Here is a 57066-nt window from a genome sequence, read left to right on the forward strand (position 1 = left end):
CCGCCCCTAGATGAAATCGAGTCAGTTTTCCCACGAGGACGCAATGGACACCACACTCGCCACTTTCGAAAAAGATGTGATCGCTGCCTCGACGCTCGCGCCGGTGCTGGTGGACTTCTGGGCGCCGTGGTGCGGTCCGTGCCGCACCCTCGGCCCGATGCTCGAGCGCCTCGAAACCGAGTACGGCGGCAAATGGAAGCTCGTGAAGGTCAACGTCGACGAGAACCAGGAACTGGCGGCCCACTTCCAGGTGCGCAGCATTCCGCACGTGATCGCGTTTGCGGACGGTCGTCCGGTGGATCAGTTCGTCGGCGTGCTGGCCGAGGGTCAGCTGCGTGCGTTCCTCGACCGGCTCGTACCCGACGGCGCCGAGGCGGCACGCCGCGTGGCGCTCGCGGCCCTTGCGGAAGGCCGTCGCGACGAGGCCTACGACGCGCTGAAGGCCACCCTCGCCTACGACCCCGGCTACGACGACGCTCGCATGGACCTGATCGAAATGCTGCTCGAAGACCAGCGCATCGACGACGCCCGTGCCGAAGTCGAACTGCTCTCGCCCAAGACGACGCAAGGTATCGACGCCCGCTTCAACGCGCTGAAAACGCGGCTCGACGCAGTGGACGCTGCCGCCGATCTGCCGCCCACCGACGCGCTCGAAGCGCGCGTGGCAGCAGATCCGGCCGACCTCGACGCCCGCTTCGACCTGGCGAGCGCGCTGATCGCCCGCCGTCAGTACGCGGGCGCGCTCGAGCATCTGCTGGAAATCGTGAAGCGCGACCGGTCGTTCCGTGAGGACATCGGCCGCAAGACGATGTTGTCGGTGTTCGATCTCGCGGCCGGGCAGCCGCAGCTCGTGAGCGAATGGCGCCGCAAGCTGAGCGCGGCGCTTTATTGACCGCGCGTTTCCGAACGCGCCTTATCTTCGCCGCTTCGCTTCATCCGGCATCCCCTCCCACACTCCCACGACCATGACGCGGCCCTCGGGCCGCGTTCGTTTTTATGCGCGCGTGGTGGCGGCTGCGGCGAGACCTTTGCCGCGCGCCGCGTCCGTCGCGCGGCGGGCGAGTGCACGCAGCACGTGCGAGGCCGCCGCGAAGCCGAAGCTCGCGGTCACGCATACGCTCGATCCGAAGCCCGCGCAGTTGAGACCCACCGGTCCGCTGTGCCCCGGCGACGTGCTCACGTGCTCCGCTTCGGCGTCGATGTCGCAGACCGCTGTTTCGGGGTAGATGAGCGGCTCGTCCGAATACACGGCGCTCACCTTGAACTTCGCCTTCGGTCCGCGCGGAAAGCCGTGCTGCTTGCGTAATTGCGCACGCACTTTCGAGAGCAGCGGGTCTTGAATGGTGAGCGCGAGGTCGTCGATGCGAATGCGCGTGGGGTCCAGTTGACCGCCCGCGCCGCCCACGGTCACGAGCGGCTGCCCGCGCGCCACGCACCACGCGATGAGCGCGGTTTTCGTGCGCACGCTGTCGATGGCGTCGATCACGTAGTCGAAGCCGGCGCCCAGCACTGCGTCGAAATTGTCGGGCTCGACGAAGTCCTCCACGAGCCGCACCTTGCACGCGGGGTCGATCAGCGCGATCCGCTCCGCCATGGCTTCTACCTTGGGCTTGCCATAGTTGCCGTCGAGCGCGTGGATCTGCCGGTTCGTGTTGCTTTCGGCCACGTTGTCGAGGTCGATCAGCGTGATCGTGCCCACCGCGCTGCGCGCGAGCGCCTCGGCCGCCCACGAACCCACGCCGCCTATGCCGATCACCGCCACGTGGGCGCGCTCGAAGCCGGCCAGCGCCGCGTCGCCGTAAAGCCGCGCAATGCCGCCGAAACGGCGGGCGCGATCGGCGGCTTCAGGCTCGGCGAGGCTGGAGGTAACATCGGAACTAGCGTGGTGCGCGGTAAGGCCGGAGGCGGACATGGCTCGATACGGAAACAGAAGGAGGCGCTTCGGATCCGGCCGTCTGGCACGGCCGCCAGGGCCTGCAACGGCGCGGCAGCGGACGACGGAGCGCGAGCAAACCGTATTTTGCCTGATCGCGCGCAAGGAAACGGCGCGCCCTTTCACGCGCGTGCGACCGCACGCAGAAAATTCACACCCCGGCTATACTGGCCTAATTGAAGCGTGCGCATAAGAACATGACTTCCCTCGCTAATCTCCGCAAGAATTATTCGCTCGGCTCACTCGATGTGACCGACGTGGATCCCAACCCGATCCAACAATTCCACAAATGGTTCGCCGAGGCGCTCGACGCCAAACTGCCCGAACCAAACGCGATGACGCTCGCCACGGTGGACGAGAACGCTCGCCCTACCGCGCGGATCCTGCTCATCAAGGGCGTGGACGAACAGGGCTTCGTCTTCTTCACGAATTACGAAAGCCGCAAGGGCCACGAACTGGCCGCCAATCCGCACGCGAGCCTGCTTTTCTACTGGATCGAGCTGGAACGGCAGGTGCGCATCGACGGTAGCGTCGTCAAGACAAGCGCCGAGGAAAGCGACGCCTACTTCGCCTCGCGTCCGCTCGGCTCGCGCATTGGCGCGTGGGCATCGGAACAAAGCAAGGAAATTGAAAGCCGCGCCGTGCTGGAAGCACGCGAGCGCGACATGGCAGCGAAGTACGGTGAACATCCGCCGCGCCCGTCGCACTGGGGCGGCTACCGGCTCGTGCCGCAGGCCATCGAGTTCTGGCAGGGCCGGCCGTCCCGCCTGCACGACCGCATTCTCTACACGCGCGAAACAGGCGGCGACTGGCGCATCGCGCGGCTGTCGCCTTGACGTCGAGGCGTTGACGAACACCGCCGCGCGGGGCGCACCCGGCGCGCAGTGAAAATACGGATCGCGTACTCCATCGGGGTAACACGCAGCACAAAAAGGAGCGCATCGGCGCGATCCATGAGCTTTGCTTTGTATTTCATCGGACACGGAGAAATCACATGTTCTGGGAGAAGAAGCTGGCGCAGTGGGTGCAGGAAGTACGGGACAAGGCGAATCTGCCTGCGCGTCTCGTGCTCTGGGACGGACAACAACTCGATTTCGGCAACTTCGCGGCGCCGCAGGTCACGCTGAAGGTCAATAGCGCGTCGGCGCTGCCGCTTCTGCTCGAACCGAGCCTCGACAACCTCGGCGAAGCGTATGTGAAGGGCAAGATCGACATCGAGGGCAAGCTCTCGGACATCATCAACATCGGCTATTCGCTGGCGCGAAGCACGGTCACCAATGCGAGCAAGCTCGCCCGCGTGCGCCGCTACTTCAACCACACGAAGGCGTCGGACAAGAAAGCGATCCAGTATCACTACGACGTCTCGAACGAGTTCTACAAGCTGTGGCTCGACGAGAACATGGTCTATTCGTGCGCCTACTTCGAGAACGGCAACGAAGATCTGGGCACGGCTCAGCTCAAGAAGATCGACCACATTCTCACCAAGATCCAGTTGCAGCCCGGCCAGCGCCTGCTCGACATCGGCTGCGGCTGGGGGGCGCTCGTCCTGCGCGCCGCGCAGAAGTTCGGCGCGAACTGCGTAGGCGTCACGCTCTCGCAGAACCAGTTCAACCTCGCCACCGAACGCGTGAAGGCCGCAGGACTCTCGGATCGCATCGAGATCCGCCTGCAGGACTATCGCGACGTGGAAGGCCAATTCGATCGCATCACGAGCGTCGGCATGTTCGAGCACGTGGGGCGCAAGAACCTGCCTGGCTATTTCCGCAAGATGCACGACCTGCTCACCGACGAAGGCATCGCGATGAATCACGGCATCACGTCGTCGGACGCGGACAGCGGCGAGACCTCGCTGGGCGGCGGCGAATTCATCGACCGCTACGTGTTCCCGGACGGCGAACTCCCGCACATCGGCCTCGTGCTCGAATCCATGCAGCGCGGCGGCCTGGAAGCGATTGACGCCGAGAGCCTGCGCCGTCACTATGCGCACACCCTGGACATCTGGGCGGAACGGTTCGAGACGCACGCCGAAGAGGCGAGAAAGCTCGTGGACGACGAGAAGTTCCGCATCTGGCGCGTGTATCTGGCGGGCTGCGCCTATGCGTTCGAACACGACGACGTGTCGCTCTTCCAGGTGGTCTGCCGCAAGGCCGGACGCAGCGCGGCGACGCTGCCGTGGTCGCGCCGCTACATGTACGAAAAGCCGCTGTAAGTCATTCGCCAGCGCTTCATTGAGGCTCGCGAGGGCGACCGCCGTGCCATGCGCGCGGCGGCGCCCCAGGAAACACCGACAGGACTAGATGAACGAAGGCGCCGCACCGGCCGCTCACGAGCCCAACGCAATCGACGCTATCGCGCAGTCTGAAAGCACTGCGGAAAGCGCCACGGACAACGGTGGTCCTGAGCAGCAGTTCGACCTCTTCGGCGAGCCGTTGCCGCCGCACGGCGCGCCTCGGCCAGCCGCCTCTTCTCCTGCGCAAACCGGGCCTTTGGGGTCCGCCGGTTTATCTTCTTCCGCCGCACCGAAAAAGTCGCGGGGCCGCGCCGTCGTCCTGGCTGCGCCACCCAATGACGACGTGCTCGACATCGCCCGCGCCTTGCCCGGCGAAGTGCATCTCGGCACGTCGTCGTGGTCGTTTCCCGGCTGGAAGGGCATTGTCTACGGCGACGAGTACAGCAACTCGAAGCTCTCGCGCGACGGCCTTTCCGCCTACGGCGCGCACCCGCTGTTGCGCACCGTGAGCATCGACCGCTCGTTCTACGCGCCGCTCACCGTCGCGGACTATCTGCGATACGCGCAGCAGGTGCCGGATACGTTTCGCTTCATCGTGAAGTGCCCGGCGCTGATCACGGACGCCGTCGTGCGCGGAGAGCGTGGCGAGCCGGTCGAAGCGAATCCGTGCTTCCTGAATGCGCAACTCGCCATCGACGAATTCGTGCGACCGTGTCTCGATGGACTGGGCATACGCGCCGGTGCGCTCGTGTTCCAGTTTCCGCCGCTGCCCGACGCACTGCTTGCTGATCCGGCCGGGTTCATCGAGCGGCTTTCGGCATTCCTCGCCGCGTTGCCGCCGTTATCCGCCGTGGGCTCCACGGCGGGGTCGACGCCGTGTTACGCCGTAGAGATTCGCGACGCCTGCCTGCTGACGCCGCGCTTCATCCGCGCGCTGCGCGCCGCGGGCGTACGGTACTGCGTCGGGCTCCACGCGCGCATGCCCGATCCGCTGCGGCAGGCTGCGGCGCTCGCGCTGCTGGATGGCGACACGCCCGCCGGTCCGCTGATCGTGCGCTGGAGCCTGCACAGCGGCTTCAAGTACGAGCAGGCGAAGGCGAAATACGAGCCGTTCGACAAGCTCGTCGACGAAGATCCGTACACACGCCGCGCGCTCGCCGAGCTGGCGGCACGCTATGCAATTGCGGGCCAGCCGGTGCTGATCGCGACGAACAACAAGGCGGAAGGCTCGGCACCGCTCACGTGCATTGAACTCGCCCGCGAAATTGGCGCGGCCTGTACGAAGATGCGGGAAGAAGAGGAAGGGCAAGAGCCGCGTTGAACGGGCGCCGCGCCGGCCGTGCCCTCGCACGGCAGCGTGGCGCCCGGTATGCCTCGGTGCAAATCACGCCCCGCGGATGCGGTGCGCGAACTTTTGCCGGAACTTGGCCACTTTCGGTGCCACTACGAATGCGCAGTAGCCCTGTTCGGGATGCTGAGCGAAGTAGTTCTGGTGATAGGCCTCGGCCGGCCAGTAATTGCCGTCGAGTGGCAGCACCTGGGTGACGATCTGCCCGTCGTAGACGCCTTCGGCCGCCAGTTCGCGAATGGCCTGCAACGCGGTCTCGCGCTGCGCCTCCGAATGCGTGAAGATCACCGACCGGTACTGCGTGCCGACGTCGTTGCCCTGGCGGTTCAGCTGCGTTGGATCGTGGATCGCAAAGAAGATGTCGAGGACGTCGCGATACCCGATCTTCGACGGATCGAACTGCACCTTCACGACTTCCGCGTGTCCGGTATTGCCGTCGCAGACCTGCTCGTACGACGGATGGTCCACGTGCCCGCCCGCATAACCCGACTCCACCGCCACCACGCCGTCGACGCCCAGAAACACCGCTTCGAGGCACCAGAAACACCCGCCGCCGAGGGTGGCGGTTTCGACTGCCTGACTCATGGAATTCCTCCTTGGATAGTCCGCGCCGGGCCCGCTGCCCGCGGCTGCACGCGCGCGAATGACGCTAGAATGGGGGCAATTCACGCGTTTTCTACATGACCTTCGCTCCAGTTTTCATCCTGCCGGCGCCCGCCGCGCGATCGCCCGTGCTCGTTGCAACGGAGTCCGTACTGCAATGACGCACCGCGCCAAAGCCCCCAATTTCGACGACAAGGCGTTCCGCCACGCGCTCGGCCAGTTCGCCACGGGCGTGACCGTCATCACCACGCGCGCGCCGTCGGGTCAGCTGATCGGCATTACGGCGAGTTCGTTCAACTCGGTGTCGCTGAATCCGCCGCTCGTACTGTGGAGCCTCGCGACGCGTTCGGCGTCGATGCCGGTGTTCCAGACGAACAGCCATTATGTGGTGAATGTGCTCGCCGCGTCACAACTCGACCTCTGCAAGCGCTTCGCCACAGTAAAGGGCGACCGCTTCGAGGGCGTGGCCCATGCGGCCGGCGACACCGGCATGCCGGTGCTCGAAGGCGCGCTCGCCTGGTTCGAATGCCACAACCGCAGCCGCTACGAGGAAGGCGACCACGTGATCTTCGTGGGTGAAGTGGAGCGCTGCGGTGTGCGCGACGGCGCCGGAGAAGTGTCGCCGCTCGTGTTCCACAGCGGCGGGTTTCATCGAATCGAGCCGCTCTGACGCGGCTTCGGGCAAGTCGAGGCCTGAAAGGCCGCGAAAGCCGCGAATGCTGTAAAGGCCAGGCCGAGGCACGCCCTCACGAACCGGCCGCCTTACCTCCCGAGCGGGCCACCAGATCTACCGGCACGCCGGTATCGTCCTTCAGCTTCTGCAGCACGATGTTCGAACGGATGTCCATCACGCCCGGCGCGTTGTAGAGCTTGTTCAGCACGAAGTCAGAGTAATGCTTGAGGTTGTGGGCCAGCACGCGCAGCAGGTAATGCGTCTCGCCCGTCACGACGTACGCGCCTACCACCTCGGGCCAGTCGCGCAGCGCCTGCGCGAAACGCTCGTGCCAGTTCTGCTGGTCGTTGCGCATGGACACCTGCACAAAAGCCTCCAGTTCGAAGCCCAGCACCTCGCGATTCAAACAGGCGCGGTAGCGCTCGATTACGCCCTGCTCCTCCAGCAGGCGCAATCGTCTGAGGCACGCGGACGGCGACAGTGAAATGCGATCAGCCAGGTCCAGGTTGCTGATCCTGCCTTCGTTCTGAAGCACCGCCAGAATGCGGCAATCCGTGGCGTCGAGCGAGATTGCGTTCATTTTCGGTCTCCCTTTCCGCTTTCCCTCAAATTATGTTCCAACGGCACACCGCTGCGGTGATTTTTTTGCAAGCACATTTCGTGACAGGCCGCCTATCATTCAAAGGATCAGCTCGCCGCCCCGCGGCGAGTACACGACCACTTGCAGGACATCCGCAGACATGGATGCACTTTGGGACATTTCTCCGCCTGTCGGGCCGCAAACGCCCGTGTGGCCGGGCGACACGCCAGTCGGCATCGAGCGTGTGTGGCGCATGGAGGCAGGCTCGCCCGTGAACGTCGGGCGGCTCACCCTCTCGCCGCACACCGGCGCGCACGCCGACGCGCCCTTGCACTACGACGCGCACGGCGCGCCGATTGGCGAGGTGCCGCTCGACGCCTATCTCGGCCCGTGCCGCGTGATTCATTGCATCGGCGCGGCGCCGCTCGTGAGGCCGGAACACGTCGCGGCGGCGCTGGCTGACGGCATGCCGCCGCGCGTGCTGCTGCGCACCTGTCAGCGCGCGCCGATCACCGAATGGGACAACCGTTTTTGCGCCGTGGCGCCGCAGACCATCGATCTGCTCGCCTCGCGCGGCGTGAAGCTGATCGGCATCGACACGCCTTCGCTCGACCCGCAGGATTCCAAAACCATGGATTCGCACGGCCGCATCCGCGCGCATCGCATGGCGATCCTGGAAGGCCTTGTGCTCGATGCCGTGGCGCCCGGCGACTACGAGCTGATCGCGCTCCCGCTGCGCCTTGCCACGTTGGACGCAAGCCCCGTGCGCGCCGTGCTGCGCGCGCTGCCGGCGCGATCCTGAGGCACCCGGAAGCCGACTGAGGCCCCGATATCTCGCCTCGCCAAAGCCCGCGCCCGCCCCCATTTTTTCGACTGGAGCACCATGAAACACCGTGACGACGCCCTGGCGCTGGACCGCGCCGATCCGCTTGCGCCGCTGCGCGACCAGTTCGCGCTCGCATCCGACACCATCTACCTCGACGGCAACTCGCTCGGCGTGCCGCCGAAGGCGGCCTCCGCCCGTGCGCAGCAGGTGATCGGCGCCGAATGGGGCGAGGGGCTCATTCGCAGCTGGAACGCCGCGGGCTGGTTCGCGCTGCCGCGCCGGCTCGGCAACAAGCTGGCACCGTTGATCGGCGCGGCCGAGGACGAAGTGGTCGTGACCGACACCATCTCCATCAATCTCTTCAAGGCGCTTTCCGCGGCGCTGCGCCTGCAGGACGCGCGGGACCCACACCGTCGCGTGATCGTGTCGGAGCGTTCGAACTTCCCGAGCGATCTGTACATCGCGCAGGGGCTCATCGAGCAGCTCGACCGCGGCTATGAACTGCGCCTCGTCGACGACCCCGCCGAGTTGCCCGACGCAATCGGCAACGACACGGCCGTCGCGATGATCACGCACGTGAACTACCGCACGGGCTACATGCACGACATGGCCGCGCTCACGCAGCTGATTCACCAGAGCGGCGCGCTCGCCCTCTGGGACCTCGCACATTCGGCGGGCGCCGTGCCGGTCGATCTCAACGGCGTCGCCGCCGATTACGCCGTGGGCTGCACCTACAAGTACCTGAACGGCGGCCCCGGTTCGCCCGCCTTCGTCTGGGTGCCGAAGCGCCATCAGGATGCGTTCTCGCAGCCGCTCTCGGGCTGGTGGGGACACCGCGCGCCGTTTCAGATGGACCCCGTGTATCAGCCCGGCCCGGGTATCGGCCGCTATCTGTGCGGCACGCAGCCGATGGTTTCGATGGCGCTCGTCGAGTGCGGGCTCGACGTGTTCCTGCAAACCAGCATGCAGGAGATTCGCCGCAAGTCGCTTGCGCTGACGGACCTCTTCATCGACCTCGTCGAATCGCGCTGCGCGGGCCACGCGCTGCATCTCGTGACGCCGCGCGCGCATAGCCAGCGCGGCTCGCACGTGAGCTTCGCGCATCCGCACGGCTACGAGGTGATGCAGGCGCTGATCGCGCGCAACGTAATTGGCGACTACCGCGAGCCGCATGTGCTGCGCTTCGGCTTCACGCCGCTCTATCTGCGCTATGCGGACGTGTGGGACGCCGTGGAAACGCTGCGCGACGTGCTCGAAAGCGAAAGCTGGCGCGCGCCCGAATTTGCCGCACGCGGCGCCGTGACCTGAGGAGACAGCGATGACCGATCACATGGAAGTGCCGGGCGAACCGGTCGAGCGGGTCGACGAACCGCGCGGCGGCTGTCCGTTCGGACATGGCGCGGCGGGCCTGCATGGCTCGGAGGCGAAGCACGCCGCGCACGTGCCCGAAGCCCTGGCGGCAGAGCGATCCGCGGCCGAAGCCGGCTGGCACAGCGCCCAGCTCGACTTCTCGAAGTCGATGAGCTACGGAGACTACCTCTCGCTCGACCCGATCCTTTCGGCACAGCATCCGCTCTCGCCCGATCACAACGAGATGCTGTTCATCATCCAGCATCAGACGAGCGAACTCTGGATGAAGCTCGCGCTCTACGAACTGCGCGCGGCGCTCGCCTGTGTGCACCGCGACGACCTGCCGCCCGCGTTCAAGATGCTCGCGCGCGTGTCGCGCGTCTTCGAGCAGCTCGTCCAGGCGTGGAACGTGCTCGCCACCATGACGCCTTCGGAGTACACGGCGATGCGGCCGTACCTGGGGGCGTCGTCGGGATTCCAGTCGTATCAGTACCGGCTGCTCGAATTTCTGCTCGGCAACAAGAACGAACAGATGCTCAAGCCGCACGTGCACCGGCCCGATGTCTTCGCGCAGGTACAAGCCGCGCTGGAAGCGCCTTCGTTCTACGACGAAGTGATTCGCCTGCTTGCCCGACGCGGCTTTCCGATTGCGCAAGAGCGGCTCGAGCGCGACTGGACGCAGCCGACGGTGCACGATGCGTCGGTGGAAGCCGCCTGGCTCGAGGTGTACCGCGACCCGTCGCGGCACTGGGACCTGTACGAGATGGCCGAAGAACTGGTGGATCTGGAGGACGCGTTCCGTCAGTGGCGCTTCCGTCACGTGACGACGGTGGAACGGATCATCGGCTTCAAGCAGGGCACGGGCGGCACGAACGGCGCGCCGTATCTGCGCAAGATGCTGGACGTGGTGCTGTTTCCCGAGCTTTGGCACGTCAGGACGGTTTTGTAGCGTGCCGCCGCTGCGCGCCGCGCTTTCGGACGGAGCGCGGCCGGAAGTCAAAAAAAGGCGTGCCGGATGAACCCGGCACGCCTTTTTTGTTCCTGCTGCTACAGACGGCTTAGGACTGACAGGCCGTCTGGATCAGGCTTAGACCACGACCGTTTGCGCTTCGCCCGCGGCGCTCTCGCGCACGAAGCCGATCTTCCAGACCTGCTCGCCGGCGGCCGAAAGCAGGCCGATCGCCTTGTCGGCATCTGCTGCTGCAACCACGACCGCCATGCCGATCCCGCAGTTGAACACGCGGTGCATTTCCGCATCGGCTACGCCGCCGTGCTTTTGCAGCCACGCGAAGAGCGGCGGCAGCGGCCAGGCGCGGTGGTCGAGTTCGGCCGTGAGGCCCTCACGCAGCACGCGCGGAATATTCTCGACGAGCCCGCCGCCCGTGATGTGCGCCATGCCCTTCACCGGCAGTTGCTCCATCAACGCAAGGAGCGGCTTCACGTAGATGCGCGTGGGCGCCATCAGCGCGTCGGCGAGCGACCGGCCGTCGAAGTCGGCGGAAAGATCGGGCTGCGCGCGCTCGATAACCTTGCGCACGAGCGAGAAGCCGTTCGAATGGATGCCGCTCGACGCGAGGCCCAGCACGACGTCGCCCGGCGTGATCGTGCTGCCGTCGATGATCTTGCTCTTTTCCACCGCGCCGACAGCGAAGCCCGCGAGATCGTATTCGCCGTCAGGGTACATGCCGGGCATTTCGGCCGTCTCACCGCCGATCAACGCGCAGCCCGCCAGCTCGCAGCCATGGGCGATGCCCTTCACGACGGTCGCGGCGGTGCCCACTTCGAGCTTGCCGCAGGCGAAATAGTCGAGGAAGAACAGCGGTTCGGCGCCCTGCACGAGGATGTCGTTGACGCTCATGGCCACGAGGTCCTGGCCCACGGTGTCGTGTTTGTTCAGATGGAATGCAAGCTTGAGCTTGGTGCCCACGCCGTCGGTGCCGGACACGAGCACCGGCTCGCGGTACTTCTTCGGCACCTCGAAAAGCGCACCGAATCCGCCGATGCCGGCGAGCACGCCGTCGCGCATCGTCTTCCTGGCAAAGGGCTTGATCGCGTCGACGAGGGCGTCGCCTGCGTCGATGTCCACGCCGGCATCGCGATACGACAGTCCCTGGGCGTTCGGGTCGGATTTCGGTTGATTCATGGGGAAGAGCGAGAAGGTCGGTAAAATGCGATTTTACCCGATGCCGGCCGCCTGGCTGAATTCGCCTGTCCGACCACCTTGGGAAAACAACCTTGTCGCAGAACTCTCCGATTTTCACGCCATACCAGCGCCAGGCCTTCATCTGGGCCGCGCTCGCCATGGCGTTCGGCATCGTGCTGTGGCTCCTGCGGCCGGTGCTCACGCCGTTCCTGCTCGGCGCGATTCTCGCCTACATCCTGCAGCCGGGCGTGGCCTGGCTCGTGCGCCACCGCGTGCCGCGCGGGCTTGCCGCCCTGCTCATGATGCTGCTGTTCGCGCTCGTGATCACGCTGCTCGTCGTGCTCGTACTCGCCGTCGTGCAGAACGAGGTGCCGCAGTTGAAGCAGCAGGTACCGGCGCTCTTCGCGCATCTGCACGACTGGCTGCAGCCGAAGCTCGCGCTGCTGGGCCTCGCCAATCCGCTTGATTTCGCCAGCCTGCGCGACACCGTGATGGGGCAGCTCGAAGGCAGCGCGCAGTCCATCGCACTCGCCGCGTGGGCCTCCATTCGCACGAGCGGCAACGTCATGATCTCCGTGATCGGCAACGTGGTCATGGTGCCGCTCGTGCTGTTCTATCTGCTCTACGACTGGAACGCGATGATCGGCCGCGTGCAGGCGTTCATTCCGCGCCGCTGGCTCGGGCGCACCAGCGAACTCGTGGGTGAAATGGACCGCATGCTCTCGCAGTACCTGCGCGGCCAGTTGCTCGTGATGGTCGTCCTCGCCGCGTACTACGCAATCGCGCTCAGCATCGCGCGGTTCGAGATTGCGTTGCCCGTGGGCGTCTTCACGGGGCTCGCCGTGTTCATTCCGTACGTGGGCTACGCAACGGGCCTCGGCCTCGCGCTGATCGCCGCATCGCTGCAGTTCGGCGACTGGTACGGCTTCGGCGCCGTGGCGCTGATCTACGGCGTCGGACAGGTTCTCGAAGGTTTCTTCCTGACGCCGCGGCTCGTGGGCGAGCGCATCGGCCTGCATCCGCTCGCCGTCATCTTCGCGCTGCTCGCGTTCGGACAGCTGTTCGGCTTCTTCGGCGTGCTGATCGCGCTGCCCGTGAGCGCCGTGCTCGCTGTGGCGCTGCGCGAACTGCGCCGCGGCTACCTCGCCAGCGCCCTCTACAAGAACTGATATCCGACACCGTATTTCCGCTTTCATCTCACTGTGCTTCGACAGCTGACGCTCGATCTCGGCACCCCGCCGCCATCGACATTCGACAATTTTTTCGCGGGCCCGAACACGGAGCTCGTCGCGCGCCTGCGCGAGCTCGACGCCGCGCTCGCGGCCGGCCCCGTCGCGGACCGCACGTTCTATATCTGGGGCGAGGCGGGCAGCGGCCGCAGCCATCTGCTCCAGGCGCTGGTTCATGAAACGCCGCCGGGCCATGCCCGCTTCGCGAGTCCGCAAAGCGGCCTCGCGGCCTTCTCGTTCGACCCCGCGGTTTCCATCTACGCGATCGACGACTGCGACGCGCTTTCCGGCGCCCAGCAAATCGCGCTCTTCAATCTGTTCAACGAGGTGCGCGCGCATCCCACGAGCGCGCTCGTCGCGGCCGGCAACGCTGCACCCATCGCGCTCGCCGTGCGCGAGGATCTGCGTACGCGGCTCGGCTGGGGCCTTGTCTATCACCTCGCGCCGCTCGCGGACGAAGACAAGGCCGCCGTGTTGAAACAGGCCGCGCGCGAGCGCGGCATTGCGCTCGCCGACGACGTGCCCGCCTATCTGCTCACGCACTATCGCCGCGACATGCCGAGCCTGATGGCGCTGCTCGACGCGCTCGACCGCTTTTCGCTCGAACAGAAACGCGCCGTCACGCTGCCGCTGCTGCGCGCCATGCTGGCCTCGCCGGAGAAGATGGCGCGAGGCGCAGCGGACGGTGCGCCGGACGGCGGCAACGCCTTCACCCGCTTCAAGTAAAATGAGCCCCCATGGCCAATCTCGCACTCTTCGACCTCGATCACACGCTCATCCCCACCGACAGCGACCACGAATGGGGTCGCTTCATGGTGAAGCTCGGCATTGTGGACGGCGAAAGTTTCGCGCGTCAGAACGACCGCTTCTTTGCCGACTACAAAGCGGGCGTGCTGGACATTCACGCGTATCTCGTCGCCATGCTCACGCCGCTTGCGAAGTACCCGCGCGCGCAGCTCAAGATCTGGCACGACCAGTACATGCATGAAGTGATCAAGCCGGCCATCGTGCCGGCCGCCCTCGAACTCGTGCGCGAGCACAGGGACGCCGGCGACCTCTGCTGCATGGTGACCGCCACGAACGAGTTCATCACGGCCCCTATCGCCGAAGTGTTCGGTGTGCACAAGCTGATCGCCTGCGAAGTGGAAACTGTGGACGGCCAGCCGCATTCCGATTACACGGGCCGCCCCACCGGCACGCCGAGCTACCGCGAAGGCAAGATCGTGCGCACCGAGGCATGGCTCGCCTCCCTCGGCAAAACGTGGTCGGACTTCGAGCGCAGCTATTTCTATAGCGACTCGCACAACGACATCCCGCTGCTCGAAAAAGTCACCGACCCGATCGCGACCAACCCTGACGACACGCTGCGCGCTCACGCGCAGTCCAAGGGCTGGCGCATTCTCGACCTCTTCCAACCCTCGTGATCAAGAAACTCATCCGCAAGCTGTTCGGTCAGGACACGGCCGCCGCGGCCGGCTCGTCCGATGCCGACGCCGATCTACAGTCCGGCTCGCCGCCCGGCTCACATTCAGGTTCGCGCACGGCCGACGAAGCGGCGCAAGACGGCTCGAAGGCGCGTCGCCGCCCTGCTCGCAAGACCGGCAAAGCGGCGGCTACGGCGGGCGATCCGGATGCACCGGTCATCCTCTCGGCGGACGTTCACGGCATTAACCCCTCGCTGATTTCCCGCAACGCGGTGCGCGTGACCGAAGGCCTGCAGCAGGCGGGATTCCGCGCGTTCATCGTGGGCGGCGCCGTGCGCGACCTGCTGCTCGGCATCGCGCCGAAGGATTTCGACGTCGCCACCGACGCCACGCCGGACCAGGTTCAGCGCCTCTTTCGCCGCGCGCGCCTGATCGGCCGGCGCTTCCAGATCGTCCACGTGCAGTTCGGCCAGGAGATCATCGAAGTCTCCACGTTCCGCGCGCTCGTCGATCCGCCTCCGCCCTCGCTCGAAGAAGGCGTCAGTGCCGAAGTGCCGCCGAAGCGTTATCGCCGCGACGAACTCGACCGCCGCACGCACGCCGTGGACGCGAGCGGCCGCGTGCTGCGCGACAACGTGTGGGGCGAGCAGCACGAAGACGCCACACGACGCGACTTCACGATCAACGCGATGTACTACGACCCGGCCACGCAGACCGTGCTCGACTATCACAACGGGATGGCCGACATGCGCGCGCGGTTGCTGCGCATGATCGGCGACCCGGCCACGCGCTATCGCGAAGACCCGGTGCGGATGCTGCGCGTGGTGCGCTTTGCCGCGAAGCTCGGCTTCGAGATCGAGGACCACACGCGTGCGCCCATCCAGGAACTCGCCGATCTCATCAACAATGTGCCTGCCGCGCGTCTGTTCGACGAAATGCTGAAGCTGCTGCTCTCGGGCCACGCGCTCGCGTGCCTGCAGCGGCTGCGCAGGGAAGGCTTGCATCACGGCCTGCTGCCGCTTCTCGACGTCGTGCTCGAACAGCCGCAAGGCGAGAAGTTCATCACGCTCGCGCTTTCCAGCACCGACGCCCGCGTGCGCACCGGCAAGCCGGTCTCCCCGGGCTTCCTGTTCGCCACGCTCCTGTGGCACGACGTGCAGCAGCGCTACCAGCAGTACACGGCCGCGGGCGACTATCCGGTGCCCGCGCTGCACCGCGCGATGGACGACGTGATCGACGCGCAAACCGAGAAGCTCGCCATCCATCGCCGCTTCTCGTCGGACATGCGCGAAATCTGGGGCTTGCAGTTGCGCCTCGAAAAACATTCGGGCCGCAGCGCGCTGAAGCTGCTGGAACACCAAAGATTTAGAGCGGGGTATGATTTCCTCCTGTTACGCTGCGAGTCAGGCGAGCTGGACGAAGCCGTGGGCGCGTGGTGGACGGAGTTCATCGAAGGAGACGCGGCTGCGCGCGAAGCATTGCTCGCGCAAGGCGGGAAGGACCGGACGCCCAGAAAACGACGGCGGCGCGGTGGCGCCAGAAACCGCAAGACGGGCGACGGAGTGGAGGACGGCACAGCAGCGGGCCCGCACGCATCCGGCGAGGTGAGCCACAACGGCGCACACGAGGATTGATCGGGCTGGCGCTTTCGCCGTCAAACGAAAGTCGCAGGAAGTGATGCCATGACGGTAGCCTGGCTAGGGCTCGGCGCGAATCTCGGGGACGCGCGCCAGACCTTGAAAGACGCGGTGGTGTGCCTTGCACAGCAGCACACCATCACCGTGCTCGCGAAGTCGAGCCTGTATCGCACCGCCCCGATCGACGCGGGCGGCGACGACTATTACAACTGCGTCGTGAAGCTCGACACGACGCTGCCGGTGCGGCATCTGCTGGCGCTGTGTCACCGCGTCGAAAGCCATTTCGGCCGGGAGCGTCCCTTTCGCAACGCACCGCGCACGCTCGATCTCGACATTCTGCTTTACGGCGACCACGTCATCGAAGAGCCCGATCTGATCGTCCCGCATCCGCGACTCATCGAACGCGCCTTCGCGCTGGTGCCGCTCATCGAACTGGAACCCGACCTCATCATTCCGCAGCACGGACGCGCCAACGCGTTCCTCACGGCCGTCGCGGGCCAGCGCATCGAGAAGGTGAAGCCGCTGTGCCAGTGCCTAGCCGGCACGGCCGCAGCCGACCTGGACAGGAACCCGGGCGCAGACGCGGATTTCGCCGCAGGCGAAGGCAACGGCAAGATGAAGCGGGGCGGCTGCCGATGACCGCGCCGCCGCTCACGGTCACGGCCCCCGAACTGCGCCCGCCGGTGCGGTACCTCGCAATCGAAGGCCCGATTGGCGCCGGCAAGACTTCGCTCGCCATGCGGCTTGCGCAGCGCTGGTCGATGCAGACCTGCTTCGAGCGCCCGCAGGACAATGCCTTTCTGGATCGCTTCTATCGCGACAACACGCGGTACGCCCTGCCCACGCAACTCCAGTTCGCGTTGCAGCGCATGGAAGAAGCGCAAGCGATCGCGTCGACGCTGGCCCAGGGCGGGACGCTCGTTACCGACTTCATCACCCAGAAGAACGACGTCTTCGGTCGCCTCACGCTGCCTGACGACGAGTGGCAGCTCTACCGCGCCATCGCGGCGCGGCTCACAGCAAGCGCGCCCGACCCCGACCTTGTCGTCTACCTGCAGGCCAGCCCCGAGGTGCTGTTCTCACGCATCCAGAAACGCGCCATTCCAATGGAGCAGCAGATTTCCGACGCGTATCTGCGTGGGCTCTCTGACGCCTACAACCAGTTCTTCTATCACTACGACCGAGCGCCCGTACTCACGGTGAACGTCGAACATCTGAATCCGCTCGATTCCGAGGCGGACCTCGCGCTCGTCGTCGAGCGGATCGAAACGATGCGCGGCCGCAAGGAATTCTTCGTCAAGGGCACGGCGCGCTAGATCGCGCGTACCCTCCCCCCCCTTTTCAAACGGACTGTCTGATGACCTATTTGCAGGAAGCGAGCCGGCCGGCCGTGACCGTTCCGAAACTGCAGGCCATGCGCGAGGCTGGCGAGAAGATCGCCATGCTGACGTGCTACGACGCAAGCTTCGCGGCGCTGCTGGACCGTGCAGGCGTGGACGTGCTGCTCATCGGCGATTCGCTCGGCAACGTGCTGCAAGGACACACCACCACGCTGCCCGTCACGCTCGAGGACATCGCGTATCACACCGCCTGCGTGGCGCGCGCACAGCCCTCGGCACTGATCGTCGCCGACATGCCGTTCGGCAGCTACGGCACGCCTACCGCCGCGTTCGAGAGCGCCGTGCAGCTGATGCGGGCCGGCGCGCAGATGGTGAAGCTGGAAGGCGGCGAATGGCTGGGCGAAACGGTGCGTTTTCTGATCGATCGGTCGGTGCCGGTGTGCGCGCACGTGGGCCTCACGCCGCAGTCGGTGCACGCGTTCGGGGGCTTCAAGGTGCAGGGCAAGACCGAAGCGGGCGCGAACCAGCTGCTGCGCGACTCGCTCGCCATGCAGGACGCGGGCGCGCAACTCATCGTGATGGAAGCAGTCCCCACGCTGCTCGCCGCAGACGTGACGAAGCAACTGCGCATTCCCACCATCGGCATCGGCGCGGGCGCGCAGTGCTCGGGCCAGGTGCTGGTGCTGCACGACATGCTGGGCGTATTCCCCGGCAAGCGGCCGCGCTTCGTGAAGGATTTCATGCAAGGGCAGCCGGGCATCGCCGCAGCCGTGGATGCTTACGTGCGCGCCGTGAAGGACGGATCGTTCCCGGGGCCCGAGCATTCGTTCTGATTGGGGTAAGGCCGGCGCAGGCGGCCTCGATACGGCGGTGGCTACTCTGCTGTGTTGCGTTGCCGCTTGCTTGCCCACCCACGGGCGCCTCGCGGCTCGGTCTGCGACGGTGGGGTGAGCGTCACGCCTTGCGTGGCGCTCCGGTCACGATCTGCGCCGGCAACGCGCCGCGCAGGGCGTTGCAGAGGATCAGCGCTTCGGCACGCAATACGTCTTCGCGGGTCAACACCCGCTCTGCGGCGTTCATCGACGCATCGGCCAGCAGCACGCCGCGCATCACGCCCGGCAGGACGCCTGAGGAGAGCGGCGGCGTCCACCACCGTCCATAGAGCTTCACGAACACATTCGACCGACCGCCTTCCGTCAACTCGCCGCGCTCGTTGAAGAACAGCATGTCGAAGGCACCGTTCGGCTCGGCCTCGTGCCACGCGCGATCGTATTCGGCGCGGCGCGTGGTCTTGTGGAGCAACAGCAGGTCGGCTGCGTGCGTGAGCGCAAAGCCATGGTCGGGCGCGAGCATGACGCCGACCGTTTTCGTCGCGAGCGGGGAAAGCGGCGCGGCCGTGACGTGCACCGTGCCCGCCTTGTCGAGCGCGAGCCGCATGCGATGCGGCGTCGCGGGCGCTAACTGCTCGCACTGTGCCTGCAGACGCGCGCGCACGTGGGCCTCGTCGTAGCCAAACCCAAGCTGCGCAGCGCTGCGGGCGAGCCGCGCGAGATGGCGGTCCAGATGCCGCACGCCGTCCTCGCGCGTGGCGAACATCGTTTCGAAGAGCTGGAAGCCCGGATCGGCCTCGGTCAGGAAGCGCGCTTTCAGCCGGCACTCCGCGCGTTCATCGGCGGCCACGCTGTCGAGCACGATGCCGGCGCCAATGCCCAGCGTGCCGCGACGCAGACCGGCTGCGTTTGCGTTCGCAAGCGTAAGCGTGCGGATCGCGACCGACATGCAGAAGTCGCCGCATGCCTCAGCGACTCCCGTCCCACTCGCCGGCGCATCGAGCCAGCCGATGGCGCCCGTATAGAGCCCGCGCGGCGTGCTTTCGAGCGTGTCGATCAACTCCATCGTGCGATGCTTGGGCGCACCCGTAATGGAGCCGCACGGAAACAGCGCACGCAGCACACCGGCAAATGACACGCCCTCGCGCAGACGCGCGGTCACGGTCGAGGTCATCTGCCACACGGATCGGTAGGGCTCCACGGAGAACAACGCCGGCACACTCACCGATCCCGTTTGCGCAATGCGCGAAAGATCGTTGCGCAGCAGATCCACGATCATCACGTTTTCGGCGCGGTTTTTGGGGTCGCTCGCGAGAAAACGGGCGCCGTGTTCGTCTTCGTGCGGATCGGCCGAACGCGGCGCGGTGCCCTTCATGGGACGCGCACGCAGCGTGTCCCCGGCCTTTTCGACGAAGAGTTCGGGCGAGCACGACAACACCCAGCGGTCCTGCGGCAACGCGACCAATGCGCCGTAGCGCACAGGCTGCTGCGCGCGCAGCCGCCGGTACAGCCCGAGCGGCGAGCCGAATACGTCGAATGTCAGCCGGTAGGTATAGTTGACCTGGTAGGAGTCGCCAGCCCGCAGCGCTTCGTGGATGGCGGCGATGGCCTGATGGAACTGCGCATCGTCCACGCTTTCGCGCACATTCGCGGTACCGGCAATCGACGGTTCAGCGGCACCGCCATCGCGTTCTGCGAGCCACGCGTCGGCTTCGTCGCGCGAAAGCCGCTCGCAGCGCTCGAACAACAAAAAACGCAGCGCGGCATCGCCACGCTGCGTCGATTTCGATTTCAGCTGGAGGTTGCGGCCAAACTCGTAGTCCGCGAGCACGACAGCGTGAAGGCCGGCGCGCGTGTCGGCAACCACGGCAGCGCACAGTTCATCGAGCGCCGCCGGGTCTGTTGTCGCGCGCTCGTGCACGAAGCCCGTGTACAGGCGGCTCGTGCGGTGCGCGCCCGTCGAGTCGCAGTCGTCGAGCAGCGCGAACGCCGCGCCGCGGTCTTCATCGGTCATAGCGCCGCCAGCCGGGGCTACCCGTCAGTCAAAGAAGCTCTTCACCCGGTCGAACCAGCTTTTGCTCTGGGGACTGTGCCGCGCGCCCCCCTCGACGAGCGACTTCTCGAACTGTTGCAACAGTTCGCGTTGCTGGTCCGTGAGCTTGACCGGCGTTTCGACCTGCACGTGCACGTACAGATCGCCGGCAATGCTCGAGCGCAGTCCCTTGATACCCTTGCCACGCAGCCGGAACGTCTTGCCCGACTGGGTGCCCTCGGGCACCGTGAAACTCGCGCGGCCCGCGAGCGTAGGCACCTCGATCTCGCCGCCCAGCGCCGCGGTGGTGAACGGAATCGGCATCTGACAATGCAGGTCGTCGCCATCGCGCTCGAACACCGGGTGCGCCTTGATATGAATCTCGACGTACAGGTCGCCCGACGGTCCACCGTTGATGCCCGGCTCGCCGTTACCGGCCGAGCGGATGCGCATGCCGTCGTCGATACCAGCCGGAATCTTCACTTCCAGCGTGCGCGTTTCTTTTACCTTGCCGGCGCCATGACAGTGCGTGCACGGATCGGGGATGTAGGAGCCCGTACCGTGGCACTTCGGGCAGGTCTGCTGGATGCTGAAGAAGCCCTGCGACATGCGCACCGCGCCCGAACCGTTACAGGTGGGGCAGGTTTCGGGCTTGGTGCCCGGCTTTGCGCCCGAGCCGTGACAGACCTCGCACGAGATCCAGCCCGGCACGCGGATCTGCGTGTCGTAGCCGTGCGCCGCCTGCTCGAGCGTAATTTCCATGCTGTAGCGCAGATCGGCGCCGCGATAGACCTGCGGGCCCGCGCGACCGCGCCCGCCACCCGCGGCGGCCTGGCCGAAGATGTCGCCGAAGATGTCGCCGAACGCGTCCGCGAAACCGCCGAAGCCTTGCGCGCCCGCACCCGCCATGTTCGGATCGACGCCCGCGTGCCCGTACTGGTCGTACGCCGCGCGCTTTTGCGAGTCCGAGAGCATTTCATAGGCTTCCTTCACTTCCTTGAATTGCTCTTCCGCTTCCTTGTTGCCCGGATTGCGGTCGGGGTGATGCTTCATCGCGAGCTTGCGATAAGCCTTCTTGATTTCGTCGTCGCTCGCATTCTTCGCGACGCCCAGAACCTCGTAGTAATCCCGTTTCGCCATATCGGTTCAACACCAGCCGTGCGCATCGCCGCACGGCCGCTCCTTGTGATTGCTGGAGTCTCGCGACCCGTCCTGCCGCCTCTTCGTGGCACGGCGCGGCCGGCATTGCAGTGCCCGCCACGCCGTTCCGAGAACGGCGTCCAGAAAACAAATGTGCCCGGGGAGCCGAAAGGCTCGCCAGGCGCTTGCAATACCGTACGCATTCGCTGCTGTGGCGACGCGCCGGCTATCCTGCTGCCGTGCCGCGCACCTTGCGGTGCGCGGCATCACGGATCGTTACTTGAACCCGGCGGCCTTAGTCCTTCTTCACTTCCTTGAAGTCGGCGTCGACCACGTCGTCCGCCTGCTGGCTCGCGCCCGCCGATGCCCCGGCCGAAGCGCCCGCAGCACCGGCTGCTGCGCCTGCCGCGCCCTGGGCGGCCTGCATGTCGGCGTACATCTTTTCGCCGAGTTTCTGCGAAGCCGTAGCCAGCGCCTCGATTTTGCCTTCGAGCGCCGCCTTGTCAGTCGACGCGTTCTTCAGCGTGTCTTCCAGGTCCTTCAGCGCAGCTTCAATCTTGCCCTTCTCGTCTGCTTCGAGCTTGTCGCCGTATTCGGTCAGCGCCTTCTTCGTGCTGTGGACGAGCGCGTCGCCCTGATTGCGCGCATCGGCCAGCTCGCGCAGCTTGTGATCTTCTTCGGCGTTCGCCTCGGCGTCCTTCACCATCTTTTCGATCTCGGCTTCCGAGAGACCCGAGTTCGCCTTGATGGTGATCTTGTTTTCCTTCCCGGTCGCCTTGTCCTTCGCTCCGACGTGCAGGATGCCGTTCGCGTCGATGTCGAAGGTCACTTCGATCTGCGGCAGGCCGCGCGGTGCGGGCGGAATGCCTTCCAGATTGAACTCGCCCAGCAGCTTGTTACCCGCCGCCATTTCGCGTTCGCCCTGATACACCTTGATCGTCACGGCCGACTGGTTGTCGTCCGCGGTCGAATACACCTGCGAGTGCTTCGTCGGGATCGTGGTGTTCTTGTTGATCATCTTCGTCATCACGCCGCCCAGCGTCTCGATACCGAGCGACAGCGGCGTCACGTCGAGCAGCAGCACGTCCTTGCGGTCACCCGAGAGCACCTGGCCCTGAATCGCGGCGCCCACGGCCACGGCTTCATCCGGGTTCACGTCGCGACGCGGTTCCTTGCCGAAGAACTCCTTGACCTTCTCCTGCACCTTCGGCATACGCGTCTGGCCGCCGACCAGGATCACGTCATCGATTTCGCCGACCTTCACGCCTGCGTCCTTGATCGCGATACGGCACGGTTCGATGGTGCGCTCGATCAGGTCTTCGACCAGCGCCTCCAGCTTGGCGCGCGTGATCTTGAGATTCAGGTGCTTCGGACCCGAGGCGTCAGCCGTGATGTACGGCAGGTTGATTTCGGTCTGCTGCGACGACGAGAGTTCGATCTTCGCCTTTTCAGCCGCTTCCTTCAGGCGTTGCAGCGCGAGCACATCTTTCGAGAGGTCGACGCCCTGCTCCTTCTTGAACTCGCCGATGATGTAATCGATGATGCGCTGGTCGAAGTCTTCACCGCCCAGGAACGTATCGCCGTTCGTCGAGAGCACTTCGAACTGCTTTTCGCCGTCCACGTCTGCGATCTCGATGATCGAGATGTCGAACGTACCGCCGCCCAGGTCGAACACCGCGATCTTGCGGTCGCCCTTCTCGGACTTGTCGAGACCGAACGCGAGCGCCGCTGCCGTCGGCTCGTTGATGATGCGCTTGACTTCCAGGCCCGCGATGCGGCCCGCATCCTTGGTGGCCTGGCGCTGGCTATCGTTGAAGTATGCGGGAACCGTGATCACGGCTTCCGTGACCGGCTCGCCGAGGTAGTCTTCAGCGGTCTTCTTCATCTTGCGCAGCACTTCGGCGGAAACCTGCGACGGCGCGAGATTCTGGCCGTGAGCTTCCACCCAGGCGTCGCCGTTGTCGTGCTTGACGATCTTGTAGGGCATCAGGTTGATGTCCTTCTGCACTTCCTTCTCGTCGAAGCGGCGGCCGATCAGGCGCTTGACCGCGTACAGCGTGTTCCGCGGGTTGGTGACCGACTGACGCTTGGCCGGCGCACCCACCAGCACTTCGTTCTCGTCGAGGTAAGCGATGATCGACGGCGTGGTACGCGCGCCTTCCGAATTCTCGATCACCTTGACCTGGTTACCTTCCATCAGCGCCACGCAAGAGTTCGTGGTACCGAGGTCGATGCCGATGATTTTGCCCATTTTTACTAATCTCCTGATTTCGATCGCTGTTGCTGGCTGCCCTGTTGCGCTTCCTGTCGCGAGGCAGCCGGCCTTCAATCCTTCACTGCACCCAAGGTAAGTGCCGCCGCATCGTTTTCAAGACCTCAAAGGCGATGCGGTCTTTAATTTTTCTCAATCGCCAGCGCCACCGCGGCGCCCACCGGATGCCAGCCCGCCTGATACCGGCTCGCCGGCCGCAGGTTCTTCACCGGCGGCGCGGATTTTCTCATTTTTCGCGCGACCCGCAGATACCACCGCTTCGAACTGCCCTGGCACGTGGCAGCCGGTCGCGCGGTCAGGCTCCATGGCCCGGTAAACGAAGCCCCAAGGCCGGTACGCCTTGCAGCACGAAGCGACGACCGCTCTTCATGATTTCGCGGCGATGCAGCCGTGGCCCGAGGCAACGGAACCAGCGAGCGGGTCACGTGCCGCGGCAAATGCCGCGCCCGGCTTCCCGGCTCTCGGCCCTGGCATGCCGAAGGCAGCCAAAGCCGGGAATCGAAGGTCATGCACGCTTGCGGCAGAAACGTTCCGGTCCCGTGGCTCGCGCTGCTTACTTCGGCTGCGCCACCGTCACGAGCGCCGGACGCAGTACGCGGTCCGCGATCGTATAGCCCTTCTGCAGCACCGAGACGACAGTGTTCGCCTCCTGGTCGGCCGGCACCATCGAAATGGCCTGGTGCCGGTGCGGATCGAACTTCTCGCCCACCGGATTGATGGCCACCACGCGCCCTTTCTCCAGTGCGCCCGTCAGCTGCCGCAGCGTGAGCTCGACGCCTTCACGCACCTTGGCGATGTCGTCGGACTCGTGCGTCGTGGCCGCTTCGAGGCTATCCACCACGGGCAACAGGTGTTCGGCGAAGCTCTCGATTGCGAACTTGTGAGCCTTCGCGACGTCTTCCTGAGCGCGGCGCCGTACGTTTTCCGTTTCGGCCTTCGCGCGCAGGAAGCTTTCCTGAAGTTCGACGATCTTCGCCTGCGCTTCAGCAAGCGCAGCCTCGGCCCCAGTTGCCGCGTTTTCGGCAGCCGGCTGCGGGCTCTGATCCGCTCCCGCCACGGCCGCCTCACGAGCGGCGTCTTCGGGCGTCGTCGGGTTCTGGCTCGTCGGGTTCTCTTGCGTGTTTTCCATGTCGCTGAAAGTCGTCAAAAATAAATGCCTGAATAAATGTGTGGCCCTTCCGCACGCAGTCATGCGGTTGCGGAAAAGCAACAACCCATTCGCTCACAGGCGGTGCACATGGGGGCCGAATTGGCGATTTCAAGGTCACCAGCCTCACTTTTTGCACCGCCTCCGTGCCATCGAAACGCACGGTAACAACCATTACTTCGGCGCCCGCAGATTGAGATTGAGCGGCCTCGGGCGCTGACCTACACTGCAACTCATGCGCTCGCAGGACACGTTTACCCTGATGTCGGCGCAGCAATGCCGCCCGTCAGAGGGTTGCCTGTCTTCGGCCCCTTTCCGACCTGATCCGACCTGAATGACCGAGGGGAGTACCGTGAAACTGACCTTCGCAATATCGGTGGTCGCGCTGGTACTCATCGCGGGGACCACCACCATCTGCATGTCCGGGGCCGTCACGGAGAACACGACGGAGTACGGCGTCGTTCACGCAACGATCGAGTCGTTCTTCAATCCCCACCTGAAAGTTTGTCGATAGTCCGGCGGTCCCGCTTCGTAGGCCGGCCGTGCAGCGCCGCGGCCGGTTCGCGAAACGTTTTGCGCCGCTCCAGTTCCTGCATGCGCCTCGCACGGCCGTCGTCCGTCTCCGCATAAAGCGTTTGCGCCACGCTGGCCGGCCCGCGGACGTCACAAATTCCCCGTACCTCGACCTGCCAGACGACCCGCTCGATGTCGATGTCGATCAGGTCGCCGACGCGGACGTCCTTCGACGCCTTCACCGGCGCACCGTCGATCCGCACCCGGCCCTTCGCCACGGCATCGGCGGCAAGCGAGCGCGTCTTGAAGAAGCGTGCAGCCCACAGCCACTTGTCCACACGCGTCCGAGCGGACGGATCAGTCGAAATCTTGTCTTTCATACGGGGAATTCAAGTTCTGCCGCACGGCAACGATGGCCGCTATTGCAGGAGGCTACGGCTGGCACCGGCCGAACTTCCGGTAAAGCATGCCTCATGCCGCTACGCCTGCCGGTACGGCGGCTTGCACCGACCAACCCTGAAGGTTTTGCGCCACGATTTCGCCGAGCGCCGCAATCCATGCCGGCGCTGCGTTGAGGCAAGGGATCCGGTGAAACGCCTTGCCGCCGGCGTGGAGAAACTCGTCACGCCCTTCGATGCCGATCTCTTCGATCGTTTCCAGGCAGTCAGCTGTAAAGCCGGGGCAAAACACGTCAACCCGCTTCACACCGGCCGAACCGAGCTCCTTCAGCGTGGGAGCAGTGTAAGGCTGAAGCCATTCCGCCCGACCAAATCGCGACTGGAACGTGACGAGGCACTCCACCGGCTGAAGACCGAGTGCATGCATCAGGAGGCTCGCGGTCTGCTGGCATTGGTCATGATAAGGGTCGCCGAGGTCCATGGTGCGCTTCGGCACACCGTGAAAGCTCAGCACCAGCCGGTCGCCAGCAGCGAAATCGGGCCGCCCGTGTGCGTTCCAGTAGTGATGAATCTGCGCGGAAAGCGCGCTGATATAGGCCGGATGATCACAGTAATGACGAACCGTGCGAATTTCCGGCTGGTTGCGCATGCGGCGCAGTGCGGTGAATGCGTCGTCGAAGGCGGTGGCAGTGGTGGACGACGAATACTGCGGATACATGGGCATCAGCAGAATCCGTTCGACGCCCGCGAGCTTGAGCTGGTTCAGCACAGCCGGAATGCCGGGCGTGCCGTAGCGCATCGCGTAGTCCACGATCACGGCATAGTCGTTGACGTGCAGCAGTTGCCGCAGCCCCTCCACCTGCTTCTCCGTGAAAACGCGTAACGGCGAGCCCTCCGGCATCCACACCGAAGCGTACTTCTTTGCAGACGCCGAACCCCGGAATGGCAGGATCAACACGCGCAGGATCACCTGCCAGACCAACGCGGGAATCTCGACCACGCGCGGGTCCGAGAGGAACTGCGCGAGGTAGCGACGCACGGCGCGCGGCGTGGGCGCGTCCGGGGTGCCGAGGTTGATGAGCAGCACCGCAACGCGATGAGACGCGGCAGACTGCGAAGGCCGCTCGAGATCGAAGCGCATAGGCGAGAAGGTCTGCCGCGTGGCGCGGAGATCCGGTTGGAAAGTTTTCATTATAGCCAGCGGCCCCTGTGGGGACACCCCGCCATCCGGCCGATGGCGCGCCGCACGGGCATCGCGGATGATGGGATCTATGCGCTTATTGCTGGCTGAGCGCGGTGGAGAGCAGGCGGGCGGTGATGTCGACGATCGGAATCACGCGGTTATAGGCCATGCGCGTAGGACCGATCACGCCGAGCGTGCCCACGATCTTGCCGTTCACCTCATACGGCGCGGTCACGACGCTCATCTCCTCGATAGGGACGAGATTGGATTCGCCGCCGATGAAAATCTGCACGCCCTGCGCATGGCTGGAAACGTCGAGCAACTGAAGGAGGCTGGTCTTTTGGTCGAATACGTCGAAAAGCTTGCGCAGACGGGCCATGTCCGAGGAGAGGTCAGCCACCTCGAGCAGGTTGCGCTCACCCGAAATCACCACGGTTTCGCCGGGTTCGACTTCGTCGGTACTCGCGGTCACCGCGGCATGCATGAGAGCCGTCATGTCGCCGCGCAACTGGTCGATTTCCTCGCGCAGCCGGCGGCGCACCTCGTCGAACGAGAGTCCCGCGAAGTGTGCGTTGATGTAATTGGACGCTTCAATGAGTTCGGACGGCGAAAAGTCCCGCTGCGTAGCCATGATGCGGTTCTGAACGTCACCCTCCGGCGTCACGATGATGAGCAGGATGCGCTTGTCGGACAGGCGCATGAATTCCACCTGCTTGAAGACGTGACTGCGCCGCGGCGTGAGTATGACGCCCGCGAACTGCGAGAGATTCGACAGCACGCTCGCCGCGGCGGCAATCACCTTTTGGGGTTCGCCGGGCTTCAGGGTGGTTTTCACCGCGCGCGTGACAGCTTCTTCGTCTCCGGCTGGCTCTACGGTGAGCATGGTGTCCACGAACAGGCGGTAGCCGCGCGGCGTCGGTATGCGGCCCGCGGAGGTGTGCGGGCTGGCGACGAGGCCGAGCTCCTCGAGATCCGACATCACGTTGCGAATGGTCGCTGGGCTGAGTTCGAGGCCAGAGAACCGCGACAACGTGCGCGAGCCGACCGGCTGCCCCTCGGCGATGTATCGCTCGATCAGCGTTTTGAGGAGGGTTTGTGCGCGGGGATCTAGCATGACGCGAAATTTTAGCTCAACGCCATGTCGCCCGGGAGCCGGCGCACGTGCGCACGCCCGGCGTTGCGGCACGTCCGCGCACCTGCCGCGGGTGCACTGGCTGCGTTGCGCTCGCTCTGAGAGCGCCCGCAACGCTTGGCCAAAGGCATTGCCTCCACATCGACATGACTTCTTGCCCTGTCATCAACACATCACCATTCTAGCGATAATCGTGCAAGGCCCGGCGGCCCCGTCACACCGCGTGCTGCAGGCCCTGTCGCGGCGGCTGCGCACGGTTCTTTTCGCGACCTGACTATGGTGTAATGCCGGCATGCAGATCAATAGCCAGTTCAAGACCGTGGCGCTCGTCGGGCGCAGCAACACGCCCGGCATTGCCGAGCCGCTGACGGCGCTCGCCTCGTGCATCGCGAAACGGGGTTTCGACGTGGTGTTCGAGGCCGAGACGGCACAGGATATCGGGGCAACCGGCTATACGGCACTGCGCCCGGCGGAAATCGGCGCGCGCGCCGACGTGGCGGTGGTGCTCGGCGGCGACGGCACCATGCTCGGCATCGGACGGCAGCTCGCGCCGTACCGCACGCCGCTCATCGGCGTCAACATTGGGCGGCTCGGCTTCATTACCGACATTCCGCTCACCGACATGCAGGAAGTCGTGCCGCAAATGCTCTGCGGCAGCTTCGAGCGCGAGGAGCGCACGCTGCTGGAGGCGCGCATCACGCGCGACGGCGATCCCATCTATCACGCCATCGCCTTCAACGACGTGGTGGTGAACCGCAGCGGCTTTTCAGGCATGGCCGAACTGCGCGTACACGTGGATGGCCGCTTCATGTACAACCAGCGCTCAGACGGCCTGATCGTCGCCACGCCGACTGGTTCGACAGCCTACGCGCTGTCGTCGTCGGGGCCGATCCTGCATCCGCAGCTGCAGGGCATCGTGCTCGTGCCCATCGCGCCGCACGCGCTCTCGAACCGCCCTATCGTGCTGCCCGACAGCTGCAAAGTGAGCATCCAGATCGTCGCGGGCCGGGACGTCAACGTCAATTTCGACATGCAGTCGTTCACGGCGCTGCAACTGAACGACACCATCGAGGTGCGCCGCTCGCGCCATACGGTGCCGATCCTGCATCCCGTGGGCTACAGCCACTACGCTACGCTGCGCCAGAAGCTGCACTGGAACGAACATCCGTCGCTCGAGGACAACTCGCTGTACTGACTCCACACGCAGAAGCCAGAACCCAGACCATGCTCCGCCACCTTTCGATACGCGACTTCGTCATCGTCGCCGCGCTCGATCTCGAGTTCAACAGCGGCTTCACGGTTTTCTCGGGCGAGACCGGCGCCGGCAAGTCCATTCTCATCGACGCGCTCGCGCTCACGCTCGGCGCCCGCGCCGACGCGAGCGTCGTGCGCACCGGCGAAACGCGCGCCGACATCACCGCCGAATTCGACGCCCACCCGCTCGTCGCACGCTGGCTCGACGACCAGGCGTTTGCCGCCGAAGGCGACGAAGGCGAGGGCGGCACGGTGCTGCTGCGCCGCGTGGTCGATGCCAGCGGTCGCTCGCGCGCCTTCATCAACGGCACACCGGCTACGCTCACGCAACTGCGTGAAGTAGGCGAAATGCTCGTGGACATCCACGGTCAGCACGCGCACCAGTTGTTGATGCGTCCCGACGCGCAACGCGAGCTGTTCGACACGCACTCCGGGCTCGCCGATCTGGCCGCCGCAACAGGCCGCGCCTGGCGCACCTGGCGCGACGCATCGAATGCGGTCGAAACGGCCCAGACGCGCGACCGCGAACTGCAACTGGAACGCGAGCGCCTCGCCTGGCAACTCGCCGAGCTGGACAAGCTTGCCCCGCAGCCCGGCGAATGGGAAGAGATCAACGCCGAACACCGGCGGCTTTCGCATTCAGCCAATCTGATCGAGGGCGTCCAGGGTGCGCTCGCCGCGCTTTCGGAGTCCGACGACGCGATGATTTCGCAGCTCGGCTCTATCGTCTCGAAGGTGCGCGACCTCGCCGAGATCGATCCTGCGCTCAACGACGCGCTCGCGGCGCTCGAACCCGCCGCGATCCAGCTGCAGGAAGCCGCCTACTCGCTCACCCACTATGCCCAGCGGCTCGAACTCGACCCGGACCGCCTCGCCCAGGTGGAAAAGCGGCTCGACGCGCTGCATTCCATGGCGCGCAAATTCCGTCTGCAGCCCGAAACGCTGCCCGACGAACACGAAGCGCGCCAGGCGCAACTCGCCGCACTCGACGCAGCCGCCGACCTCGACGCGCTGCGCGCCGCCGAGACAAAGGCCAAAGAAGGCTACCTCGCCGAAGCGAAGCAGCTTTCGAAGGCGCGCGCCAAGGCGGCCAAGGCGCTCGGCGCGGCCGTGACGACCGGCATGCAGGAATTGTCGATGGCAGGCGGCAGCTTCGAAGTGGCCCTCGTGCCGCTGGCGGAGGGCGGCGCACACGGGCTGGAACAGGTCGAATTTCGCGTGGCCGGTCACGCGGGCGTGCCGCTGCGGCCGCTCGCGAAGGTGGCGTCAGGCGGCGAACTGGCGCGCATCAGCCTCGCGCTCGCCGTGATCGCCAGCGCTGCAAGCCCCACGCCCACGCTGATCTTCGACGAAGTGGATACCGGCATCGGCGGCGGCGTGGCAGAAGTGGTCGGGCGGTTGCTGCATCAGCTCGGCCGGGCCCGCCAGGTGCTCTGCGTCACGCACCTGCCGCAGGTCGCCGCGCGCGGCGATCACCATTTCCAGGTTGCCAAGGCCGCCGACGGCAACGGCGGCACGGTGAGTTCGGTCAATCCGCTCGACCGCGCAAGCCGCGTCGAGGAAGTGGCCCGCATGTTGGGCGGACTCGAAATCACGGCCACCACGCGGCGTCACGCGAAGGAAATGCTGGCGGCGTAACCGCCATAGCCCGAAGAAGAAGGCCGGCGCCCGGCCTTCATCCGAACACCCGCTTCCACAACGCAAGTACTGCGGCGCGCTCGGTCTCCACACGCTGCGGCTCCACCCTCGCCTTCTCCATTCCGTCTAGCCGCAGCCGATGCTGCAGCTTGCGGTAGGTGCGATAGGCGGCGCCCACCGTCTCGGCCTCGTCGGCACTCATGATGCCGAGCCGCGACACCTCGCGAAGCAGCGCGATGTTGCCCGTGTTGCGCACAAGTTCGGGATCGCGCCCGGCGTGCAACAGCACCCAGTACTGCACGAGGAATTCGATGTCGACCATGCCGCCGCGGTCGTGTTTCAGGTCGAACAGCTCGCTGCGGTTCGGGTGTCCGTCTTCCACGCGCTGCCGCATCTCCACGATTTCCTTCGCGAGCGGTGCGGCCTCGCGCGGCATCGTGAGCACCTGCTGGCGGATCGCGTCGAAAGCCCTGCCGATCTGTTCGTCGCCCGCGCAAAAACGTGCGCGCGTCAGGGCCTGGTGCTCCCACACCCACGCCGTATTGGCGGCGTCGCCTTCGCGCAATTGGTAACGGCGAAACGCATCGAGGTCCGTGACGAGCAGGCCCGATTCGCCGTTGGGTCGCAGCCGCAGGTCCACATCGAACAGCGTGCCCGCGCCCGTGGCCATGGTGAGCCACGTGATGAGCCGGCGCGTGAAGGCCGTGTAGATGTCGGGTGCGGCCTCGTCGGGATCGTCGTAGAGGAAGATCAGGTCGAGGTCCGACGCGTAGCCGAGTTCTTTGCCGCCTAGCTTGCCGTAAGCGATCACGGCAAAGCGCGGCACCTCACGATGGCGCTTCGCGAACTGGGCCCAGACCGTTTCGATGGTCACGTCGAGCACGGCGTCGGCGAGTTCGGAGAGGCGGTCGCTCACGTGCTCGACCGAGAGCTTGCCCGCCAGGTCGATCAACAGAATGCGAAACACTTCGGCCTGGTGGGCGTGGCGCAGCAGGTCCATCTGCTGCTCGGCGCCGTCCGCGGCGGCAAGGCGCGTGCGCAGCGTGCGCTTGAATTCCGGCCAGTCGAAGGGACTCGCAATCGCCTCGTCGTCGAGCAGTTCGTCCAGCAATTGCGGGTGGCGAATCAGGTAGCCGGCCGCCCAGCGCGACGCGCCGAGCACGGAGAGCACGCGTTCGAGCGCATGCGGATACTCGCAGAGCAGTGCCAGATAGGCGCCGCGCCGGCCCACCGTTTCGAGCAAATCGAAGAAGCGTGCGAGCGTGGCGGTGCGCCGCTCCGGCTGGTCGATGGTGCGCGCCGCGTCCAGCGCGCGCTTGGCCACGCTGTCGAAGCGCTGGCGGCTGTGCTCCGGCAACCCCTGGTAACGCGGCGACTGCCAGATGGCGCGCAGCCGCGCAAGCAGGTCGGCGGGCTCGGCGAGACCGAGGTCCGCGAGGCGCGCCTCGAGCGCCTCGCCGGCGCTGTCGTCCGCGAGCGCGCTGCTCCAGACCCAGGCGGCGGCGCCGTCGTCGGGCGCGGCACAGCCGCCGTGGCCGTTCACCTTGTCGGCGAAGATCTGGTCGAACTGGCGCTCCACCTTCTCGCGATGCGCGTCGAGCGCGGCCATCAGGGCGGCGTAGTCGGCGAAGCCCATCGTCGTGGCGAGTGCCGCGCGCTCCTCGGGGTCCACCGGCATGGCGTGCGTCTGCGCGTCGTTGCGGTACTGGAGCCGGTGCTCGAGGCGCCGCAGGAACCGGTAGGCCTCCGTCAGTTCCGCGCAGACCGACGGCGCAATGAGACCGCGCGCCGTCGCGTGCCGCAGCACGGCCAGCGTGGGACGCACGCGAAAATCCGCGTCCTGGCCGCCGCGAATCAGCTGGAACACCTGGGCGCTGAATTCGATCTCGCGGATGCCGCCGCGCCCGAGCTTGATGTCGTCGGCCTTCTCGGGTCGCATGGAGGCGCGCCGCTGCGCTTCCTGGCGAATCTGCAGATGCAGTGCACGAATGGCGCTAATCACGCCGAAATCGAGATAGCGCCGGTAGACGAACGGCTTCGCGATGGCGTCGAGCTGTTGCGCGAGCCGCTGGGCCGATGCGCTTTGGCCTTCAGAAACGAGCCGCCCCTTGATCCACGCGTAGCGTTCCCACTCGCGGCCCTGCACGTAGAAATACTCCTCCAGCATGCCGAGGCTGCACGCGAGCGGCCCCGCGTCGCCGTTCGGCCGCAGCCGCATGTCGACGCGAAAGACGTAGCCGTCCGCCGTGACGTCGTTGAGCGCCGCGATGAGCCGCTTGCCCGCGCGCGTGAAGAATTCCTGCGTGGCGATGGGCGCGCGCTCGCCGCCGGCCGTCTCGCCGTCGTCCTCGTAGACGAAGATGAGGTCGATGTCCGACGACACGTTGAGTTCGCGCCCGCCCAGCTTGCCCATGCCCACCACGCCGAGCGTGAGCCGCTCGCCTTCGGGGCCGCGCGGCTCGCCGTAGAGCGCCTCCAGATCCGCGGTGACGACGGCGAGCGCCCGCTGGATCGCCACCTCGGCGAGATCGGTCATCGTGCCCGTGACCTCGGCCACGTCGGCATTGAACGCAAGATCGCGCTCCATCACGGCGCAGAAGACCTCGGTGCGCAACTGGCGCAGCACCTTCTTGAGCTGATCGTCGGTCAGCGCCGCCGCGGCGCCGCCCCGGACCTCGCTGGACAGCGCATCGAAGCGTGCCTCGATGCGCTCGCGCGTGACGGGCGTTGCGGCAAGCGCCGCGACGCGCCCGGCGAGTTCCGGGCGGCTCGCCAGCGCCCGCGACGCATAGTGGGAGTAAGCGGCGGAACTCAGGAGGTTTGCATCAGTCATGGAGGTTTCCGGGCTCGTTCGTTGCTTGGTCACGAGCGGGTGAGGAAGACGCGTCGGCAGGCTGGCGCCGTGGTCCGCCAATCCCCGCGCCGGCGCCGATGGCGCAGGGTTTGCCGGATGTCGTGAGCCGCGCACCCGTGTGTTACATTTCGTCGTTAGACCGCAAAGCTACCATACCGCCCCCCTCGCAGCATGTCCGAGCGAAACGAATCCGCCGGTCCGTACGAAGCCGGACAGGCCAGCCGGGCGAACGGACGCGTCCCCGTCGAGCACCACCATGTCGCGCTGCGGCACACGTTGCGTGTCGTGCTCGCCATTGCGGTGGTGCTCTACTTCATCGCCGCGGCGCTCATTCTCGGTCTGCGCTACGTGGTGCTGCCGCGCATCGATACGTTCCGTCCGCGCATCGAAACGCTCGTCTCCGACAAAATTCACGCCGAACTGCGTATCGGCAAGCTTTCGCCGCACTGGCTCGGCTTCCAGCCCGGCATCGACGTCACCAACCTCACCATTCGCGACCACAACGGCCAGACCGCACTGAACGTGCCGCATGCCACGGCCACGGTCTCGTGGCTCTCGCTGGTGACGCTCGCGCCGCGCCTGTCGAGCCTGATCGTGGACCGGCCTGACGTGCTGGTTGCCCGCTCGCAAGGCGGCTCGCTCTCGGTGGCCGGCGTGCCGATTCCCTCGGCCCATACCGGCAACGACGCGTTCAGCACCTGGCTTTTGCGCCAGCAGGCCATCGTGCTGCGCGGCGGCACGCTGCGCTGGCGCGACGGGCGCCACAATGCGCCGGAAATCGCGCTGCAGAACATCCGCCTCGCCATTCTCAACGAGGGCACCGACCACCGCCTCGCGCTCCAGGCCCCGCCCGAAGGCCGGCTGCTGCACGGCCCCCTCGACTTCCGCGCGCGCTTTCGCAGCCCGCGCACGGGAGCGCCCGGCAAGCCCGTGGGCTGGAGCGGCTCAGCCTACGTATCCACCGGACCGGTGGACCTGCCCACGCTCGCCGGCTACATCGACATTCCCGTCGAGACGTACGCCGGCCGCATCGACAACGTGATCTGGGCAAGCTTCAGCGAAGGCCGCATCACGACCGCGACCGGCGTGCTGGACGGCGTCGGTGTCGCGCTGCGCGTGCATCCCACGCAGCCGCGGCTCGACATGCCGGTCGCGCACTTCTCCTGGACCATCGACGCCGCACCCGGCGACTACACGGTGAAGCTGAGCCGCCTGCGCGCCGAACTCGGCCAGCCGCCGCTCGACGACGGCACGCCCGTCTTCCGCACGCTCTCGTTTTCCACGCTGACCGGCCATTACCGCCGTCCGTCGGTCCAGCACGGGCAGATGATGAGCGTGCAAGGCGACCGCATGGATCTGGGCATGCTCTCCGAGTTCAGCCGCACGCTGCCGCTGCCGCGCCGCTTCCTCAATACGCTGGTGCGCTTCGACCCGCGCGGGCTCGTTGCCAACTACGAGATCGGCATCGAGCGGGCGCGGCCTGACGCGGGCGAAGCCGCGGCCGAGCAACGCGGCGACGGCGTGGAGCCGATCGTGCGCTACCGCTTCAAGGCGGACCTGCAGGGCATCAGTGTGGCCGCCCAGGAACCGCCGCCCGGCCTCACGGCGCGTAACCATCCGCGCGCGGGCCTGCCCGGCATCGAAAACCTGTGGGGGCACATCGACGCCGACGAAACCCACGGCAACGCCACCTTCGATACCGCAAACGCGGCCATCACGCTGCCCGGCGTGTTCGACGATCCACGTCTCACGTTCGACCGCCTGTATGGCCGCAGCGACTGGACCATCGCCAACGCCCGCGCGCCGGGCGAGAAGCGCAAAGGCTTCCAGATCAACGTGCCGGAGTTCGGCGTGGAAAACGCGGACGTCAAGGCCAGCGCCGTCGCCAACTATACGAACCCGGGCCACGGCCGCGGTGCGCTCGATCTGAAGGCGAGCTTCGACCACGCCCAGGTGAACCGCATCGTGCGCTATCTGCCCACGAGCATCAGCGAGAAGCTGCGTATCTACCTGGGGCACGGTCTGCAGGCCGGCATGTCCCGCAGCGCCACCATCGAAGTGCACGGCAACCTCGAAAAATTCCCGTACTCGCGCGACCCGACGGCGGGCATCTTCCGCATCGAGGCACCCTTCACCGGCGGCCGCTTCGACCCGTCGCCCTACCCGCCGCGCAAGCTCAAGAACGGTACGCCGAGCGTGTGGCCGGGTTTCGATCGTATCGACGGCGTGTTCCGGCTCAAGGAAAACCTGCTGCGCTTCGACATCGGGCGCGGCTACTACAAGCGCGTGCTGCTCACGGGCGTGACGGGCAAGATCGACGACCTGGGCACGAAGGCGTCGAGCCTCGTCATCAACGGCAACGGACACGGCCCGCTCGCCGACATGATCGACTATACGAACAACAGCGCGCTGGGCAGCCTCTCGAAGCACGTAGGCGAGAAGGTGGAAGCCGAAGGCCCCGCGGCGCTCGCGCTCAAGCTCACGGTACCGCGCACGCCTAAACCGCATATCGCCGTGGAGGGCGCGCTGGGCTTCCAGAACGACCGGCTTTCGATGCGCAACGTGCCGCCGCTCTCCGACCTCACGGGCAAGGTGCGTTTCACCGAGCACACGGCCGAACTGGACCGCCTCGCGGGCCGCTTCATGGGCGGCGACGTGCACGCCAACGGCGGCCTGCGCCAGGACGGCACTTATGCGTTGGACCTCGACGGCAACATCGCGGTGGACGCGGCACGCGGGCTCAACCTGCGCGGCACGGCGGCGCAGGTGCTCACGCGCATGAGCGGCACGGCGCCGTATGCGCTCTCGGTGCGCGGCGCGAAGAAGCAGTTGCCCGAGGTGTCCGCAAGCTCCGATCTGACCGACCTCGCGCTCGACTTCCCTGCCCCATTCGGCAAGCCGGCCGGTCAGCCGATGCCGCTGCGCCTCTCGTTCCGCCCCGACAACACGAAGGAAGACGATGCCCACGGCGACGAAGCGGGCAAGCTGGAGCCGAGTGGACTGCAACGCGCGGCGCTGACGTTCGGGCCGGTCGCCGCGACCTATCTGCTGCGCGCGACGCCGGGCGAGCCGCCGCAAGTCGTGCGCGGCGCGATCGGCGTGAACCGCCCGGCGGAGTTGCCGTCCGAAGGCGTGACCGCGGCCGTCGATCTCGACACGCTCGACGCCGATGCCTGGCGCGGCGTGATCGCAGCCATGCGCGGGAAGGTCCAGCAACAGCCGGTGGCGTCAGCGCCGCAAGCGTCGTCGGCATCCGCCGGACAAACCGGTGCGGATCAAAACGCTACGGCCGGCACAGCACAGACTGCACAAGCAGCGCCTGCAACAGGCCAGGCGCCGAACCAGACAACGGCAAAGACGGCAGCGCCCGCCCTGCCCGCCAGCGCCGTCGCGCAATTCCTGCCATCGCGCTTCGCTGTCCACATCGGTACGCTCACGCTGCTCAAACGCCACTGGGAAAGCGTGGTGCTGGGCGCATCCCATACCGACCGCACGTGGCAGGCGAACATCGCGTCGAACCAGGTGTCGGGCCATCTGACCTGGCTGCCGGGCGCGGCGCCCGGCGCGCCCGGCACACTGGAGGCGCGGCTCGCGAAACTCGTGGTGCCGGCCCGTGCGGAAAACGATCTGCTCGGCGAAGCGATCTCGGCGCCGGCGCAGAACATGCCTTCCATCGACCTCGTCGTGAACGAGCTGATCGTGCGAGACCGCAACGTCGGCCGGCTTGAAGTGGACGCCCGCAACCGCGAGGAAGACGGTGCGCCCGTGTGGCAACTCGACAAGCTCGACATCAGCAATCCGGCCGCCCAGCTCACGGCCACGGCGAACTGGCGCACGGCGCGCAGCTTCGGCGCCAACGCGGACGAAGACGCACCGCGTCGCACCGTGCTCGACTTCAAGCTCGACATCAAGGACGCCGGTGCGCTGCTCGAACGAGCGGGTTTGCCGCGCACGCTCAAGAAGGGCAGCGGCACGCTCTCCGGGAAGGTGGCGTGGCGCGGCGGCCCCACGGCGATCGACTATCCCACGCTCAACGGCAATCTCGCGCTCGAACTGCATCATGGGCAGATCCTGAAAGTCGATCCCGGTGTGGCGAAGCTGCTCGGCGTGCTGAGCCTGCAAAGCCTCGCGCGGTTCGTCACGCTCAACTTCCGCGACGTGATCGGCGAAGGGCTGCCGTACGAAAGCGTGACGGGCACGGGCCAGATCGAGAACGGCATTGGGCGCACCAGCAACTTCAAGATGGTCACCGCTCCGGCACGCGCCGAAATGAAGGGCACCGTCGACCTCGCGCACGAAACGCAGAACCTGCACGTCCACGTGGTGCCCACGTTGAGCGCCGGGGCCGGCGTGGTGGCGGCCGCGGTCATCAATCCACTGTTCGGCCTCGGCGCGCTCGTGGCGGACTTCGCCCTCTCCCACTCCATCTCGTCGGCCTTCGCGCTCGACTACGCGATCACCGGTTCGTGGTCGAAACCCCACGTCGAGCGGGTGCGGGGCGAACAGGGTAAGATGGACGCTCAAATGCCGGTCGCGGCGCAGTAGGCCGCAAGCGCCACGCCCACCGGGGCTTTCGCCCGGCACCCGGCCTCTGGGCTTTCAGGAAATTCAGCAGATTACGCGCACGGCGGCACCCGCTTTTTTCGTGGGACGTTGCAGTGCCGGGGGTTGTCAGGTTGATGAGCGATCCACACACCGGTTTGTCGTCTTACCGCGTTGCGGCGCTGCAGATGGTCAGCACGCCCGAGCGCGAGCGCAATCTCGCCGAGGCGGAACAACTGATCGCCGAAGCGGCCGCCCAAGGGGCGCAGCTCGTGCTGCTGCCCGAATACTTCTGCTTCATGGGATTCAAGGACACGGACAAGATCGCCGTGCGCGAGCCGCACGGCGACGGTCCAATCCAGCGCTTTCTGTCGGACACCGCCCGCCGCCATGGCGTATGGGTGATCGGCGGCACGCTGCCGCTCGTGGCACCGGAACCCGAGCGCGTGCTCAACACGACGCTTGTGTTCGACCCGCAAGGCACCGAGGTGGCGCGCTACGACAAGATCCACCTGTTCAGCTTCGAAAAAGGCGAGGAGTCGTTCGACGAGGCGCGCACCATCCGCCCCGGCGACGCGGTCCGCACCTTCGACGCGCCGTTCGGGCGCGTGGGACTCTCGGTCTGCTACGATCTGCGCTTTCCGGAGCTGTACCGGCGCATGGGCGATTGCGCGCTGATGGTGGTGCCCTCCGCATTCACGTACACCACCGGCCGCGCTCACTGGGAAACGCTGCTGCGCGCCCGCGCCGTGGAGAACCAGTGTTATGTGCTCGCCGCGGCCCAGGGCGGCAAGCACGAAAACGGTCGGCGCACCTGGGGGCACAGCATGCTGATCGACCCCTGGGGCGAAATCGTTGCGGTACGCGACGAAGGCGCGGGCGCCGTGGTCGGCGACATCGATCCTGCGCGCATCCAGGAAGTTCGCACGAGTCTGCCCGCATGGCGGCATCGCGTGCTAGACGAGCCGCGCGCCCGTTGATATCCCGCATATTGGCCCGAACTGTCACCCAAGTCCTTTCATTACTGCTCGCATGAACATCATCGAACCCGGCATCCGCAATCTCGCGACCGCAAAGGACGTGCTCCTCACGCCATATGGACTCGACGAAAGCGTGCTCACGCGCACGCTCGGCGAGATCTTCACGCATCGCGTGGATTACGCGGATCTGTATTTCCAGGCTACCCGTAGCGAGGCGTGGAGCCTCGAGGAAGGCATCGTCAAATCGGGCAGCTTCAGCATCGATCAAGGTGTAGGCGTGCGCGCCGTGTCCGGCGACAGGACTGCCTTCGCCTATTCCGACGACCTCTCACCCGAAGCGATTCGCCAGGCGGCCATCGCCACGCGCGCCATCGCGAAGTCGGGCGGCGGCAAGCAGAAGGTGAAGGTGGCGTCGTCGCTCACCGGCGTGGCCGGCCGCGATCTGTACCTGCCCTCCGACCCGCTCCACTCGCTCGACGCCACCGCCAAAGTGAAACTGCTCGAGCGCATCGAGCAGATGGCGCGCGGGCGCGACCCGCGCATCACGCAGGTGATGGCGGCGCTCGCGGGCGAGTACGACATCGTGCTCGTGGCCCGCAGCGACGGCGCGCTGGCAGCCGACATCCGGCCGCTCGTGCGCGTGTCCGTCACGGTGATCGCCGAACAGAACGGTCGCCGCGAGATCGGCAACGGCGGCGGCGGCGGCCGCTTCGACTACGGCTACTTCACGGACGACGTGCTGTCGCGCTACGTCGACGACGCCGTGCACTCGGCGCTCGTGAACCTGGAAGCGCGTCCCGCGCCGGCCGGCGCGATGACGGTCGTGCTCGGGCCGGGCTGGCCGGGCGTGCTGCTGCACGAAGCCATTGGCCACGGGCTCGAAGGCGACTTCAATCGCAAGGGGTCGTCGGCGTTCGCGGGGCGCATCGGCGAACGGGTGGCGGCCAAGGGCGTGACGGTGGTGGACGACGGCACGCTGCCGAATCGCCGCGGCTCGCTCAACATCGACGACGAAGGCAACGCCACGCAGTGCACGACGCTGATCGAAGACGGCATCCTCAAGGGCTACATTCAGGACACGCTCAACGCGCGCCTCATGAACATGCCCGTAACGGGCAACGCGCGGCGCGAGTCGTACGCGTCGCTGCCCATGCCGCGCATGACCAACACCTACATGTTGAACGGCGACAAGGATCCGCAGGAGATCATCGCCTCGGTGAAGAACGGCCTCTATGCCGTGAACTTCGGCGGCGGCCAGGTCGACATCACGAACGGCAAGTTCGTGTTCTCGGCGTCCGAGGCGTACATGATCGAGAACGGCAAGATCAGCTACCCCGTTAAAGGCGCGACGCTGATCGGCAGCGGCCCGGAATCGCTCAAGTACGTGAGCATGATCGGCAACGACATGCGGCTCGACACGGGCGTGGGCGTCTGCGGCAAGGAAGGCCAGAGCGTGCCGGTGGGCGTGGGCCAGCCGACGCTGCGCATCGACCGCATGACGGTGGGCGGCACCGTCTGATCCGAATCTGATCCGAACCGACGCACGGTCCTTGCGCCATCGCAATGGATCGTGCGGATTTCCCGCATTTTTGCGCGGCTCGGCTTGTCAGCACCGGTTCGCCGGGTTATAAAGCTCAACACTTTCAACGCACGTACTTCACGCATCCAGCGTTTCCTCACGATCATGTCCGCCCGGTTTTACTTTTATTTCTTTTGGTATCTCAGGCCGCTGGCGGATCGAGAGGGGTGTTAGCGCACGAAAGTCACCCGAAATTCCCGAAAAACCGCCAGCCAGTCTGGCGGTTTTTTTTTTCGCCTCATGCATTGACCGCAAGACCTTTCGAATTCGTCTGTAGCCGCATCAAAGACTGCGCAGACACGCTACGAAGAGAATCAGGAGAAAACCATGCCCCCGTACAACACCGACGACGTGCGCATCCGCGAACTCAAGGAACTCGTCCCGCCGGCCCACCTCATCCGCGAATTCCCGTGCACGGAAACGGTTGCCGACCTCATCTACAACGCGCGGCAGTCCATGCATCGCATCCTGCATGGCATGGATGACCGGCTCATCGTCATCATCGGGCCGTGCTCGATCCACGACACGCGCGCGGCCCTCGAATACGCTGGGCGACTCGTGAAGGAGCGCAAGCGCTTCGCGAGCGAACTCGAAATCGTGATGCGCGTGTACTTCGAGAAGCCGCGCACGACGGTGGGCTGGAAAGGCCTCATCAACGACCCGTACCTCGACAACAGCTTCAAGATCAACGACGGCCTGCGCACCGCGCGCGAACTGCTCATGCAGATCAACGAACTCGGACTGCCCGCGGGCACCGAATACCTCGACATGATCAGCCCGCAGTACATCGCCGACCTGATCTCCTGGGGCGCGATCGGCGCGCGCACGACCGAGTCGCAGGTGCACCGCGAGCTGGCCTCCGGCCTGTCGTGCCCGGTCGGCTTCAAAAACGGTACGGACGGCAACGTGAAGATCGCGGTCGACGCAATCAAGGCCGCGTCGCAGCCGCACCATTTCCTCTCGGTGACGAAGGGCGGCCACTCGGCCATCGTCTCGACGGCCGGCAACGAGGACTGCCACGTCATTCTGCGCGGCGGCAAGGCGCCGAACTACGACGCGCAAAGCGTGGACGCGGCATGCAGCGACATCGGCAAAGCCGGCCTCGCCGCGCGCCTCATGATCGACGCGAGCCACGCCAACAGCTCGAAGAAGCACGAGAACCAGATTCCGGTGTGCGCTGATATCGGCCGCCAGATTGCCGGCGGCGACGAGCGCATTGTCGGCGTGATGGTGGAGTCGCATCTGGTCGCGGGGCGCCAGGACCTCAAGGAAGGTTGCGCGCTCACCTACGGCCAGAGCATCACGGACGCTTGCATCGGCTGGGACGAAAGTGTCGGCGTGCTCGAAGGCCTCGCCGAAGCGGTACGACAGCGACGCGCAGCCCGCGGCAGCGGGAACTGAGCGTGGCCAGACGAGTTCGGACGTAACTGCGCAACCGGCTGATTCGAGCGACGGTGGGCAGCAGCAGGAGCCCGGCACAAAGGTGCCGGGCTTTTTTATTTGGCCGTCCGGACGAATGGCCGAAGGGTGCTGAGATTCGTAAGGTGGTTGCCGTCGCGCCGCAGAACAAAACTTGTTTTACGGCGCATTCTTGTATAAAATTTTATACACGCTGGGTAACCATGATTCACGAACGAGAGATCCGCTGGGTGGGTTCGTCTTTGGACGACCTGCTCGCTTTTCCCCAGGCAGTACGCAGGCAGGCTGGCTTCGATCTTGGCAAGGTGCAGGCGGGGCTCGATCCGACCGACTGGAAGCCGTTCGAGCGCATCGGCGCGGGTACGCGGGAAATCCGTATCCGCGAACGCTTCGGCACCTGGCGGGTGCTCTACGTGGCGAAGTTCGAAGAAGCGGTGTACGTGCTTCACTGCTTTCGGAAGAAGACACCGGTTACCCGGAAGCTCGATACGGAAATCGCCATGGCGCGTTACCGCGCCGTGGCTCATCGCAGGGAGACTCAGTAAATGACCAGCAAGACCGTGAGCATCGACACCGAAATCCGGCACGTCACGAAGCCGGGCGCCAATCTCTTCCTCGAACTCGGCTTTGCGCCGGACGAAGCGAAGCGTCTCTACGCAGCATCGCAAAAGCAGATCAACGACACGCGGCTGCTCAAGGAGCAGCTCATGGCCGAACTCACGCAATGGATCGAGCAGCACCACCTGAAGCAGGCCGAGGCGGCCCAGGTGCTCATGGTGTCGCGGCCGCGCGTTTCGGATGTGGTGAACCGCAAGACTTCGAAGTTCACCATCGACATGCTGGTAGAACTGCTGAGCCGGATCGGCAAGCCGGTCCGGCTCTCAGTGGGGTGATGCAGTACCAGAACGCGGGGAAGGGAACGCTTATTCGAGCGCGCCAGAGCCGAACACTTCGGTATGGATGCGCGAAGCGTCCACACCCAGCGCCACAAGCGCGTCGCGCTGCTCGCGCATGAACGGCAGCGGACCACAGATGTAGTAGTCGGCATTCGGCAGCAGAGCCTTGTCGGCAATGCGCTTGAAGTCGAGCCGGCCTTCGAAGTCGTAATCGACGCCCTCGCGGTCAGCCGCATCCACCGCTTCGTAGAACACAGTGCGCGACACGTTTGCGTTCGACGCAGCCACACCGTTCAGCCAGGTCTTGAACGCATGCACGCGGCCATTGCGACACGCATGCACGAACGCCACAGGGCGCTGGCTGCCATCGGCCAGCAAGGTGGAGAGCATCGACGTCATCGGCGTAATGCCCACGCCGCCGCTCACGAGCACGACCGGCGTATCGGCCGAACGGTTGAGCGTGAAGTCGCCCATCGGCGCGCTCACATGCACCACGGTGCCCTCTTCCACGCCGTCGTGCAGCAGGTTCGACACGTGGCCCGGCGGCACGTCATCGCGTGCGGCCTCGCGCTTCACGGAAATGCGCAGCCAGCGGCCATGCGGGGCGTCCGAAAGACTGTACTGACGCGGCTGGTCAACGCCGAGCCGGTCCACGAAACGCATCACGCTCACATACTGGCCCGGCTGGAAGCGGCACGCGTCCGCGCCATCGGGCGGCGTCAGATAGAACGACGTGATCTCGTCGCTTTCCACTTCCTTGCGCGCCACCACGAACGGACGGAAACCGCTCCACGCCGCGCCTTCATACAGCTTCGCTTCCGCGCCGATCAAAATGTCCGCCAGTTGACCGTAGGCCACCTTCCACGCCGTGAGCGTGTCCTGATCCACCGCGTCGCCCAGCACGTCGACGATCGCGCCAAGCAGATGCCGCCCCACGACAGGGTAGTGTTCGGGACGAATGTTGAGGCTCGCGTGCTTGTGGGCGATGCGCGACACCGCAGAACCGAGCGCGCCGAGATTGTCGATGTTCGCGGCGTAGGCATAGACCGCGCGTGCCAGCGTTTCGGGCTGGCTGCCGCTTTGCTGGTGCGTCTGGTTGAAGACGTTCTTCAGCTCCGGGTGGTGCGCGAACATGCGCTTGTAGAAATGCTTCGTGATCGTGGTGCCATGCTCGGCAAGAACGGGGGCCGTAGCCTTCACGCGGGCCATCTGTTCAGCGGTAAGCGCTGTCATAGCGTGTCTCTCCTCAAAAGATGCTGACACGATACATTTTTTAGCACGAACAAAAACGAGGACATTTTGTCGCAGCGCAAAAAGCCTGAAACGTGACGCGAATCCAACATCAGCGATGTTTTTTTGCACTGCGGTCATGGCGCCACAGCACGTCATTGCCACCGTCGGCGCGATTGAGCACGCGCGCGAGCACGAACAGCAGGTCGGAAAGGCGGTTCACGTAGCGGCGCGGGACATCGTTGAGCGCCGAATCGCGCCCCTTATCCGGCTCGCCGGTCTTCGCCCCTTCCATGCCGGCGGAGTGGGACTGAGCGCCCAGCGCCACGATGGAGCGCTCGGCACGCCGGCACACCGTGCGACATACGTGGGCCAGCGCCGCCGCCCGCGATCCGCCCGGCAGGATGAACTCCTTGAGCGGTTCGAGCGTCGCGTTGTATGCCGCGAGCCAATCGTCGAGCTGCGCGAGGTGCGTGTCGGTCATCATCGTGTGGCCCGGCACGCACAGTTCGCCGCCCAGGTCGAACAGATCGTGCTGGATGACCGTCAGCGCGTCGCGCACGTCGTCGGGCAGCGCTTCGCAGAGCAGCACGCCAATCTGCGAGTTCAGTTCGTCCACATCGCCGATCGCCGCGATCCGCGCATCGTCCTTGCGCACGCGGCTGCCGTCGCCCAGACCCGTGGTGCCGTCGTCGCCGGTGCGCGTTGCGATTTTGCTGAGGCGGTTGCCCATGATGTCCTCCCCTTTGTCGATCGATGCATTGGCCAATGCGGTGCGCGACATTATAGGTTCGCCCGTGGCCCCTCTCCGTGCCGGCCAGGCGCGGGGAAGCCCGGGCGGCGGGCGCAGGGTCGATCGGCGTAAAATGAAGCAAAAGCAGAACCACTCAATCGTTATCAGGAGACACGCGTGAATCAAATCGCGCCGCCCACCTCCCTGCATCCTGCCCGTCGTCCCTTCCCCGCTGGTCTTTTTGCCGCGCTCCAGAGCGCCTTTGGCCAACGCGTGTCGACAGCCGAAGCCGTACGCGCTCATCACGGTCGCGACGAATCGCCGTTCGATCCCCAACTGCCCGACGCCGTAGTGTTCGCGCGCAGCACCGAAGAGGTTCAGACCATCGTGCGGCTGTGCGGCCAGTACGACGTGCCCGTCATTCCGTACGGCAACGGCTCGTCGCTCGAAGGTCATCTGCTCGCGGTGCAGGGCGGCGTGTCGATCGATCTCTCCGAGATGAACCGCGTGCTCTCGATCAACGCCGAAGACCTCACCGTCACCGTGGAGCCCGGCATCTCGCGCAAGCAGCTCAACGAGGCGCTGCGCGACGCGGGCCTGTTCTTCCCCATCGATCCGGGCGCGGACGCGAGTATCGGCGGCATGTGCGCGACGCGCGCCTCGGGCACCAACGCCGTACGCTACGGCACGATGCGCGAGAACGTGCTCGGCCTCACGGCGGTGCTGGCCGACGGCCGCGTCATCAAGACCGGCTCGCGCGCGCGCAAGTCGTCTGCCGGCTACGATCTCACGCGCCTCCTGGTGGGCTCGGAAGGCACGCTCGGCGTCATCACGCAGATCACGCTGCGGCTCTATCCGCAGCCCGAAGCGGTGTCCGCTGCGGTGTGCACGTTCGCGTCGATGGGCGACGCGGTGCGCGCCGTCATCGAGACCATCCAGATGGGCGTGCCCGTCGCGCGCGTCGAATTCGTCGATTCACTTGCTATCCGTTCGATCAACCGCCATTCGAACCTCACGCTGCGCGAGGCGCCCACGCTGTTTTTCGAGTTCCACGGCACCGAAAGCGGCGTCAAGGAACAGGCCGAGACGGTTCAGGAAATCGCCGCGCAAAACGGCGGCGAAGGCTTCGAATGGGCCACGCGTCCCGAAGACCGCAGCCGGCTCTGGAACGCGCGCCACAACGCCTACTTCGCGATGCTGCAACTGAAGCCCGGCTGCCGCGCCGTGACAACGGACGTCTGCGTGCCGATCTCGCGCCTCGCCGAGTGCGTGGCCGAGACCGAGGCCGACCTTGGCGCCTCGCCGCTGCCCTGCCCGATCGTGGGCCACGTCGGCGACGGTAACTTTCACGTCGCCATCCTGATCGATCCCGACAAGCCCGAGGAACTCGAGGAAGCCGAGCGCCTCAATCGGCGCATCGTCGAACGCGCGCTGCGCATGGACGGCACCTGCACCGGCGAGCACGGCGTGGGCCTGCACAAGATGGGCTTTCTGCTGGACGAGCACGGTGCCGACACGGTCGACACGATGCGCGCCATCAAGCACGCGCTCGATCCGCGCAATCTGATGAACCCCGGGAAGATTTTTTCCTGGTCGGCATGACAGCGCGGCGACGCCCCGACAACCCGACAAACCCGACACCCTCGACGCGGGAGACCTCATGAACGCACCGGGCGAACTGACAGCGGACGCGCTCGCACAACGCCAGCGCGAAGTCGTGCAGGCGCTGATGGCCGTGCTGCCGACGCACTGCCTGCTCTACCGCGAGGAAGACACGGTCGCGTACGAATGCGACGGGCTCTCGGCATACCGGCGCCTGCCGCTCGCAGTCGCGCTGCCCGAGACCGAATCGCAGGTGCAGCGCATCGTGCAGATCTGCCGGCGCCTCGACGTGCCCATCGTGCCGCGCGGCGCGGGCACGGGTCTCTCGGGCGGCGCCATGCCGATCCGCCACGGCGTCGTGCTCTCGCTCGCGCGCTTTCGCAAAATCGTCGAGGTGGACCCGTACGCGCGCACGGCCACCGTGCAGCCCGGCGTGCGCAACCTGGCGGTGTCCGAAGCGGCGGCGCCGTTCGGCCTCTATTACGCGCCGGACCCGTCGTCGCAGATCGCCTGCACGATCGGCGGGAACGTCTCGGAGAATTCGGGCGGCGTGCACTGCCTCAAGTACGGCCTCACGGTCCACAACGTGCTGCGCGTGCGCGCGGTGACGATGGACGGCGACATCGTGGAATTCGGCTCGCTCGCGCCGGACGCGCCGGGCCTCGACCTGCTCGCCGTGCTGATCGGCAGCGAAGGCATGTTCGCCATCGTCACCGAGGTCACGGTAAAGCTCATTCCGAAGCCGCAAACAGCGCAGGTCATCATGGCGAGCTTCGACGACGTCGTGAAAGGCGGTGACGCCGTGGCCGGCATCATCGCGGCGGGCATCATTCCGGCCGGGCTCGAAATGATGGACAACCCCGCCACGCGTGCCGTGGAGGAATTCGTCGGCGCGGGCTACGACCTCGACGCCGAGGCCATCCTGCTGTGCGAATCGGACGGCACCCCCGAAGAAGTGGCCGAAGAAGTGGTGCGCATGACGGCCGTGCTGCGCGAGCATGGCGCCACGCGCATCCAGATTTCGCGCACCGAAGCCGAGCGGCTGCGCTTCTGGTCGGGCCGCAAGAACGCATTCCCGGCCGCGGGCCGCATTTCGCCGGACTACTACTGCATGGACGGCACCGTGCCACGGCGCAGCATCGGGCCGCTGCTCATGCGCATCAAGACGCTGGAAGAGCAGTACCGGCTGCGCTGCATCAACGTGTTCCACGCGGGCGACGGCAACATGCACCCGCTGATTCTTTTCAACGGCAACGACCTCGACGAGTGGCACCGCGCCGAGGCCTTCGGGTCGGACATCCTCGAAACCTGTGTCGAACTGGGTGGCACGGTAACGGGCGAGCACGGCGTGGGCATCGAGAAGATCAATTCGATGTGCGTGCAATTTTCGCCCGAAGAGCGCGACACGTTCCACGCAGTGAAGCGCGCCTTCGATCCGCCGGGACTGCTCAATCCCGACAAGGGCATCCCGACGCGGGCGCGCTGCGCCGAGTACGGCAAGCTGCACGTGCGCGGCGGGCTGCTGCCGCATCCGGATCTGCCGCGGTTCTGAGCCGCAGGCTTTTGAGCCGCGGTTTTTTGCAATTGCCTGCGGCGTGATGGATCGGGGGCCGGGCTTAGGGTCGTTCCGGTTGCGGGGGCAAACCCAGTCGGTACAATCGAACGACCTACAACGAACAAAACGCCATGGAAGAGGACGACATCGTCGCGGACTGGTCCGAGCGCATCCGCTCGGCAAGCGCCCAGGGACGCGCGCTACGCATCCGCGGCGGCGGCACCAAGGACTGGTACGGCCAGGCGCTGGAAGGCGAGATCCTCGATACGCGCGCGCACCGCGGCATCGTCTCCTACGATCCGCCCGAGCTCGTCATCACGGCGCGCGCCGGCACGCCGCTCGTCGAGATCGAAGCCACGCTCGCGGAACGCGACCAGATGCTGGCATTCGAGCCACCTCACTTCGGCGCGCAGGCCACGCTGGGCGGCTGCATCGCCGCCGGACTTGCCGGGCCGCGCCGTCCATACACGGGCGCGCCACGCGACTTCGTGCTCGGCGCCGTCATCATGAATGGCCAGGGGCAGGTGCTGCATTTCGGCGGCCAGGTGGTGAAAAACGTCGCGGGTTATGACGTCTCGCGTCTGCTCGCCGGCTCGCTCGGCACCCTGGGTCTGATGCTCGAACTGTCCGTCAAGGTGCTGCCGCTGCCCAAAGCCGAAGCGACGCTTCGCTTCGACATGAACGGCACCGACGCGGTGCGCAAGCTCAACGAGTGGGGCGGCCGCCCGCTGCCCATCACGGGCAGCGCGTGGCGCAACGACACGCTGGTGGTGCGCCTCGCGGGCGCCGAGGCCGCCGTCAAGACGGCGCGCGCCACGCTCGGCGGCGAAGTGGTGGATGCTGTGGAGGCCGAACGTTTCTGGGCAGGCCTGCGCGAGCAGACCGATCCGTTCTTCACCGGCATCGCGCCGAAGTCGGCGCTGTGGCGCCTCGCGCTGCCCTCCATTGCCGAGCCGCTGCAACTGCCGGGCGCTCAATTGATGGAATGGGGCGGCGCGCAACGCTGGTGGATCACCGACACCGACGCCCAGACGGTACGCATGAGCGCGAAACAGGCCGGCGGCCACGCCACCCTCTTTCGAACCGGCCACGGCTACGACCGCAGCGCGGGCGTGTTCACGCCGCTGCCGGCGCCGGTGATGAAGATCCACCGCGGGCTGAAAGCCGCGTTCGACCCGGCGCGCATCTTCAACCGCAACCGGCTCTACCCCGATTTCTGAGCAACGCGATGCAAACCAACCTCGCGGACTTCATTCGCAACACCGCCGACGGCAACGAGGCCGACGCCATTCTGCGCAAGTGCGTGCATTGCGGCTTCTGCACCGCGACCTGCCCCACCTATCAGTTGCTCGGCGACGAGCTGGACGGTCCGCGCGGACGCATCTATCTCATCAAGCAGATGGTGGAAGGGTCGCAAGTCTCGCGCAGCACGCAGACGCACCTCGACCGGTGCCTCACCTGCCGCAACTGCGAAACGACCTGCCCTTCCGGCGTGCAGTACGGCCGGCTCGTGGAGATAGGCCGTAAGCTCGCCGAAGAGAAGGTGCCGCGGCCCGCGGGCCAGCGCGCGCTGCGCCGCTTCCTTGCGAGCTTCCTGCCCAACAGCGCCGTCTTCACGCCCGCCATGCGGCTCGGCCAGCACGTGCGCGCGCTGCTGCCGAAGAAGCTGCGCGACAAGGTGCCCGCGCGCCAGCGTGCGCTCGCGTGGCCCACCGCGAAGCATCCGCGCAAGATGCTGATGCTGGCCGGCTGCGTGCAGCCTTCGATGATGCCGAACGTCAACACCGCCACGGCGCGTGTGCTCGACGCGCTCGGCATCGAAACCGTGGTCGCGCCGGACGCCGGCTGCTGCGGCGCGATCCGCCTGCACCTCGGCTACAACGACGAAGCCCTCGACGACGCCCGTCACAACATCGACGCCTGGTGGCCTCATGTCGAGCAGGGCGTCGAGGCGATCGTGATGAACGCGTCGGGGTGCGGCGCAACGGTCAAGGAATACGCGCACCTGCTGCGCGACGACCCCGCGTATGCGGAGAAGGCGCGCCGCGTGGCCGACCTCACGCGCGACATCTCGGAAATCCTGCCCCAGTTCGAGGAGCAGCTGGCGGCAGCAGCGCGCCGGCGCAGCGTGCATACGGTGGCATACCACCCGCCGTGCACGCTTCAGCATGGCCAGCAGTTGAGGGGCGACGTCGAGCGCCTGCTCACCGCGCTCGGCATCGACGTGCGACTCCCCGCCGACAGCCACACCTGCTGCGGTTCGGCGGGCACGTACTCGCTGCTGCAGCCAAAGCTCTCGTACGCGCTACGCAACCAGAAGCTGGAGCGCCTGCACGCCGTAGAGCCGCAGATGATCGTGTCGGCCAACATCGGCTGCATCGCGCATCTGCAAAGCGGTACGTCCCTGCCTGTCGCGCACTGGATCGAGCTGGTCGAGCATATGCTCGCCAATCCAGGCTCCGTATAATGGGCGCCTGCTCGCGGCACCGCGCCTGCCTGCCGGTTTGCCTACGGATTCGCCAGATGGCTCGCCAGGTGTCCGCTCTGCCGTCCCCGTCCAGCTTCATGCCCGCGCGTCATGTCAGATATTGCCCATAACCTCGCCGACGTCCACGCGCGCATCGAGCGCGCGGCGCACGCGGCCGGCCGCGACCCGCAATCGGTCGCGCTGCTCGCCGTCTCCAAGACCTTCCCCGCCGACGACGTACGCGCCGCCCACGCCGCGGGTCAGCGCGCGTTCGGCGAGAACTACGTGCAGGAAGCCATCGCGAAGATCGAAGCGCTCGCCGACCTGCGCGCATCCATCGAATGGCATTTCATCGGACCGCTGCAATCGAACAAGACGCGCCCCGTCGCCGAACACTTCGACTGGGTGCACTCCGTGGACCGCCTCAAGATTGCGCAGCGGCTCGCCGAGCAGCGGCCCGACGCGCTGCCGCCGCTCAACGTCCTGCTCCAGGTGAACGTGAGCGGCGAGGCGTCGAAGAGCGGCGTGGCCCCCGCCGAAGCGGCCGCCGTCGCGCATGAAATCGCCGCGCTGCCGAAGCTGCGTCTGCGCGGGCTGATGTCGATCCCGGAGCCGGCCGAAACCCTCGAGGCACAACGCGCGCCGCACCGCATGCTGCGCGAGCTCTTCGACTCGCTGCGCGCCGACGGCCTCGCGCTGGATACGCTTTCCATGGGCATGTCCGCCGACCTCGAAGCGGCCGTGCTCGAAGGCGCCACCATCGTGCGCATCGGCACCGCGATTTTCGGCGCGCGCCAATACGCCCACTGACTCACCCGTTCTCACCTCTTTTCATCACCATCATGAAGATTGCCTTCATCGGCGGCGGCAACATGGCCGCTGCACTCATCGGCGGCATGATCCGCCGCGGCGTGGCGCCCGGCGACCTCTACGCAATCGATCCGAATGCCGACGCCCGCGCGCGCAGCGAGCAGCAATTCGGCATCCGCACCGGCGCCGCCGCCGACACGGCGCTCGCCGCCTACGACGCCGTGGTGCTCGCCGTGAAACCGCAGGTCGCGAAGGACGTGGCAACGGCGCTCGCACCGCACCTCGCGCCGACGCAGGTCGTCATCAGCATCATGGCCGGCATCCGCGCCGCGGACCTCTCGCGCTGGCTGGGCGGCCACGCGCGCATCGTACGCACGATGCCGAACACGCCCGCGCTGATCGGCATGGGCGCGGCCGGTCTCGTGGCGACCTCGGGGGTGGACGAAGCGGGCCGCGCGCTCGCCTCGCAGGTGCTGGGCGCCGTGGGCCAAACCGTCTGGTTCGACGACGAAACGAAGATCGACGCCGTCACGGCAATCTCCGGCAGCGGCCCTGCCTACGTGTTCTATTTCATCGAGGCGCTCGAAGAAGCCGCACGCCAGTTGGGTATGGATGAGCAGCAGGGACGCGCGCTCGCCATCGCGACATTCGCGGGCGCGGCGCAGCTTGCGGCGCAGTCCGACGAGCCGCCGGCCGTGCTGCGCGAGCGCGTGACGTCGAAGGGCGGCACCACCGCGGCGGCGCTGGCCTCGTTCGACGCGTCGGGCGTGAAGGAAGCGATCGTCCGCGGCGCACTGGCCGCCGACGCACGGGCAAAGGAAATGGGCGAGGCGTTCGGCAAGCAGTAAGCCCGAAGCCGGCGCCCGAGGGCAGCAGAAGAAACTAGAACGAAGCCGCCGCGTAATGCGCGGCGATGCCTGCAAAGAGTGCGCCGCCCAGCCAGTTGTTGTGCCGGAACGCCGCGAAGCACGGCATACGCTCGCGGTTACGGATCAGCGTGTAGTGATAGACGGCGCAACCCGCCGCCGCCGCCCAGCCGAGCCAGTACAGCAGCCCGAAGCCCAGCACGACGCCGATGCCGACATAGATGCCCAGCGTCGCGGCATAGCACAGCATGATGGCAAGCACGTCGAAGCGGCCGAAGGTCAGCGCCGACGTGCGGATACCGATCTTGATGTCGTCGTCGCGATCCACCATCGCGTACTCCGTGTCGTACGCCACCGACCAGAACACGTTCGCCGCGAGCATCACCCACGCGAGTACGGGCACGTGGTCCTGAAGTGCCGCGAACGCCATTGGAATGCCGAAACCGAACGCAATGCCGAGATAGGCCTGGGGAATCGCGAAGAAACGCTTGGTGAACGGATACGAGCCGGCCACGAAGAGCGCCACGACGGAAAGCTCCTTCGTCAACGCATTGAGCGGCAGGATCAAAAGGAACGCGATGAGCGAGAGCCCTACCGCGAGTGCCACGGCTTCCCACGCCTTGATCTTGCCCGATGTGATGGGCCGTTCGGCAGTGCGCTTCACGTAGCGGTCGAAATCGCGGTCCGCGTAGTCGTTGATGGCACAGCCCGCCGAGCGCATGAGCACGGTGCCGACGACGAAGATGGCGAGCAACTGGAGCGGCGGGTGTCCGTTGGACGCGATCCAGAGCGCGTTGAGCGTGGGCCAGAGCAGCAGCAGGCTGCCGATCGGCTTGTCCATGCGGACGAGGCGCAGATACAGCGGGAGTCGGGCGAACATGGGACGTGCCGGTGAAAACGATCCCGCTATTGTAGGTCAGGCCGCGCGGGCAGGCCCGGCAAGCGGGCTCTGCCGTCACGCGCGTTACTGCAGGGCGCGTGTTCGCGCGCGGGACATCACGAGATCATTGCGCGCAGCATCCATGCAGTCTTTTCGTGCGTCTGCATGCGCTGCGTGAGCAGGTCGGCGGTGGGCTCGTCGTTGGCAGCTTCCGTGGCCGGGAAGATTTCGCGGGCGGTACGCACCACGGCTTCCTGCCCTTGCACCAGCTGGCGAATCATTTCCTCGGCGGCGGGCACGCCGTCCGCTTCCGGAATCGACGAGAGCTTCGCAAAGTCGCGATAGCTGCCCGGCGCCGGCTCGCCCAGCGCGCGAATGCGCTCGGCGATCGCGTCCACCGCGAGCGCGAGCTCCGTGTATTGCGTTTCGAACATCAGATGGAGCGTGTTGAACATCGGTCCCGTCACGTTCCAGTGAAAGTTGTGGGTCTTCAGGTACAGCGTGTACGTGTCGGCAAGCAGACGCGACAAGCCTTGCGCGATCTTCTTGCGGTCCTTGTCGTTGATGCCGATGTTGACTTGCTGCACGGATCCCTTTTTGGCCATGATGACTCCTTGGAAGAGTGATTCGAACCGTCGCTGGCCCATGAGACAGACGCCATGCATGGACCTTCGAGCAGGCGACAGTTTAGCTTGGAATAGCGATCCGCTTGCGCACGGTGGCACACGCGCAGGCATGCGGGTCAAGAACCGCGCATCGCGCGTGACACGGACCTAGCCGCGCAGTACGTGCTGCACGCCTTGCACGACCAACACTGCAAACCCGCTACTCACGATCGCGAAACCCAGTGCCTTGCGCATCAGCATGTCGCCGCCCGCATGAAAGGCGGATGCGACTGCCGCGCCGGAATGGGCTCGCTGGGCGATTGGGTTCGAATTCATGATCCTTCTCCTTTCCAACTTCAAGAACGAACGAGGCGCTGAAGCGCCTCGCCCGGTGTTTCGCCTGCTTCGCCTCGCATCTCGATCTGCGCGGACGGCGGAAACACGCACCGTCCGCAACACGCCTCGATTGCCAGGCTTTTACTTCGCGGCTTCTGCCCGCGCAGCCATTGCCGCAATCACGCCTTCGGCATACGCCGCATCGGCACGGCGGAAATGCTCGATCTGCCGTTCCACGATTTCCTTCGGCACACCGTCGATGGCCGCTGCGATGTTCGCGAACAGACGCTCACGCTGAGCCGCGTCGAACAGACGAAACAGCGCGCCCGGCTGGCTGTAGTAGTCGCCGTCTTCACGATGGTCGTAGTGGTCCACGGTGCCGCCCGCAAGCGGCGGCTCTGCCGCGTTGTGGTCCTGCGTGAAGTCGCCGAAGCGGTTCGGTTCGTAGTTCACCGTGCCGCCCAGGTTGCCGTCGGTGCGCATCGCGCCGTCGCGGTGGAACGCGTGGTGGAACGGACACTTCGGCGCATTCACCGGAATCTGGTGGTGGTTCACGCCCAGCCGGTAGCGCTGCGTGTCGCCGTACGAGAACAGCCGCCCCTGCAGCAGACGATCCGGCGAGAAGCCGATGCCCGGCACCACGTTGGCCGGCGTGAACGCGGCCTGCTCCACGTCCGCGGTTCTCCGATTGGGACTCGCTGCGTGTCAACGGTCGGCGCCCCTGTGCGCCGCATCGGCTGCATCACCGAATCCCGAAGCTGATTCGGCTGCGCGCGCTGCGACCACCGCGCCGCCGTGTTTCGCCTGCGCGATGGAACTTCACGTAGAAGCGCTCGTTGTTCGCGTTGATGAACGAGAACGTGTGCGAGCCGAAGCCATGCTGCTGCCGGTAGTTCTTCGGAATGCCGCGATCGCTCATGACGATCGTGACCTGATGCAGCGACTCCGGGTGACGCGACCAGAAGTCCCACGCGGCGACGTTGCTGCGCAGGTTCGTGCGCGGATCGCGCTTTGCGTGTGGATGAAATCCGGGAACTTGAGCGGATCGCGAATGAAGAACACCGGCGTGTTGTTGCCGACGACGTCCCAGTTGCCCTCTTCCGTGTAGAACTTGATCGAGAAGCCGCGCACGTCGCGTTCGGCGTCGGCGGCGCCGCGCTCGCCCGCGACCGTCGAAAAGCGCATGAAAAGCGGTGTTTCCTTGCCGACTTCGCTAAACACTTTGGCCTTCGTATAGCGCGAGATGTCGTGCGTGACCTTGAGCGTGCCGAACGCGCCGGAACCCTTTGCGTGCACGCGGCGCTCGGGAATCACTTCGCGGTCGAAGTGTGCGAGTTTTTCGATGAGCCACACGTCCGCAGCATCACGACCTGCGTTCGGACATCCTGGACTCCTTGGTGGTGATACTGGAATGGGAGAAACGGTGCGAAGAGGAAGGCGGAAAAGACAGCGTCTTAGCCTCTTGTTCAGGCCGATCTAGGCCGACAGCGCGCGATCCACGAGCAGCGAGAACGCGACCGTGCGCAGTTCGCGCATGGACGACTCAGAAGCGAAAACGCGCTGCGGCGCGATGGCGACGGCGGAATGCGATGCGCGCAGCGACGAGGCCTGCGCGGCGGAGTTGGCAATGGACGGCTGAACGGGCTGGGACATGGCTTCCTCCGGGTTGGGTGTGGATCGGTTGATCCATGGAGGAAACTATAACAACGCTATCGATTCAGCGTATTTGATTGATTTTATTTATTCAATAGCCCTGGACTAAACAGGGCTAAAGGGCGGCCTTGCGCCATGGAAGAAATCGGGGCCGGGGCGCCGTCGACACCACCAGCCCGAAACCTCAGGCGGCCGCTGCCGGAATGTCGAGCTTCCTCACGCCAGGCAGATCGCACGCGGCGACGGCGTCGCAAATGGCGTCGATGGCCGGCATGCGTGTAAAGCTCTTGCGCCAGGCCAGCACGACGCGGCGATCTGGAACCGGTTCGTCGAACGGCACATAAGAAAGCAGCCCCGAATCGACGCCGCCCGCGTGCGGCTTCACTTCGTGCACCGACATGCGCGGCAGCACCGTAATGCCCACGCCGCTCGCCACCATGTGCCGGATGGTCTCCAGCGACGAGCCTTCGAAGGTCTTCTGGATGCCGTCGGCATTCTGCGAGAAGCGCATCAGCTCCGGACACACGCCCAGCACGTGGTCGCGGAAGCAATGGCCGCTGCCCAGCAGCAGCATCGTTTCCTGCTTGAGGTCGCCCGGATCGATCTTCGGGCGTTTTTCCCAGGCGTGGCCCGACGGCAGCGCCACGACGAACGGCTCGTCGTAGAGCGGGCGCAGCATGAGACCGGTTTCGGGAAACGGCAGCGCCATGATGGCAACGTCGATTTCGCCCTGCTTCAGCAGCTCGATCAGCTTGAGCGTGTAGTTCTCCTGGAGCATCAGCGGCATCTGCGGAACGCGCTTGATCATCTGCTTCACGAGCGTGGGCAACAGATAGGGCCCGATGGTGTAGATCACGCCGAGGCGCAGCGGTCCGACGAGCGGATCCTTGCCCTGCTTCGCGATTTCCTTGATGGCGAGCGTCTGTTCGAGCACGCGCTGCGCCTGCGTGACGATCTGCTCGCCGATGGGCGTCACGCTGACTTCGCTCGTGCCGCGCTCGAAGATCTGCACGTTCAATTCGTCTTCGAGCTTCTTGATAGCAACAGAAAGCGTCGGCTGGCTGACGAAGCAGGCTTCGGCGGCGCGGCCGAAATGCCGTTCGCGAGCCACGGCGACGATGTATTTCAGTTCGGTCAGGGTCATTCGGGGACCAATCAGGCGAAAGATTCGATAGGTTTCAGTTATACACCTATGGGGCCAATT

50 protein-coding genes and 1 pseudogene are annotated in these 57066 nt (G+C 65.9%); 30 read left to right on the plus strand and 21 right to left on the minus strand.

What is annotated here, in order from left to right; genetic code table 11:
* Nucleotides 1-43: 43 nt before the first annotated feature.
* Nucleotides 44-892 (plus strand): thioredoxin, encoded by an 849-nt coding sequence (gene trxA / locus PXJ20_RS08945; protein ID WP_017776925.1) that lies wholly within the window; start codon nt 44-46, stop codon nt 890-892.
* 102 nt (nt 893-994) lie between these two features.
* Here trxA and tcdA read toward each other — a convergent pair whose 3' ends face one another.
* A complete protein-coding gene (tcdA, locus tag PXJ20_RS08950) occupies nt 995-1912 on the minus strand; it encodes a tRNA cyclic N6-threonylcarbamoyladenosine(37) synthase TcdA (protein ID WP_421029807.1) in 918 nt (305 codons plus the stop codon).
* A 218-nt stretch (nt 1913-2130) separates the two neighbouring features.
* Between tcdA and pdxH the strand changes: the two genes are divergently transcribed.
* The 3 genes from pdxH to PXJ20_RS08965 all read left to right on the plus strand — a co-directional run bounded on the left by pdxH (nt 2131) and on the right by PXJ20_RS08965 (nt 5484).
* Nucleotides 2131-2769: a pyridoxamine 5'-phosphate oxidase gene (pdxH, locus tag PXJ20_RS08955; RefSeq protein ID WP_017776927.1), complete on the plus strand. Its 639-nt coding sequence runs from the start codon at nt 2131-2133 to the stop codon at nt 2767-2769.
* A 158-nt stretch (nt 2770-2927) separates the two neighbouring features.
* On the plus strand, nt 2928-4142 hold the full coding sequence (locus PXJ20_RS08960) for an SAM-dependent methyltransferase (protein ID WP_017776928.1): 1215 nt from the start codon (nt 2928-2930) through the stop codon (nt 4140-4142).
* Nucleotides 4143-4230: 88 nt separating this feature from the next.
* A complete protein-coding gene (locus PXJ20_RS08965; protein WP_421029808.1) occupies nt 4231-5484 on the plus strand; it encodes a DUF72 domain-containing protein in 1254 nt (417 codons plus the stop codon).
* A 63-nt stretch (nt 5485-5547) separates the two neighbouring features.
* On the opposite strand, the gene msrA is transcribed toward PXJ20_RS08965, so the two are convergent.
* The gene (gene msrA / locus PXJ20_RS08970; RefSeq protein ID WP_421029809.1) at nt 5548-6096 is read right to left on the minus strand and encodes a peptide-methionine (S)-S-oxide reductase MsrA; all 549 of its coding nucleotides are present in this window, start codon (nt 6094-6096) and stop codon (nt 5548-5550) included.
* 175 nt (nt 6097-6271) lie between these two features.
* On the opposite strand from msrA, the gene PXJ20_RS08975 reads away from it, so the two are divergent.
* Nucleotides 6272-6784: a flavin reductase family protein gene (locus tag PXJ20_RS08975; RefSeq protein ID WP_277596810.1), complete on the plus strand. Its 513-nt coding sequence runs from the start codon at nt 6272-6274 to the stop codon at nt 6782-6784.
* Nucleotides 6785-6860: 76 nt separating this feature from the next.
* Here PXJ20_RS08975 and PXJ20_RS08980 read toward each other — a convergent pair whose 3' ends face one another.
* The gene (locus tag PXJ20_RS08980) at nt 6861-7367 is read right to left on the minus strand and encodes an Lrp/AsnC family transcriptional regulator (protein ID WP_413212470.1); all 507 of its coding nucleotides are present in this window, start codon (nt 7365-7367) and stop codon (nt 6861-6863) included.
* Between the two features lie 160 nt (nt 7368-7527).
* On the opposite strand from PXJ20_RS08980, the gene kynB reads away from it, so the two are divergent.
* From kynB to kynA, 3 genes are all read left to right on the plus strand, one after another.
* Entirely contained in the window at nt 7528-8169 is a 642-nt protein-coding gene (kynB, locus tag PXJ20_RS08985; protein WP_413212471.1) for an arylformamidase, read from the plus strand.
* An 81-nt stretch (nt 8170-8250) separates the two neighbouring features.
* On the plus strand, nt 8251-9501 hold the full coding sequence (kynU, locus tag PXJ20_RS08990; protein WP_421029810.1) for a kynureninase: 1251 nt from the start codon (nt 8251-8253) through the stop codon (nt 9499-9501).
* Nucleotides 9502-9511: 10 nt separating this feature from the next.
* Nucleotides 9512-10492 carry a tryptophan 2,3-dioxygenase gene (kynA, locus tag PXJ20_RS08995; protein WP_421029811.1) on the plus strand — a complete coding sequence of 327 codons (981 nt, stop codon included), beginning with the start codon at nt 9512-9514 and terminating at the stop codon, nt 10490-10492.
* A 138-nt stretch (nt 10493-10630) separates the two neighbouring features.
* Here the strand turns inward: kynA and purM are convergent, their stop codons facing one another.
* Nucleotides 10631-11686: a phosphoribosylformylglycinamidine cyclo-ligase gene (purM, locus tag PXJ20_RS09000; RefSeq protein WP_277596815.1), complete on the minus strand. Its 1056-nt coding sequence runs from the start codon at nt 11684-11686 to the stop codon at nt 10631-10633.
* Nucleotides 11687-11778: 92 nt separating this feature from the next.
* Here purM and PXJ20_RS09005 point away from each other — a divergent pair, with 92 nt between their 5' ends.
* From PXJ20_RS09005 to panB, 7 genes are read left to right on the plus strand one after another with little or no spacing between them, the layout of a single operon-like run.
* Nucleotides 11779-12855 (plus strand): AI-2E family transporter, encoded by a 1077-nt coding sequence (locus tag PXJ20_RS09005; protein WP_017776937.1) that lies wholly within the window; start codon nt 11779-11781, stop codon nt 12853-12855.
* 33 nt (nt 12856-12888) lie between these two features.
* Nucleotides 12889-13641, plus strand: coding sequence for a DnaA regulatory inactivator Hda (gene hda, locus PXJ20_RS09010; RefSeq protein WP_017776938.1), 753 nt, complete (start codon nt 12889-12891; stop codon nt 13639-13641).
* An 11-nt stretch (nt 13642-13652) separates the two neighbouring features.
* Nucleotides 13653-14339 (plus strand): HAD family hydrolase, encoded by a 687-nt coding sequence (locus tag PXJ20_RS09015; protein ID WP_017776939.1) that lies wholly within the window; start codon nt 13653-13655, stop codon nt 14337-14339.
* Nucleotides 14336-15973: a polynucleotide adenylyltransferase PcnB gene (pcnB, locus tag PXJ20_RS09020; RefSeq protein ID WP_421029812.1), complete on the plus strand. Its 1638-nt coding sequence runs from the start codon at nt 14336-14338 to the stop codon at nt 15971-15973. Before PXJ20_RS09015 ends, pcnB begins: the two co-directional genes overlap by 4 nt.
* A gap of 48 nt (nt 15974-16021) precedes the next feature.
* Complete coding sequence (folK, locus tag PXJ20_RS09025; RefSeq protein ID WP_421029813.1) at nt 16022-16615, plus strand: 2-amino-4-hydroxy-6-hydroxymethyldihydropteridine diphosphokinase; 594 nt, start codon at nt 16022-16024, stop codon at nt 16613-16615.
* Nucleotides 16612-17292, plus strand: a complete 681-nt coding sequence (locus PXJ20_RS09030; RefSeq protein WP_199540214.1) for a deoxynucleoside kinase — start codon at nt 16612-16614, stop codon at nt 17290-17292. Before folK ends, PXJ20_RS09030 begins: the two co-directional genes overlap by 4 nt.
* Before the next feature lie 41 nt (nt 17293-17333).
* The gene (panB, locus tag PXJ20_RS09035; RefSeq protein ID WP_421029814.1) at nt 17334-18149 is read left to right on the plus strand and encodes a 3-methyl-2-oxobutanoate hydroxymethyltransferase; all 816 of its coding nucleotides are present in this window, start codon (nt 17334-17336) and stop codon (nt 18147-18149) included.
* Between the two features lie 121 nt (nt 18150-18270).
* Here panB and pabB read toward each other — a convergent pair whose 3' ends face one another.
* From pabB to grpE, 4 genes are all read right to left on the minus strand, one after another.
* Nucleotides 18271-20160 carry an aminodeoxychorismate synthase component I gene (pabB, locus tag PXJ20_RS09040; protein ID WP_421029815.1) on the minus strand — a complete coding sequence of 630 codons (1890 nt, stop codon included), beginning with the start codon at nt 20158-20160 and terminating at the stop codon, nt 18271-18273.
* Between the two features lie 24 nt (nt 20161-20184).
* A complete protein-coding gene (gene dnaJ, locus PXJ20_RS09045; RefSeq protein ID WP_017776945.1) occupies nt 20185-21318 on the minus strand; it encodes a molecular chaperone DnaJ in 1134 nt (377 codons plus the stop codon).
* A gap of 295 nt (nt 21319-21613) precedes the next feature.
* The gene (gene dnaK, locus PXJ20_RS09050; RefSeq protein WP_421029816.1) at nt 21614-23569 is read right to left on the minus strand and encodes a molecular chaperone DnaK; all 1956 of its coding nucleotides are present in this window, start codon (nt 23567-23569) and stop codon (nt 21614-21616) included.
* Nucleotides 23570-24143: 574 nt separating this feature from the next.
* Nucleotides 24144-24719, minus strand: coding sequence for a nucleotide exchange factor GrpE (gene grpE / locus PXJ20_RS09055; RefSeq protein WP_126877871.1), 576 nt, complete (start codon nt 24717-24719; stop codon nt 24144-24146).
* A gap of 370 nt (nt 24720-25089) precedes the next feature.
* Here grpE and PXJ20_RS09060 point away from each other — a divergent pair, with 370 nt between their 5' ends.
* The gene (locus PXJ20_RS09060) at nt 25090-25251 is read left to right on the plus strand and encodes a hypothetical protein (RefSeq protein ID WP_169743739.1); all 162 of its coding nucleotides are present in this window, start codon (nt 25090-25092) and stop codon (nt 25249-25251) included.
* Here PXJ20_RS09060 and PXJ20_RS09065 read toward each other — a convergent pair.
* From PXJ20_RS09065 to hrcA, 3 genes are all read right to left on the minus strand, one after another.
* Nucleotides 25223-25630 (minus strand): RNA-binding S4 domain-containing protein, encoded by a 408-nt coding sequence (locus tag PXJ20_RS09065; RefSeq protein ID WP_017776950.1) that lies wholly within the window; start codon nt 25628-25630, stop codon nt 25223-25225. The two genes, PXJ20_RS09060 and PXJ20_RS09065, sit on opposite strands and share 29 nt — an antisense overlap.
* A gap of 91 nt (nt 25631-25721) precedes the next feature.
* Nucleotides 25722-26789, minus strand: a complete 1068-nt coding sequence (gene hemH, locus PXJ20_RS09070; RefSeq protein ID WP_277598150.1) for a ferrochelatase — start codon at nt 26787-26789, stop codon at nt 25722-25724.
* A 136-nt stretch (nt 26790-26925) separates the two neighbouring features.
* A complete protein-coding gene (gene hrcA / locus PXJ20_RS09075; RefSeq protein ID WP_017776952.1) occupies nt 26926-27945 on the minus strand; it encodes a heat-inducible transcriptional repressor HrcA in 1020 nt (339 codons plus the stop codon).
* A 310-nt stretch (nt 27946-28255) separates the two neighbouring features.
* On the opposite strand from hrcA, the gene PXJ20_RS09080 reads away from it, so the two are divergent.
* Both PXJ20_RS09080 and recN read left to right on the plus strand, forming a co-directional pair.
* Entirely contained in the window at nt 28256-29158 is a 903-nt protein-coding gene (locus PXJ20_RS09080) for an NAD kinase (protein ID WP_017776953.1), read from the plus strand.
* Nucleotides 29159-29187: 29 nt separating this feature from the next.
* A complete protein-coding gene (gene recN, locus PXJ20_RS09085; RefSeq protein WP_421029817.1) occupies nt 29188-30855 on the plus strand; it encodes a DNA repair protein RecN in 1668 nt (555 codons plus the stop codon).
* Between the two features lie 37 nt (nt 30856-30892).
* On the opposite strand, the gene glnE is transcribed toward recN, so the two are convergent.
* Entirely contained in the window at nt 30893-33688 is a 2796-nt protein-coding gene (gene glnE / locus PXJ20_RS09090; protein ID WP_421029818.1) for a bifunctional [glutamate--ammonia ligase]-adenylyl-L-tyrosine phosphorylase/[glutamate--ammonia-ligase] adenylyltransferase, read from the minus strand.
* A 192-nt stretch (nt 33689-33880) separates the two neighbouring features.
* Between glnE and PXJ20_RS09095 the strand changes: the two genes are divergently transcribed.
* From PXJ20_RS09095 to tldD, 3 genes are all read left to right on the plus strand, one after another.
* The gene (locus PXJ20_RS09095) at nt 33881-38254 is read left to right on the plus strand and encodes a YhdP family protein (protein ID WP_421029819.1); all 4374 of its coding nucleotides are present in this window, start codon (nt 33881-33883) and stop codon (nt 38252-38254) included.
* Between the two features lie 134 nt (nt 38255-38388).
* Nucleotides 38389-39231, plus strand: a complete 843-nt coding sequence (locus PXJ20_RS09100; RefSeq protein ID WP_421029820.1) for a carbon-nitrogen hydrolase family protein — start codon at nt 38389-38391, stop codon at nt 39229-39231.
* A gap of 52 nt (nt 39232-39283) precedes the next feature.
* The gene (gene tldD / locus PXJ20_RS09105) at nt 39284-40750 is read left to right on the plus strand and encodes a metalloprotease TldD (protein ID WP_017776958.1); all 1467 of its coding nucleotides are present in this window, start codon (nt 39284-39286) and stop codon (nt 40748-40750) included.
* Nucleotides 40751-40888: 138 nt separating this feature from the next.
* On the opposite strand, the gene PXJ20_RS09110 is transcribed toward tldD, so the two are convergent.
* Nucleotides 40889-41056: a hypothetical protein gene (locus tag PXJ20_RS09110; RefSeq protein WP_421029821.1), complete on the minus strand. Its 168-nt coding sequence runs from the start codon at nt 41054-41056 to the stop codon at nt 40889-40891.
* Between the two features lie 81 nt (nt 41057-41137).
* Here PXJ20_RS09110 and aroG point away from each other — a divergent pair, with 81 nt between their 5' ends.
* The 3 genes from aroG to PXJ20_RS09125 all read left to right on the plus strand — a co-directional run bounded on the left by aroG (nt 41138) and on the right by PXJ20_RS09125 (nt 43122).
* Nucleotides 41138-42211, plus strand: a complete 1074-nt coding sequence (gene aroG, locus PXJ20_RS09115; RefSeq protein ID WP_017776959.1) for a 3-deoxy-7-phosphoheptulonate synthase AroG — start codon at nt 41138-41140, stop codon at nt 42209-42211.
* A gap of 221 nt (nt 42212-42432) precedes the next feature.
* A complete protein-coding gene (locus PXJ20_RS09120; protein WP_421029822.1) occupies nt 42433-42774 on the plus strand; it encodes a type II toxin-antitoxin system RelE/ParE family toxin in 342 nt (113 codons plus the stop codon).
* A gap of 15 nt (nt 42775-42789) precedes the next feature.
* Nucleotides 42790-43122, plus strand: coding sequence for a helix-turn-helix domain-containing protein (locus PXJ20_RS09125; RefSeq protein WP_026121882.1), 333 nt, complete (start codon nt 42790-42792; stop codon nt 43120-43122).
* 30 nt (nt 43123-43152) lie between these two features.
* Here PXJ20_RS09125 and hmpA read toward each other — a convergent pair whose 3' ends face one another.
* Both hmpA and PXJ20_RS09135 read right to left on the minus strand, forming a co-directional pair.
* The gene (hmpA, locus tag PXJ20_RS09130) at nt 43153-44514 is read right to left on the minus strand and encodes an NO-inducible flavohemoprotein (protein ID WP_338049070.1); all 1362 of its coding nucleotides are present in this window, start codon (nt 44512-44514) and stop codon (nt 43153-43155) included.
* Nucleotides 44468-45088 carry a cob(I)yrinic acid a,c-diamide adenosyltransferase gene (locus tag PXJ20_RS09135; RefSeq protein WP_017776963.1) on the minus strand — a complete coding sequence of 207 codons (621 nt, stop codon included), beginning with the start codon at nt 45086-45088 and terminating at the stop codon, nt 44468-44470. Before PXJ20_RS09135 ends, hmpA begins: the two co-directional genes overlap by 47 nt.
* Before the next feature lie 177 nt (nt 45089-45265).
* Between PXJ20_RS09135 and PXJ20_RS09140 the strand changes: the two genes are divergently transcribed.
* The 6 genes from PXJ20_RS09140 (at nt 45266) to proC (ending at nt 52370) form a co-directional block, all read left to right on the plus strand.
* On the plus strand, nt 45266-46690 hold the full coding sequence (locus PXJ20_RS09140; protein ID WP_421029823.1) for an FAD-binding oxidoreductase: 1425 nt from the start codon (nt 45266-45268) through the stop codon (nt 46688-46690).
* A 58-nt stretch (nt 46691-46748) separates the two neighbouring features.
* On the plus strand, nt 46749-48242 hold the full coding sequence (locus PXJ20_RS09145; RefSeq protein WP_199540203.1) for an FAD-linked oxidase C-terminal domain-containing protein: 1494 nt from the start codon (nt 46749-46751) through the stop codon (nt 48240-48242).
* Nucleotides 48243-48376: 134 nt separating this feature from the next.
* Nucleotides 48377-49465 carry a glycolate oxidase subunit GlcE gene (glcE, locus tag PXJ20_RS09150; RefSeq protein WP_017776966.1) on the plus strand — a complete coding sequence of 363 codons (1089 nt, stop codon included), beginning with the start codon at nt 48377-48379 and terminating at the stop codon, nt 49463-49465.
* Between the two features lie 8 nt (nt 49466-49473).
* Nucleotides 49474-50712, plus strand: a complete 1239-nt coding sequence (gene glcF / locus PXJ20_RS09155) for a glycolate oxidase subunit GlcF (RefSeq protein WP_421029824.1) — start codon at nt 49474-49476, stop codon at nt 50710-50712.
* Nucleotides 50713-50823: 111 nt separating this feature from the next.
* Nucleotides 50824-51522 (plus strand): YggS family pyridoxal phosphate-dependent enzyme, encoded by a 699-nt coding sequence (locus tag PXJ20_RS09160; RefSeq protein WP_199540201.1) that lies wholly within the window; start codon nt 50824-50826, stop codon nt 51520-51522.
* A 32-nt stretch (nt 51523-51554) separates the two neighbouring features.
* Entirely contained in the window at nt 51555-52370 is an 816-nt protein-coding gene (gene proC, locus PXJ20_RS09165; protein ID WP_413212483.1) for a pyrroline-5-carboxylate reductase, read from the plus strand.
* A gap of 34 nt (nt 52371-52404) precedes the next feature.
* Here the strand turns inward: proC and ubiA are convergent, their stop codons facing one another.
* The 6 genes and pseudogenes from ubiA to PXJ20_RS09195 all read right to left on the minus strand — a co-directional run bounded on the left by ubiA (nt 52405) and on the right by PXJ20_RS09195 (nt 57006).
* Nucleotides 52405-53268: a 4-hydroxybenzoate octaprenyltransferase gene (gene ubiA / locus PXJ20_RS09170; RefSeq protein ID WP_017776970.1), complete on the minus strand. Its 864-nt coding sequence runs from the start codon at nt 53266-53268 to the stop codon at nt 52405-52407.
* Nucleotides 53269-53384: 116 nt separating this feature from the next.
* Complete coding sequence (locus PXJ20_RS09175) at nt 53385-53873, minus strand: Dps family protein (RefSeq protein WP_017776971.1); 489 nt, start codon at nt 53871-53873, stop codon at nt 53385-53387.
* A 168-nt stretch (nt 53874-54041) separates the two neighbouring features.
* The gene (locus PXJ20_RS09180) at nt 54042-54209 is read right to left on the minus strand and encodes a hypothetical protein (RefSeq protein WP_156125922.1); all 168 of its coding nucleotides are present in this window, start codon (nt 54207-54209) and stop codon (nt 54042-54044) included.
* 141 nt (nt 54210-54350) lie between these two features.
* A pseudogene (locus tag PXJ20_RS09185) lies at nt 54351-55622 on the minus strand (catalase).
* 63 nt (nt 55623-55685) lie between these two features.
* Nucleotides 55686-55862, minus strand: a complete 177-nt coding sequence (locus PXJ20_RS09190; RefSeq protein ID WP_017776974.1) for a hypothetical protein — start codon at nt 55860-55862, stop codon at nt 55686-55688.
* 184 nt (nt 55863-56046) lie between these two features.
* The gene (locus PXJ20_RS09195; protein WP_017776975.1) at nt 56047-57006 is read right to left on the minus strand and encodes a LysR substrate-binding domain-containing protein; all 960 of its coding nucleotides are present in this window, start codon (nt 57004-57006) and stop codon (nt 56047-56049) included.
* Between the last annotated feature and the right edge of the window lie 60 nt (nt 57007-57066).

Origin of the sequence: Paraburkholderia sp. A1RI_3L (genome assembly GCF_048957895.1) — a bacterium.
Classification (GTDB): domain Bacteria; phylum Pseudomonadota; class Gammaproteobacteria; order Burkholderiales; family Burkholderiaceae; genus Paraburkholderia; species Paraburkholderia kururiensis.

Bases quoted from the DNA above. Each gene is read 5' to 3' on its own strand.
- trxA (WP_017776925.1), top strand. From the start codon at position 44: ATGGACACCACACTCGCCACTTTCGAAAAAGATGTGATCGCTGCCTCG.
- tcdA (WP_421029807.1), bottom strand. From the start codon at position 1,912: ATGTCCGCCTCCGGCCTTACCGCGCACCACGCTAGTTCCGATGTTACC.
- pdxH (WP_017776927.1), top strand. From the start codon at position 2,131: ATGACTTCCCTCGCTAATCTCCGCAAGAATTATTCGCTCGGCTCACTC.
- PXJ20_RS08960 (WP_017776928.1), top strand. From the start codon at position 2,928: ATGTTCTGGGAGAAGAAGCTGGCGCAGTGGGTGCAGGAAGTACGGGAC.
- PXJ20_RS08965 (WP_421029808.1), top strand. From the start codon at position 4,231: ATGAACGAAGGCGCCGCACCGGCCGCTCACGAGCCCAACGCAATCGAC.
- msrA (WP_421029809.1), bottom strand. From the start codon at position 6,096: ATGAGTCAGGCAGTCGAAACCGCCACCCTCGGCGGCGGGTGTTTCTGG.
- PXJ20_RS08975 (WP_277596810.1), top strand. From the start codon at position 6,272: ATGACGCACCGCGCCAAAGCCCCCAATTTCGACGACAAGGCGTTCCGC.
- PXJ20_RS08980 (WP_413212470.1), bottom strand. From the start codon at position 7,367: ATGAACGCAATCTCGCTCGACGCCACGGATTGCCGCATTCTGGCGGTG.
- kynB (WP_413212471.1), top strand. From the start codon at position 7,528: ATGGATGCACTTTGGGACATTTCTCCGCCTGTCGGGCCGCAAACGCCC.
- kynU (WP_421029810.1), top strand. From the start codon at position 8,251: ATGAAACACCGTGACGACGCCCTGGCGCTGGACCGCGCCGATCCGCTT.
- kynA (WP_421029811.1), top strand. From the start codon at position 9,512: ATGACCGATCACATGGAAGTGCCGGGCGAACCGGTCGAGCGGGTCGAC.
- purM (WP_277596815.1), bottom strand. From the start codon at position 11,686: ATGAATCAACCGAAATCCGACCCGAACGCCCAGGGACTGTCGTATCGC.
- PXJ20_RS09015 (WP_017776939.1), top strand. From the start codon at position 13,653: ATGGCCAATCTCGCACTCTTCGACCTCGATCACACGCTCATCCCCACC.
- folK (WP_421029813.1), top strand. From the start codon at position 16,022: ATGACGGTAGCCTGGCTAGGGCTCGGCGCGAATCTCGGGGACGCGCGC.
- PXJ20_RS09030 (WP_199540214.1), top strand. From the start codon at position 16,612: ATGACCGCGCCGCCGCTCACGGTCACGGCCCCCGAACTGCGCCCGCCG.
- panB (WP_421029814.1), top strand. From the start codon at position 17,334: ATGACCTATTTGCAGGAAGCGAGCCGGCCGGCCGTGACCGTTCCGAAA.
- pabB (WP_421029815.1), bottom strand. From the start codon at position 20,160: ATGACCGATGAAGACCGCGGCGCGGCGTTCGCGCTGCTCGACGACTGC.
- dnaJ (WP_017776945.1), bottom strand. From the start codon at position 21,318: ATGGCGAAACGGGATTACTACGAGGTTCTGGGCGTCGCGAAGAATGCG.
- dnaK (WP_421029816.1), bottom strand. From the start codon at position 23,569: ATGGGCAAAATCATCGGCATCGACCTCGGTACCACGAACTCTTGCGTG.
- grpE (WP_126877871.1), bottom strand. From the start codon at position 24,719: ATGGAAAACACGCAAGAGAACCCGACGAGCCAGAACCCGACGACGCCC.
- PXJ20_RS09065 (WP_017776950.1), bottom strand. From the start codon at position 25,630: ATGAAAGACAAGATTTCGACTGATCCGTCCGCTCGGACGCGTGTGGAC.
- hemH (WP_277598150.1), bottom strand. From the start codon at position 26,789: ATGCGCTTCGATCTCGAGCGGCCTTCGCAGTCTGCCGCGTCTCATCGC.
- hrcA (WP_017776952.1), bottom strand. From the start codon at position 27,945: ATGCTAGATCCCCGCGCACAAACCCTCCTCAAAACGCTGATCGAGCGA.
- PXJ20_RS09080 (WP_017776953.1), top strand. From the start codon at position 28,256: ATGCAGATCAATAGCCAGTTCAAGACCGTGGCGCTCGTCGGGCGCAGC.
- recN (WP_421029817.1), top strand. From the start codon at position 29,188: ATGCTCCGCCACCTTTCGATACGCGACTTCGTCATCGTCGCCGCGCTC.
- glnE (WP_421029818.1), bottom strand. From the start codon at position 33,688: ATGACTGATGCAAACCTCCTGAGTTCCGCCGCTTACTCCCACTATGCG.
- PXJ20_RS09095 (WP_421029819.1), top strand. From the start codon at position 33,881: ATGTCCGAGCGAAACGAATCCGCCGGTCCGTACGAAGCCGGACAGGCC.
- PXJ20_RS09100 (WP_421029820.1), top strand. From the start codon at position 38,389: ATGAGCGATCCACACACCGGTTTGTCGTCTTACCGCGTTGCGGCGCTG.
- tldD (WP_017776958.1), top strand. From the start codon at position 39,284: ATGAACATCATCGAACCCGGCATCCGCAATCTCGCGACCGCAAAGGAC.
- PXJ20_RS09110 (WP_421029821.1), bottom strand. From the start codon at position 41,056: ATGCATGAGGCGAAAAAAAAAACCGCCAGACTGGCTGGCGGTTTTTCG.
- aroG (WP_017776959.1), top strand. From the start codon at position 41,138: ATGCCCCCGTACAACACCGACGACGTGCGCATCCGCGAACTCAAGGAA.
- PXJ20_RS09120 (WP_421029822.1), top strand. From the start codon at position 42,433: ATGATTCACGAACGAGAGATCCGCTGGGTGGGTTCGTCTTTGGACGAC.
- hmpA (WP_338049070.1), bottom strand. From the start codon at position 44,514: ATGACGTGCTGTGGCGCCATGACCGCAGTGCAAAAAAACATCGCTGAT.
- PXJ20_RS09135 (WP_017776963.1), bottom strand. From the start codon at position 45,088: ATGGGCAACCGCCTCAGCAAAATCGCAACGCGCACCGGCGACGACGGC.
- PXJ20_RS09145 (WP_199540203.1), top strand. From the start codon at position 46,749: ATGAACGCACCGGGCGAACTGACAGCGGACGCGCTCGCACAACGCCAG.
- glcE (WP_017776966.1), top strand. From the start codon at position 48,377: ATGGAAGAGGACGACATCGTCGCGGACTGGTCCGAGCGCATCCGCTCG.
- glcF (WP_421029824.1), top strand. From the start codon at position 49,474: ATGCAAACCAACCTCGCGGACTTCATTCGCAACACCGCCGACGGCAAC.
- PXJ20_RS09160 (WP_199540201.1), top strand. From the start codon at position 50,824: ATGTCAGATATTGCCCATAACCTCGCCGACGTCCACGCGCGCATCGAG.
- proC (WP_413212483.1), top strand. From the start codon at position 51,555: ATGAAGATTGCCTTCATCGGCGGCGGCAACATGGCCGCTGCACTCATC.
- ubiA (WP_017776970.1), bottom strand. From the start codon at position 53,268: ATGTTCGCCCGACTCCCGCTGTATCTGCGCCTCGTCCGCATGGACAAG.
- PXJ20_RS09175 (WP_017776971.1), bottom strand. From the start codon at position 53,873: ATGGCCAAAAAGGGATCCGTGCAGCAAGTCAACATCGGCATCAACGAC.
- PXJ20_RS09180 (WP_156125922.1), bottom strand. From the start codon at position 54,209: ATGAATTCGAACCCAATCGCCCAGCGAGCCCATTCCGGCGCGGCAGTC.
- PXJ20_RS09190 (WP_017776974.1), bottom strand. From the start codon at position 55,862: ATGTCCCAGCCCGTTCAGCCGTCCATTGCCAACTCCGCCGCGCAGGCC.
- PXJ20_RS09195 (WP_017776975.1), bottom strand. From the start codon at position 57,006: ATGACCCTGACCGAACTGAAATACATCGTCGCCGTGGCTCGCGAACGG.